56 protein-coding genes and 1 pseudogene (1 of these 57 only partly in view) are annotated in these 54,198 nt (G+C 62.9%); 24 read left to right on the top strand and 33 right to left on the bottom strand.

Annotated features, from left to right (window positions below; translation table 11 throughout):
• A protein-coding gene (gene coaD / locus IYX23_RS08135; RefSeq protein WP_196392420.1) for a pantetheine-phosphate adenylyltransferase crosses the window boundary here: on the bottom strand, positions 1 to 165 show its 5' end (the start). The gene continues 360 nt to the left of window position 1, outside the view; 165 of the gene's 525 nt are visible here — the first part of the coding sequence; its start codon is at positions 163 to 165; the stop codon falls past the left edge of the window.
• 340 nt (positions 166 to 505) lie between these two features.
• Here coaD and IYX23_RS20245 point away from each other — a divergent pair.
• Positions 506 to 727 (top strand): annotated as a pseudogene (locus tag IYX23_RS20245) (LysM peptidoglycan-binding domain-containing protein); the annotation flags it as partial.
• A gap of 65 nt (positions 728 to 792) precedes the next feature.
• Here IYX23_RS20245 and IYX23_RS08125 read toward each other — a convergent pair.
• Entirely contained in the window at positions 793 to 1,389 is a 597-nt protein-coding gene (locus IYX23_RS08125) for a glutathione S-transferase family protein (RefSeq protein ID WP_196392418.1), read from the bottom strand.
• A 170-nt stretch (positions 1,390 to 1,559) separates the two neighbouring features.
• Here IYX23_RS08125 and IYX23_RS08120 point away from each other — a divergent pair, with 170 nt between their 5' ends.
• Complete coding sequence (locus IYX23_RS08120) at positions 1,560 to 1,796, top strand: hypothetical protein (RefSeq protein ID WP_196392417.1); 237 nt, start codon at positions 1,560 to 1,562, stop codon at positions 1,794 to 1,796.
• Between the two features lie 73 nt (positions 1,797 to 1,869).
• On the opposite strand, the gene rlmJ is transcribed toward IYX23_RS08120, so the two are convergent.
• Genes rlmJ through IYX23_RS08105 form a run of 3 tightly spaced genes read right to left on the bottom strand, consistent with a single transcriptional unit; the run spans position 1,870 to position 3,928 of the window.
• On the bottom strand, positions 1,870 to 2,715 hold the full coding sequence (gene rlmJ, locus IYX23_RS08115; RefSeq protein WP_196392416.1) for a 23S rRNA (adenine(2030)-N(6))-methyltransferase RlmJ: 846 nt from the start codon (positions 2,713 to 2,715) through the stop codon (positions 1,870 to 1,872).
• Between the two features lie 4 nt (positions 2,716 to 2,719).
• Positions 2,720 to 3,427 carry a ribonuclease T gene (locus tag IYX23_RS08110; protein ID WP_196392415.1) on the bottom strand — a complete coding sequence of 236 codons (708 nt, stop codon included), beginning with the start codon at positions 3,425 to 3,427 and terminating at the stop codon, positions 2,720 to 2,722.
• 24 nt (positions 3,428 to 3,451) lie between these two features.
• Positions 3,452 to 3,928, bottom strand: a complete 477-nt coding sequence (locus IYX23_RS08105; protein ID WP_196392414.1) for a hypothetical protein — start codon at positions 3,926 to 3,928, stop codon at positions 3,452 to 3,454.
• A 135-nt stretch (positions 3,929 to 4,063) separates the two neighbouring features.
• Between IYX23_RS08105 and IYX23_RS08100 the strand changes: the two genes are divergently transcribed.
• Positions 4,064 to 5,380 (top strand): SGNH family hydrolase, encoded by a 1,317-nt coding sequence (locus tag IYX23_RS08100; RefSeq protein ID WP_196392413.1) that lies wholly within the window; start codon positions 4,064 to 4,066, stop codon positions 5,378 to 5,380.
• 84 nt (positions 5,381 to 5,464) lie between these two features.
• A complete protein-coding gene (locus IYX23_RS08095) occupies positions 5,465 to 6,193 on the top strand; it encodes a L,D-transpeptidase (protein WP_196392412.1) in 729 nt (242 codons plus the stop codon).
• 56 nt (positions 6,194 to 6,249) lie between these two features.
• Here the strand turns inward: IYX23_RS08095 and IYX23_RS08090 are convergent, their stop codons facing one another.
• The 4 genes from IYX23_RS08090 to gltB all read right to left on the bottom strand — a co-directional run bounded on the left by IYX23_RS08090 (position 6,250) and on the right by gltB (position 14,116).
• Complete coding sequence (locus IYX23_RS08090) at positions 6,250 to 6,459, bottom strand: hypothetical protein (protein ID WP_196392411.1); 210 nt, start codon at positions 6,457 to 6,459, stop codon at positions 6,250 to 6,252.
• A gap of 6 nt (positions 6,460 to 6,465) precedes the next feature.
• The gene (locus IYX23_RS08085; protein WP_196392505.1) at positions 6,466 to 7,884 is read right to left on the bottom strand and encodes a glutamate synthase subunit beta; all 1,419 of its coding nucleotides are present in this window, start codon (positions 7,882 to 7,884) and stop codon (positions 6,466 to 6,468) included.
• Between the two features lie 201 nt (positions 7,885 to 8,085).
• On the bottom strand, positions 8,086 to 9,291 hold the full coding sequence (locus tag IYX23_RS08080; RefSeq protein ID WP_196392410.1) for a GGDEF domain-containing protein: 1,206 nt from the start codon (positions 9,289 to 9,291) through the stop codon (positions 8,086 to 8,088).
• A gap of 130 nt (positions 9,292 to 9,421) precedes the next feature.
• Complete coding sequence (gene gltB, locus IYX23_RS08075; protein WP_196392409.1) at positions 9,422 to 14,116, bottom strand: glutamate synthase large subunit; 4,695 nt, start codon at positions 14,114 to 14,116, stop codon at positions 9,422 to 9,424.
• A 448-nt stretch (positions 14,117 to 14,564) separates the two neighbouring features.
• Here gltB and IYX23_RS08070 point away from each other — a divergent pair, with 448 nt between their 5' ends.
• Entirely contained in the window at positions 14,565 to 16,004 is a 1,440-nt protein-coding gene (locus tag IYX23_RS08070; protein ID WP_196392408.1) for a hypothetical protein, read from the top strand.
• 53 nt (positions 16,005 to 16,057) lie between these two features.
• On the opposite strand, the gene IYX23_RS08065 is transcribed toward IYX23_RS08070, so the two are convergent.
• Both IYX23_RS08065 and IYX23_RS08060 read right to left on the bottom strand, forming a co-directional pair.
• The gene (locus IYX23_RS08065) at positions 16,058 to 16,522 is read right to left on the bottom strand and encodes an Hsp20 family protein (protein WP_196392407.1); all 465 of its coding nucleotides are present in this window, start codon (positions 16,520 to 16,522) and stop codon (positions 16,058 to 16,060) included.
• 91 nt (positions 16,523 to 16,613) lie between these two features.
• The gene (locus IYX23_RS08060; protein ID WP_196392406.1) at positions 16,614 to 17,774 is read right to left on the bottom strand and encodes a LuxR C-terminal-related transcriptional regulator; all 1,161 of its coding nucleotides are present in this window, start codon (positions 17,772 to 17,774) and stop codon (positions 16,614 to 16,616) included.
• A gap of 268 nt (positions 17,775 to 18,042) precedes the next feature.
• Between IYX23_RS08060 and IYX23_RS08055 the strand changes: the two genes are divergently transcribed.
• The 4 genes from IYX23_RS08055 (at position 18,043) to IYX23_RS08040 (ending at position 22,577) form a co-directional block, all read left to right on the top strand.
• Entirely contained in the window at positions 18,043 to 18,435 is a 393-nt protein-coding gene (locus IYX23_RS08055; protein ID WP_196392405.1) for a DUF2946 family protein, read from the top strand.
• A 60-nt stretch (positions 18,436 to 18,495) separates the two neighbouring features.
• Positions 18,496 to 20,922 carry a TonB-dependent receptor plug domain-containing protein gene (locus IYX23_RS08050; protein ID WP_196392404.1) on the top strand — a complete coding sequence of 809 codons (2,427 nt, stop codon included), beginning with the start codon at positions 18,496 to 18,498 and terminating at the stop codon, positions 20,920 to 20,922.
• 62 nt (positions 20,923 to 20,984) lie between these two features.
• A complete protein-coding gene (locus IYX23_RS08045; RefSeq protein WP_246716582.1) occupies positions 20,985 to 21,551 on the top strand; it encodes a TlpA disulfide reductase family protein in 567 nt (188 codons plus the stop codon).
• 78 nt (positions 21,552 to 21,629) lie between these two features.
• Positions 21,630 to 22,577 carry an alpha/beta hydrolase gene (locus IYX23_RS08040; RefSeq protein WP_196392402.1) on the top strand — a complete coding sequence of 316 codons (948 nt, stop codon included), beginning with the start codon at positions 21,630 to 21,632 and terminating at the stop codon, positions 22,575 to 22,577.
• 47 nt (positions 22,578 to 22,624) lie between these two features.
• Here the strand turns inward: IYX23_RS08040 and hisN are convergent, their stop codons facing one another.
• Positions 22,625 to 23,437: a histidinol-phosphatase gene (hisN, locus tag IYX23_RS08035; RefSeq protein WP_196392401.1), complete on the bottom strand. Its 813-nt coding sequence runs from the start codon at positions 23,435 to 23,437 to the stop codon at positions 22,625 to 22,627.
• Positions 23,438 to 23,470: 33 nt separating this feature from the next.
• The gene (locus tag IYX23_RS08030; RefSeq protein ID WP_196392400.1) at positions 23,471 to 24,430 is read right to left on the bottom strand and encodes an N-formylglutamate amidohydrolase; all 960 of its coding nucleotides are present in this window, start codon (positions 24,428 to 24,430) and stop codon (positions 23,471 to 23,473) included.
• A 179-nt stretch (positions 24,431 to 24,609) separates the two neighbouring features.
• On the opposite strand from IYX23_RS08030, the gene IYX23_RS08025 reads away from it, so the two are divergent.
• Positions 24,610 to 24,984: a response regulator gene (locus IYX23_RS08025; protein WP_026223012.1), complete on the top strand. Its 375-nt coding sequence runs from the start codon at positions 24,610 to 24,612 to the stop codon at positions 24,982 to 24,984.
• A gap of 59 nt (positions 24,985 to 25,043) precedes the next feature.
• Here the strand turns inward: IYX23_RS08025 and IYX23_RS08020 are convergent, their stop codons facing one another.
• Complete coding sequence (locus IYX23_RS08020; protein WP_196392399.1) at positions 25,044 to 25,979, bottom strand: homocysteine S-methyltransferase family protein; 936 nt, start codon at positions 25,977 to 25,979, stop codon at positions 25,044 to 25,046.
• A gap of 164 nt (positions 25,980 to 26,143) precedes the next feature.
• Between IYX23_RS08020 and rpmE the strand changes: the two genes are divergently transcribed.
• The gene (rpmE, locus tag IYX23_RS08015) at positions 26,144 to 26,374 is read left to right on the top strand and encodes a 50S ribosomal protein L31 (RefSeq protein ID WP_018408626.1); all 231 of its coding nucleotides are present in this window, start codon (positions 26,144 to 26,146) and stop codon (positions 26,372 to 26,374) included.
• A gap of 51 nt (positions 26,375 to 26,425) precedes the next feature.
• Here the strand turns inward: rpmE and IYX23_RS08010 are convergent, their stop codons facing one another.
• Positions 26,426 to 26,956, bottom strand: coding sequence for a DUF1465 family protein (locus IYX23_RS08010; RefSeq protein WP_196392398.1), 531 nt, complete (start codon positions 26,954 to 26,956; stop codon positions 26,426 to 26,428).
• 445 nt (positions 26,957 to 27,401) lie between these two features.
• Between IYX23_RS08010 and IYX23_RS08005 the strand changes: the two genes are divergently transcribed.
• From IYX23_RS08005 to IYX23_RS07995, 3 genes are all read left to right on the top strand, one after another.
• A complete protein-coding gene (locus IYX23_RS08005) occupies positions 27,402 to 28,193 on the top strand; it encodes an inositol monophosphatase family protein (protein ID WP_196392397.1) in 792 nt (263 codons plus the stop codon).
• A complete protein-coding gene (locus IYX23_RS08000; RefSeq protein ID WP_196392396.1) occupies positions 28,190 to 28,669 on the top strand; it encodes a GNAT family N-acetyltransferase in 480 nt (159 codons plus the stop codon). The genes IYX23_RS08005 and IYX23_RS08000 overlap by 4 nt, the downstream gene beginning before the upstream one ends.
• A gap of 186 nt (positions 28,670 to 28,855) precedes the next feature.
• Positions 28,856 to 29,068 carry a cold-shock protein gene (locus tag IYX23_RS07995; RefSeq protein ID WP_014893040.1) on the top strand — a complete coding sequence of 71 codons (213 nt, stop codon included), beginning with the start codon at positions 28,856 to 28,858 and terminating at the stop codon, positions 29,066 to 29,068.
• Here the strand turns inward: IYX23_RS07995 and pyk are convergent.
• Both pyk and IYX23_RS07985 read right to left on the bottom strand, forming a co-directional pair.
• Positions 29,065 to 30,507 carry a pyruvate kinase gene (gene pyk / locus IYX23_RS07990; protein ID WP_196392395.1) on the bottom strand — a complete coding sequence of 481 codons (1,443 nt, stop codon included), beginning with the start codon at positions 30,505 to 30,507 and terminating at the stop codon, positions 29,065 to 29,067. The two genes, IYX23_RS07995 and pyk, sit on opposite strands and share 4 nt — an antisense overlap.
• A gap of 23 nt (positions 30,508 to 30,530) precedes the next feature.
• The gene (locus IYX23_RS07985; RefSeq protein WP_196392394.1) at positions 30,531 to 30,950 is read right to left on the bottom strand and encodes a DUF1036 domain-containing protein; all 420 of its coding nucleotides are present in this window, start codon (positions 30,948 to 30,950) and stop codon (positions 30,531 to 30,533) included.
• 231 nt (positions 30,951 to 31,181) lie between these two features.
• Here IYX23_RS07985 and IYX23_RS07980 point away from each other — a divergent pair, with 231 nt between their 5' ends.
• A complete protein-coding gene (locus tag IYX23_RS07980) occupies positions 31,182 to 31,622 on the top strand; it encodes a PA2169 family four-helix-bundle protein (protein ID WP_196392393.1) in 441 nt (146 codons plus the stop codon).
• 47 nt (positions 31,623 to 31,669) lie between these two features.
• Here the strand turns inward: IYX23_RS07980 and hemB are convergent, their stop codons facing one another.
• The 3 genes from hemB to gatB form a co-directional block, all read right to left on the bottom strand.
• A complete protein-coding gene (gene hemB, locus IYX23_RS07975; protein WP_196392392.1) occupies positions 31,670 to 32,695 on the bottom strand; it encodes a porphobilinogen synthase in 1,026 nt (341 codons plus the stop codon).
• Positions 32,696 to 33,467: 772 nt separating this feature from the next.
• Positions 33,468 to 33,755 carry a histone gene (locus IYX23_RS07970; protein WP_196392391.1) on the bottom strand — a complete coding sequence of 96 codons (288 nt, stop codon included), beginning with the start codon at positions 33,753 to 33,755 and terminating at the stop codon, positions 33,468 to 33,470.
• Positions 33,756 to 34,432: 677 nt separating this feature from the next.
• Complete coding sequence (gene gatB / locus IYX23_RS07965) at positions 34,433 to 35,902, bottom strand: Asp-tRNA(Asn)/Glu-tRNA(Gln) amidotransferase subunit GatB (RefSeq protein WP_196392390.1); 1,470 nt, start codon at positions 35,900 to 35,902, stop codon at positions 34,433 to 34,435.
• Positions 35,903 to 35,989: 87 nt separating this feature from the next.
• On the opposite strand from gatB, the gene IYX23_RS07960 reads away from it, so the two are divergent.
• The gene (locus IYX23_RS07960; protein ID WP_196392389.1) at positions 35,990 to 36,322 is read left to right on the top strand and encodes a hypothetical protein; all 333 of its coding nucleotides are present in this window, start codon (positions 35,990 to 35,992) and stop codon (positions 36,320 to 36,322) included.
• On the opposite strand, the gene IYX23_RS07955 is transcribed toward IYX23_RS07960, so the two are convergent.
• From IYX23_RS07955 to gatC, 3 genes are read right to left on the bottom strand one after another with little or no spacing between them, the layout of a single operon-like run.
• A complete protein-coding gene (locus tag IYX23_RS07955) occupies positions 36,289 to 36,672 on the bottom strand; it encodes a chorismate mutase (RefSeq protein WP_246716580.1) in 384 nt (127 codons plus the stop codon). The genes IYX23_RS07960 and IYX23_RS07955 overlap by 34 nt on opposite strands.
• Positions 36,672 to 38,162: an Asp-tRNA(Asn)/Glu-tRNA(Gln) amidotransferase subunit GatA gene (gene gatA, locus IYX23_RS07950; RefSeq protein WP_196392388.1), complete on the bottom strand. Its 1,491-nt coding sequence runs from the start codon at positions 38,160 to 38,162 to the stop codon at positions 36,672 to 36,674. The genes IYX23_RS07955 and gatA overlap by 1 nt, the downstream gene beginning before the upstream one ends.
• A 52-nt stretch (positions 38,163 to 38,214) precedes the next feature.
• Positions 38,215 to 38,502, bottom strand: coding sequence for an Asp-tRNA(Asn)/Glu-tRNA(Gln) amidotransferase subunit GatC (gene gatC, locus IYX23_RS07945; protein WP_018408643.1), 288 nt, complete (start codon positions 38,500 to 38,502; stop codon positions 38,215 to 38,217).
• 154 nt (positions 38,503 to 38,656) lie between these two features.
• On the opposite strand from gatC, the gene ruvX reads away from it, so the two are divergent.
• Both ruvX and IYX23_RS07935 read left to right on the top strand, forming a co-directional pair.
• Entirely contained in the window at positions 38,657 to 39,121 is a 465-nt protein-coding gene (gene ruvX / locus IYX23_RS07940) for a Holliday junction resolvase RuvX (protein ID WP_018408645.1), read from the top strand.
• A 186-nt stretch (positions 39,122 to 39,307) separates the two neighbouring features.
• Complete coding sequence (locus tag IYX23_RS07935; protein ID WP_246716578.1) at positions 39,308 to 39,505, top strand: hypothetical protein; 198 nt, start codon at positions 39,308 to 39,310, stop codon at positions 39,503 to 39,505.
• Positions 39,506 to 39,514: 9 nt separating this feature from the next.
• On the opposite strand, the gene dprA is transcribed toward IYX23_RS07935, so the two are convergent.
• Both dprA and plsY read right to left on the bottom strand, forming a co-directional pair.
• The gene (gene dprA, locus IYX23_RS07930) at positions 39,515 to 40,774 is read right to left on the bottom strand and encodes a DNA-processing protein DprA (protein WP_196392386.1); all 1,260 of its coding nucleotides are present in this window, start codon (positions 40,772 to 40,774) and stop codon (positions 39,515 to 39,517) included.
• Positions 40,771 to 41,364: a glycerol-3-phosphate 1-O-acyltransferase PlsY gene (plsY, locus tag IYX23_RS07925; RefSeq protein ID WP_196392385.1), complete on the bottom strand. Its 594-nt coding sequence runs from the start codon at positions 41,362 to 41,364 to the stop codon at positions 40,771 to 40,773. Before plsY ends, dprA begins: the two co-directional genes overlap by 4 nt.
• Before the next feature lie 219 nt (positions 41,365 to 41,583).
• On the opposite strand from plsY, the gene IYX23_RS07920 reads away from it, so the two are divergent.
• The 3 genes from IYX23_RS07920 to IYX23_RS07910 are packed head-to-tail and all read left to right on the top strand — an operon-like array spanning position 41,584 to position 44,456.
• Entirely contained in the window at positions 41,584 to 42,660 is a 1,077-nt protein-coding gene (locus IYX23_RS07920; protein WP_196392384.1) for a TIGR01620 family protein, read from the top strand.
• A 6-nt stretch (positions 42,661 to 42,666) separates the two neighbouring features.
• Positions 42,667 to 43,482, top strand: coding sequence for an exodeoxyribonuclease III (locus IYX23_RS07915; RefSeq protein ID WP_196392383.1), 816 nt, complete (start codon positions 42,667 to 42,669; stop codon positions 43,480 to 43,482).
• Positions 43,483 to 43,514: 32 nt separating this feature from the next.
• Entirely contained in the window at positions 43,515 to 44,456 is a 942-nt protein-coding gene (locus tag IYX23_RS07910) for a CBS domain-containing protein (protein WP_196392382.1), read from the top strand.
• Positions 44,457 to 44,463: 7 nt separating this feature from the next.
• Here the strand turns inward: IYX23_RS07910 and IYX23_RS07905 are convergent, their stop codons facing one another.
• On the bottom strand, positions 44,464 to 44,910 hold the full coding sequence (locus IYX23_RS07905; RefSeq protein WP_246716576.1) for a hypothetical protein: 447 nt from the start codon (positions 44,908 to 44,910) through the stop codon (positions 44,464 to 44,466).
• A 382-nt stretch (positions 44,911 to 45,292) separates the two neighbouring features.
• On the opposite strand from IYX23_RS07905, the gene IYX23_RS07900 reads away from it, so the two are divergent.
• Positions 45,293 to 45,904: a hypothetical protein gene (locus IYX23_RS07900; RefSeq protein WP_196392380.1), complete on the top strand. Its 612-nt coding sequence runs from the start codon at positions 45,293 to 45,295 to the stop codon at positions 45,902 to 45,904.
• Between the two features lie 188 nt (positions 45,905 to 46,092).
• Positions 46,093 to 46,686, top strand: a complete 594-nt coding sequence (locus IYX23_RS07895; RefSeq protein ID WP_196392379.1) for a superoxide dismutase — start codon at positions 46,093 to 46,095, stop codon at positions 46,684 to 46,686.
• Positions 46,687 to 46,817: 131 nt separating this feature from the next.
• Here the strand turns inward: IYX23_RS07895 and IYX23_RS07890 are convergent, their stop codons facing one another.
• Both IYX23_RS07890 and IYX23_RS07885 read right to left on the bottom strand, forming a co-directional pair.
• A complete protein-coding gene (locus IYX23_RS07890; protein WP_196392378.1) occupies positions 46,818 to 47,366 on the bottom strand; it encodes an SRPBCC family protein in 549 nt (182 codons plus the stop codon).
• A 182-nt stretch (positions 47,367 to 47,548) separates the two neighbouring features.
• Entirely contained in the window at positions 47,549 to 48,751 is a 1,203-nt protein-coding gene (locus IYX23_RS07885) for a pyridoxal phosphate-dependent aminotransferase (protein ID WP_196392377.1), read from the bottom strand.
• A gap of 463 nt (positions 48,752 to 49,214) precedes the next feature.
• Here IYX23_RS07885 and IYX23_RS07880 point away from each other — a divergent pair, with 463 nt between their 5' ends.
• Positions 49,215 to 49,448 (top strand): hypothetical protein, encoded by a 234-nt coding sequence (locus IYX23_RS07880; RefSeq protein WP_014893014.1) that lies wholly within the window; start codon positions 49,215 to 49,217, stop codon positions 49,446 to 49,448.
• 155 nt (positions 49,449 to 49,603) lie between these two features.
• Here IYX23_RS07880 and IYX23_RS07875 read toward each other — a convergent pair whose 3' ends face one another.
• From IYX23_RS07875 to IYX23_RS07855, 5 genes are all read right to left on the bottom strand, one after another.
• Entirely contained in the window at positions 49,604 to 50,182 is a 579-nt protein-coding gene (locus tag IYX23_RS07875; RefSeq protein WP_196392376.1) for a copper chaperone PCu(A)C, read from the bottom strand.
• Between the two features lie 116 nt (positions 50,183 to 50,298).
• The gene (locus tag IYX23_RS07870) at positions 50,299 to 52,224 is read right to left on the bottom strand and encodes a cytochrome c (RefSeq protein WP_196392375.1); all 1,926 of its coding nucleotides are present in this window, start codon (positions 52,222 to 52,224) and stop codon (positions 50,299 to 50,301) included.
• A 115-nt stretch (positions 52,225 to 52,339) separates the two neighbouring features.
• Positions 52,340 to 52,759 carry a copper resistance CopC family protein gene (locus tag IYX23_RS07865; protein ID WP_196392374.1) on the bottom strand — a complete coding sequence of 140 codons (420 nt, stop codon included), beginning with the start codon at positions 52,757 to 52,759 and terminating at the stop codon, positions 52,340 to 52,342.
• 64 nt (positions 52,760 to 52,823) lie between these two features.
• Positions 52,824 to 53,438 carry a hypothetical protein gene (locus tag IYX23_RS07860; protein WP_196392373.1) on the bottom strand — a complete coding sequence of 205 codons (615 nt, stop codon included), beginning with the start codon at positions 53,436 to 53,438 and terminating at the stop codon, positions 52,824 to 52,826.
• 369 nt (positions 53,439 to 53,807) lie between these two features.
• A partial coding sequence (locus IYX23_RS07855) for a methane monooxygenase/ammonia monooxygenase subunit B (RefSeq protein WP_246716574.1) occupies positions 53,808 to 54,198 on the bottom strand: 391 nt, incomplete at its 5' end.

Genomic DNA, 54,198 nt, shown 5'->3' with positions numbered 1-54,198 from the left:
GAAAGAGAGCCAGGGCTCCTTGCCGTGGTGCACGCCGATGGCGACCACGATCTTATCGAACAGCGCCCCACCCTGCCCCATCACGTCGAGATGGCCAAAGGTCAACGGGTCGAAACTCCCGGGGTAAAGGGCGGTCCGCACGGTCGCTACGGGGGCATCTGTCATGGCGAGGGGTATAGGAGATTTTGCGCGCTTTCGCGAGACGGCGCGCCTTTCGCCGCCATAACCCGCTGCTGGCCGGCTAGGATTGCTCGGAAGTCGCGCCCTAGCGCTGCCTTTCGGACACGCCTACACTCGCGAGTTGCGAGCGGAGCGCTACAATAGATCAGTCGCATCCGGCGTGAATGGCCGGACCTACGAAGGAGACTCCAGCATGGGACTTTTGGATTTTCTGACCGGAAAAGGCAAACCGGGGCCTGCCCCAGACGCGCTCAAGAAAACGGCCGCGGCTACCCCTAAGGTCGAAGAGAAGCCCGCAGCCGCAGGGTCGTCCGCTACAGAGACCTTCTACGTCGTGAAGCCAGGCGACACGCTGTGGAAGATCGCCGAAGAGCATTACGGCGCCGGCAAGGGCGCCAAATATATGGAGATCTTCGAGGCCAATCGGCCGATGCTGACGGATCCCGACAAAATCCAACCGGGTCAACGACTGCGCATCCCAGACGCACAGACTGGTCCCTCGGCTGGGGGCGAGTGGAAGCCGCCAAGCGAAATCGCCAGCAAATAGGCTGACAGCTTCGCTTCTTGGCAGAGCAGATCTCCCGGACAGGCGCCATATGCGCTGGGGCCGAATTAGACCTTCGTCGCGTCGAAGGCCGGGACGGCGCGTGCAAATTCCGTAAGCCACGAGACGAGACGCTGGTGGTTCTCTCGCCATGCGCCAGAGAAACGCAAATCAAGATAGCCAAGCGCACAGGCGACCGCGATATGGCCGATGTCGACCGAACCGGCTGGCGGAGCGGCGTCGAGCGCGCCGAGCGCCCGATCGATCTTGCCTTGCTGAAGCGCGATCGCTTCCTCGTAACGCAATGCTTCTGGGCGGTTAAAGGTCTCATAGCGGATCAATAGAGCGGCGTCATTGATCCCGTCGCCGAGCGCTTGCAGCCGCAAGGCCGCGAAGCGGGCCATCGGTTCGGTCGGAATAATCCGCCCGCCGCCGGCGAGATGATCCAGATATTCGGCGATGACGCGACTGTCATGCAGCGACGATCCGTCCTCCATAACCAACGTCGGGATTTTACCGAGGGGATTTTGACGCCGCAGACTGTCGGCGGGATCGGCCGCATCGGCGGCTACGATTTCGATCCTTTTCGACAAGCCGAGCAATTCGGCGGCGATTCGGATCTTCCTGGCGTAGGGCGAAGCGGGAGAATAACGCAAGATGAGCATGGCCGCTCCTACCATCGGATTACGAAACCAACAACGGCGTTATGGGGACCATCAACCTTGGGGACTCCGCGAGATGGACTTGATAAGCGCGCATATTGGGCCAGATGTCGAAAGACCGACCATGCATGACGGCGCAGCAGTTCAAGTCCTGCTGGCAGGGAGAGGTTAAGATGGAACGACGCACATTCATTACGGCGCTGCTCGCCGGCCTTGGCGCGACTGTCGTCGTGTCGCAAGCGCAGGCGCTTCCTGGTCTGGCGCCGCAAGAAGGAGTGACTCCCGCGCGCCCCGAACTCGGCGTCGCCACGCCTGAAGACATGGAGAACGCAACGATCGAAAAAAGCTGGTGGCGCCGCCGTCGATATTGGCGGCGAGCTCGGCGTCGTCGTTGGCGCCGCCGCTGGTGAGCGCGACAATGCGCTCCTGAGTTTGAGTTACTCTTCCGAGGCCGGCCAAAGCCGGCTCGGAAACTTGATCAGCTCATTCGCCCGCGAGCCACGCAATCTCGCAGCCCGCGCCTTCGCCTTGCGCCATCCGTGCAGCGAGGAAGGCAAGGAGCGTTCGCGCCTCTGCTTCGAACACGAATGGCGGATTGACGACCGCCATTCCGCAGCTGCGCAATCCCTCTCCATTTCCGCCAATGCGCAACGAAAGCTGCAGGATGCGGCGTATGCCGCTTTCCCTAAATCTGCTTTGGAATTTTCGAACGTCCCGATCGCTCTTTGCGGGATGCCACAAGGCGTAAATTCCAGAATTCCACTTTGCATATGATTTAATGAAGGCGTCAAAAGCGGCCTCGAACTCGTCCTCGCGCTCGAAAGGCGGATCAATCAACGCGATCCCGCGCCGCTCCTTCGGCGGGACATAAGCGCCTAGCCCCACATAGCCGTCGATATGAATCGCCTTAACGCGCTCGTCGCGTGCGAACCGGCGACGCAGCGCCAAGAAGGCGTCAGGCCGCAGCTCGCAGAAAATGGCGCGGTCCTGCGAGCGCATCAATTTCTGCGCGATCGCCGGCGAACCTGGATAGAGCGCGGGCTTTCCCTCGTGATCGCGCGACCCGAGACAATCGATGTAGGGCGCAAGCAGCGCGCGAACTTCCGCACTCGCGCCGGAAAGATCAGCGAGACGTCCAACGCCGCCGCGCCACTCGCGCGTGCGCTCCGCCTCCTCCGCTGAAAGATCATAGGCGCCCTCTCCTGCGTGCGTATCGATCACGCGAAACGGCGTCTCCTTGCGCCTCAGATAGACCAGGAGGCGCACAAGCAGCGCATGTTTGAAGACGTCGGCGAAATTGCCGGCGTGAAACCCGTGGCGATAGTTCATATGGCTACAGCGGCGCCGGCGCGCTGATTTCTCGAACGTGGCAACCGCGCTGCGCAACGGCAGGACAGGCGCGAAACTCGCGCAGGTCCTTGGACAGGCAGATGCGTACGCCGTCCATGACGCCCCGGCGGCAGGACACCGCCATCATGCCGGGCCGCAGCCGAGGATTGGCTTCATAGAAGGCGCGCTCGACGTCGATCGGCGTAAAGGTCTGGTCGCGGGTGGGCTTGACGAAAAGCGGCGGGATGGCCAGGGCGGCGTGGGCGCGCGCCACGTCGGCGAAATAGTCGCTCGGGCTTTTGCCGCTGCAGACTCCATGCTTGCGCCACTCGTAACGCGCCAGCCGCTCGTCGGGAAACAAGCCTGCCGCTTTTTCGATCGCGACGCGCGATGGAGAGCGCGCGCCCGGACATTCGCTCGGGACGCCGCTTTCATACTGCGGCCAAAGCCCGTGAACGACGAAGCCGAGTCCCTTTCCCGGCTCGCATTGGTCGCGCGCGCCTTCGACGCCTAGGCAGAAGCCGGGCGACCAGCTGAGCGCCAGCACGTAGAAGTCGAAGTCATGCGCCGCGCCGACCCGCGAGGCCGCGCGATTGGCGCAATCCTCCGCCGTGCAGTCGCCTTCCTTCGCGATAGCGCCGAAAAATCCGCCTGACGCCACCGCGCCGACAATGAGCGCCCATGCGGCGCAACGAACGAAAACTCTTCTCATTTCAAAAGACTCTGCAAAAGGACGCTAAGGCCCTGCGGCTCGACAATTAGGACTGAACGCATGATTGCGGTCCAGCCCGACGACGCACCATGTCACGCCAGGTCCCGCGCCGATAAAGCCCAAGGATTCTCCAATATTGTAGACGACCTCGCGTCTTACGCCGTCGTTAAAAAGCGCCAGTGCGCGACAATAGCGACGGGGAATATAGCTCAGGCCGTTGTTGCGGGCGCCGATGTCCTCGACGCCGTCAAAGGCCACAATGACCAGAGGCGAATTCCAAAACCAGGCTTCTCTTGCAGCAAAACCCTTGACGACTTCGTTGAGAATCGTCGGATCGATGCAGTAGGGCGTCAGGCCGGAGTAAGGTAGAATTCGAAATTCGGCCGGCGGGTTTTCCTCGCGTGCGGGCTGGGCGGCCGCCGTGGCCGCAGCAAGCGCGAAAAGCGCGGTCGCGGCGGCTCGCGTCCAAACTCGGCCAGATCCCCGGTTACGGCGCCGCATCTCGCTTCTCCTATATCCCAATTGCTGACGATTGACGCCAAAACCGCTCCATGCGTCAAGGCTATGCGGCACACTATTAAGCGAAGAATCGCAACAAGGATGCCAAGACGTTCGGGACGCGCTATAATGGCGGCTATGTCTAGGAGCGTACAAACCCTGCGCCGTATTATGGCGCTCTTTCTTGGCGCATTGTTGACGAGCGCGACGCCCGGCGCGTCCTTCGCGCAGGACCCCTTTACGGAATTCTTTGGCGGCATCTTTGGCGGCCATCCGCAGCATGGCTGGGGGCCTCGCGGCGAGCCAAGAGTGCGACGGATCATGCCGCACCGCGAGAATCGCGCCCCGACATACTGGCACGGCCAGACGGACAATCCGCGACGCGCGGCGAAGCGTACGGACGGCGCCGCCCCCGACCAGGCTCAGAACACGGCCGTTACCCAGCCGACGTTCTTTGTCGCGACGATCGGCGACACCCTGGGACTGCTTCTCGCCAACGGCCTGAAAGACGGGTTTTCGGATCGCCCCGATGTCGCCATTCTTCGAAAAGGCCGGGAGAGCAGCGGTCTCGTGCGCGAAGACTTCTACGATTGGCCCAAGGCGGCGAAAGAGATCGCCGCCGACCCGCAAAAGATCAATGTCGCCGTCGTCATGCTCGGCAGCAATGATCGTCAAGCGATCCAGCAGGGCGAAGAATCAATCGAGCCGCTGTCGCCGCGCTGGCGCGAGATCTACGCAGCGCGGGTCGACGCGGTGATTGCGGCTTTCAAGGAAAAGAATATTCCGGTCATTTGGGTCGGTCTGCCGGTCATGAAGAACGAGCGCCTGTCCGCCGACATGGCGCAGCTCAATGAAATCTTCAAGGCGCGCGCGGCCCACGCCAATATTCCCTATGTCGATCTCTGGGACGCGATGACCGACGAACATGGGCAGTACAGCGCTTTCGGGCCGGACATCAACGGCCAGATCGTCAAGCTGCGCTCTGCGGACGGCGTGCACTTCACCAATGCCGGCGCGCGCAGCGTCGCCCATTTCGTCGAAGGCGAGATCAAGAAATATTACGACGCCTCTCGCCAGCAGGCGCCAGTCGCTGGCGCGCCGGCGACGCCCCAGCCCGAGGCGGCGGGTGCGACTCCGCCCCAGCAACCAGTGGCGGTGGCCCCAGCGGACGGTCAGCCGATCGTATTCCGCTCGCCCGTCGGCGGGCCGTCGGCGGCGCCGAGCTTGCCCGAACGACCTGCCGTCGGCCCGACGCAGCAACTGACGGGCGCCGGAGCGGCGACAGAGCTCGCCAAGCGAACCCCGGCGGGCAAAGCCGCGGCGGACGCCGGCACGCCCGCGCAGGCGCTCGCGCGGCATGTTTTCGTCGAGGGCGGGGATCAGAATCCGCGCAGCAATCGCGCCGACGACTACAGCTGGCGCCCGGCGGCGAACGCCCCTTCTCAGCCGCGCTAACGATTTGTGCGTTCGCGCACGGAACGCTTTTCGGTGGTTTTGCATTCTCTCTGCACGACAGAGAAAAATTGTGGAGCCGCCGTCATGTCCCGCCGTGAATTCAACGCCAGCCGCTTTCTGAAGGTCGCCGCCGTCGCCGCTTTCGTGGGACTTTCGTCTTCCGCCGTATACGCGCAGGAAAGCTCCTTCATGGCGCTGTTTGATCCGCCAGCGAGCGCGCAGGAGATGACCGCGTCCTACTATGACGCGCGTGAGCAGCAGGCCTATTACGGCGGTCAGGATCAGCAGGCCAATTACGGCGCGCAGGACCCGCAGGCCTACTACGGGGATCAAGAAGACGCGCGGCTCGCGCGCGAATATCCGACCACGACGCGCGAGATCGTGCAGGACCCGACCAATGAGCGTCCTGGCACCATCACCGTCGACACAAACAACCGCTATCTCTATCTGTCGCTGTCGAACGGACAGGCCGTGCGCTACGGCGTCGGCGTCGGCCGCCAGGGCTTCACTTGGAAAGGCCGGACGCACATCGGCCGCAAGGAAGCATGGCCGGATTGGACGCCTCCGGCGGCGATGTTGAAGCGCCGTCCAGATCTGCCGCGCCACATGACGGGCGGCGAGGACAACCCGCTGGGCGCGCGCGCGATGTATCTTTTCTCGGGCAATCGCGACACGATGTTCCGCATCCACGGCTCGAACGAGCCCTGGACGATCGGACAGGCGGTTTCGTCGGGCTGCATCCGCATGCTGAACAATGACGTGACCGATCTGTTCAACCGCGTGAAGGTGGGCGCCACGGTCGTCGTGCTGTAAGCCGGCTCTCTGTCAAACGAAAGGCCCCGGTTTCCCGGGGCCTTTTCTTTTGCGCCCTATTCGAGCGAGCAAGAGAACACGAGATTGGTGAGCGCCGAAAAGATCAATTGGATGCCGAGCCAAACGCCGATCAGCGACCAGGCGAGCTTGTATTTCCCGCGGCCATAGAAGAAGGCCCCCAAGAGCGGCACGATGAGAAGGTAAAACTGCCAGGGCGTGCTGACGAAGGTATCACAATACCAGAGATTTAGCTTTTCACTGACCATTTACTCTCACCTTGGCAGATTGGTTTCGCCCATCAGGAATTCGTCCACTGCGTGGGCGCATTGGCGTCCCTCGCGAATGGCCCAGACGACGAGCGATTGTCCGCGCCGCATGTCTCCACAGGCGAAGATCTTGTCGCGAGACGCCTGGTAGGCGCGCGTGTCCGCTGCAACATTGCCGCGCGAATCGAGATCAACCCCGAGCGTTTCAAGCAGGCCTTCGCGCACCGGCGACACAAAGCCCATCGCGAGAAGCACGAGATCGGCCTTGAGCCTGAAGTCGCTCCCGGGCTCTTCCTGCATTTTCCCGTCGACGCGCACGCAGCGCAGCGCCTTCACCGCGCCTTCCGCGCCTTCGAATTCGCGCGTCAGCACCGAAAATTCGCGCGAGGAGCCCTCGTCGTGTGAGGAAGACGTGCGCAGCTTCAGCGGCCAGTCGGGCCACGTCAGCAGCTTGTTTTCCTTCTCGGGGGGAAGCGGCATAATTTCGAGCTGGGTGACCGAAAGCGCCCCTTGGCGCACCGAGGTGCCGATGCAGTCTGAGCCGGTGTCGCCGCCGCCGATGACCACGACATGTTTGCCGGTGGCGAGGATCGGCTCGTTGGTTGACAGCGGCTCACCCGAGACCCGGCGATTTTGCTGCGGCAGAAAATCCATGGCGAAGTGAACCCCGCGCAATTCACGGCCCGGGATCGACAGATCGCGCGGCTGTTCGGCGCCGCCGGCGAGGACAACGGCGTCATGGCCTGCGACCAGATCGGCGGCGGATAGATCGACGCCGACATGAACGCCGCAGTGAAACACCGCCCCTTCCGCCTCCATCTGCTGAACGCGGCGGTCGATGAGGTGCTTCTCCATCTTGAAGTCGGGAATGCCGTAGCGCAGCAGGCCGCCGGCCTTTGCTTGCCTTTCGTAGACATGCACGTCATGGCCGGCGCGCGCGAGCTGCTGCGCCGCCGCAAGTCCCGCCGGCCCGGAGCCGACGACGGCGATCTTCTTGCCTGTCTTGCGCTTGGGCGGCTCGGGAACGACCCAGCCCTGCTCGAAGCCACGATCGATGATCGCGCATTCGATGGTCTTGATGGTGACCGGCTGGTCTTGGAGGTTCAGCGTGCAAGACGCTTCGCAGGGCGCCGGACAGACGCGGCCCGTGAACTCCGGGAAGTTGTTGGTGGAATGGAGATTGACGAGCGCGCGCCGCCACTCGCCATGGTAGACGAGGTCATTCCAGTCGGGAATCTGATTATTGACCGGACAGCCGTTGTGGCAAAATGGAATCCCGCAATCCATGCAGCGCGAGGCTTGGCTGCGCGTGGTCTCGTCCGACAAGGGGATGACGAATTCGCGATAATGGCGAATGCGGTCGGCCGCCGGCTTATATTTGCGGTCATGCCGGTCGATCTCGAGAAACCCGGTCACCTTACCCATCTTATCGCGCACCTCTCGCACCGCGCGTTGCGGCGGCAACTGCATTTCTCATCGGCGCGGCAGTCTCACCGGAAAAGCGAATCCGCTTTCCGGCCCGAGCGCCCTGAGCCGCCGCAATCTTGGACGTTTTCTAAACGCTTTCGAGGGGTCGCCGTCAAGCCGCGAAGCTTCGGCGTCAGGAGCTGACCGTCGCCAGCAGCGCTATTGAGCGCTTGGGCTCAGGCCGCGCACCGCCGGCGCGATGCCGCGAGACTGATCCTCCTTAACGAGGGCGTGCAGCAATTTCACCTGCCGCTGGGCCTTCGCCTCGTAAAGCGCTTCGTCGGCCACCGCGAGCAGCGCCTCGGCGTCTGCGCCATGTTCGGGCACCAGGGCTACGCCGACGCTGACTCCAATCGTCGTGCAAGCGCCATCGCCGAGGTCGTAAGGCGCCGATATGGAATTCGTCAGCCGGTGGCTCAGCTCCGCCGCCTGCTCGCTCGTCAAACTCCTGGCGAGCACCACGAATTCGTCGCCGCCAATCCGCGCCGCCACGTCTGTCGCGCGCAAGGACTGGCGGAGGCGCTCCGCGACCGATTTGAGCAGCCTGTCGCCGGCGGCGTGTCCGTATGTATCGTTGACCGCCTTGAAGTTGTCGAGATCAAGAAAAAGGACAGCCAAATCGCCGCCGTGCGTCGGCGCGCTATTCAGGTTCGCGTCAACCGCGGCGGCGAGCCCGACGCGGTTCGACAGGCCGGTGAGCGCATCATGTTTGGCGCGATGGTCGTTCAGGCGCTCGGCCTGCATCGTCGCAATAAGCATTTTATTCAAGCTATAGGCGGCAGCGATCATGGCGGCGAGATAGAGGGGAATCTGAAGAAATACGAGATAAAGCAACGGTTCGCCAGAGAGGGCGGCGCCCGGCAGAAACGGGCCGAGGCTCGTCAGGATCATTGCGCCGGCGAGACGCGGCGCGCCAAAATTGCGAAATCCGATGCCACCGGCCATGGCGGTCCCAGACAGACAAGCGAGCGTCGCGGATACCCAGTCGCCGCCCGCGAGGCTTATAAAGGCGCCGTAACCGACGCCGCTGCTCCAAAAAAGCTGAAGCAGGAGATAGACATCGGTCGGCGTCTGGCGATGCGCGAGAGCCTCGCGACGCGAGATGCTCAGCACGATCAGACGCACGACTCCGAGCACGATTTCAAAGACGAACCAAGCGACAAAAGGGAGCGTCTGTTCGCGCGCCGCAATCGCTCCCGACACGACAATCGTATTGATGACGCCGCCAAAGAAGACTGGCAGGGTTCCGAACAACCCGCCAATCAACGCCACCTGGATGTCGCGATTCGCGCCATGCCCCGGGTTCACAAGCCAGCGCATCGCGGGCCAGCGCGGCAAGCTGTAAACTCTAGAGTCCTCTCGCATCAGGCTTCCTGCCGCCGTCAAGGAAAAACCGCCGAGTTTAAAGCAGGTTAGCCTGACTCCACCTCTTTAACAATGACTGCTGACAAAGGCAAAGGTTAAGCTCCAGCATTCCGCGCATCAGTAGTCCAGGTCACTCCCCCGCAGCTTTCAGCTGCTGCGGCTGGTTTTTGCGCGCGTTGATTTCATTGAGCGCGCGCCGATACTCGACCGGCATCACCTTCCGGAACTTGCCCACGTAATTTGGCCAATCCGCCAGAATGTCGCGCGCCCGCGTCGAGCCCGTGTAGCGCAGGTGGTTGGCGATCAGCTGACGCAGCCGCTCGGCGTCGAAGCGCGTCATGTCGCTCATCACATCGACGCGGCCATGGCCTTCCAGATCGCCGGACTGGTGATAGGTCTCGGTCATGACGGTCTCCTCGTCGCGCACCGGCTCGAGGTCGACCATGGCGAGATTGCAGCGCGTCGAGAACGCGTCGTCTTCGTCGAGGACATAGGCGATGCCGCCCGACATGCCGGCCGCGAAGTTGCGCCCCGTCTGTCCAAGAACCACCACGACGCCGCCTGTCATATATTCGCAGCCGTGATCGCCAACGCCCTCGACGACGGCGAGCGCGCCAGAATTTCTCACGGCGAAGCGTTCGCCGGCGACGCCGCGGAAATAGCATTCGCCCGCGATGGCGCCATAGAGAACGGTGTTGCCGACAATGATCGAATTTGAGGGATCAATCTGCCCGGCGTCGCGCGAGGGATAGATGATCAGCTTGCCGCCCGAGAGGCCCTTGCCCACATAATCGTTGGCTTCGCCTTCTAGACGCAGCGTCACGCCGCGCGCGACAAACGCCCCAAAGCTCTGACCCGCCGTGCCCGTCGCGCGGATGTCGATCGTGTCCTCGGGCAGTCCCGCATGGCCGTAGATGCGCGCGACCTCGCCCGAGAGCATCGCGCCCGTGGCGCGATCGACGTTGCGGATCGGCGTTTCAATGGAAACCTTCGCGCCGCGATCAAGCGCCGCGCGCGCTTCGGCGATGAGCTTGTTGTCGAGGACCTTATCCAGGCCGTGATCCTGCGTCTTGCTGTGACGGATCGCGCCGCCTTCTCCCTGCGGCTTGAAGAACAGCTTGGAGAAATCGAGACCGCGCGCCTTCCAATGCGCAATCGCCTTCTCCTTGTCGAGCATTTGCATCTGCCCGATCATTTCGTCGAAGCTGCGATAACCCATGGAGGCCATGAGTTCGCGCGCTTCTTCGGCGACGAAGAAGAAGAAGTTGATGACATGTTCAGGCAAGCCGACGAAACGCTTGCGCAGAACGGGATCCTGAGTCGCGACGCCGACCGGGCAGGTGTTGAGATGGCACTTGCGCATCATGATGCAGCCCGCCGCAATGAGCGGCGCCGTCGCGAAGCCGAACTCATCGGCGCCGAGCAGCGCCCCGATCACCACGTCGCGGCCGGTGCGCAAGCCGCCGTCGACCTGCACGGCGATGCGCGAACGCAGATTGTTCAGCACGAGCGTCTGATGCGTTTCGGCGAGCCCGATTTCCCAGGGCGAGCCCGCGTGCTTGATCGACGTCAGCGGCGAAGCGCCGGTGCCGCCCTCGAAACCGGAGATCGTCACATGATCGGCGCGGCCCTTGGAGACGCCGGCGGCGACCGTGCCGACGCCGACTTCCGAAACGAGCTTCACCGACACGGCGGCGCGCGGATTGGCGTTCTTCAAGTCGAAGATGAGCTGCGCCAAATCCTCGATTGAATAGATGTCATGATGCGGCGGCGGCGAGATCAGGCCGACGCCGGGCGTCGAATGGCGCACCTTGGCGATGACCGCGTCGACCTTGTCGCCGGGCAGCTGGCCGCCTTCGCCGGGCTTTGCGCCCTGCGCCATCTTGATCTGAATCATGTCGGCGTTGACGAGATATTCCGTCGTCACGCCGAAGCGGCCGGACGCCACCTGCTTGATGGCGCTGCGCATCGAGTCGCCGTTCGGCAGCGGCTTGAATCGATCCGCCTCTTCGCCGCCCTCGCCGGTATTGGATCTGCCGCCGATGCGATTCATGGCGATGGCGAGCGTCGTATGCGCTTCGCGCGAGATGGAGCCAAACGACATGGCGCCCGTCGAGAAGCGCTTGACGATCTCGTTCGCCGGCTCGACCTCGTCGAGCGGAATCGGCGTCCGACCGTCCTCCTCGGCGCCTTTGACGCGGAACAGACCGCGCAGATTGAGAAGCTTCTCGTCCTGCTCGTTCAGGAGTTTGGCGAAAGCGCGATATTTGTCTCGCGCATTTCCGCGCACCGCATGCTGCAGCAGCGACACGGTTTGCGGCGTCCAGCTGTGCGCTTCGCCTCTGATGCGGTAGGCGTAATCGCCGCCGACGTCGAGCGCCTCCTTGTAGACGGGCGCGTCGCTGAACGCGAGGCGATGGCGACGCACGGTTTCGCGCGCGATTTCTTCGAGCCCGACGCCTTCGATGCGCGTCGTCGTGCCGGTGAAGAATTCATCGATAAAGCTCTGCGCAAGACCCACAGCGTCAAAGATCTGCGCGCCGCAATAGGACTGGTACGTGGAGATGCCCATCTTGGACATCACCTTGAGAATACCCTTGTCGACCGCCTTGATGAAGCGCTTGACGGCGGTCGGACCGTCGACGTCGGAGGGAAACTCCTCAGCGGAGGCGATGAGCGTCTCAAAGGCGAGATAAGGGTTGATCGCCTCGGCGCCGTAGCCCGCGAGACAGCAGAAATGATGCACCTCCCGCGCCTCGCCGGTCTCGAGGACGAGGCCAACGGAGGTGCGCAATCCCCTGCGGATCAAATGATGATGCACCGCCGCGGTCGCGAGCAGCGCCGGAATCGGGATACGGTCTGGCCCGACCATGCGATCCGAGAGGATGATAATGTTGTAGCGGCCGCTGACCGCCTCCTCGGCGCGTTGACATAGCCGCTTGATCGCGGCGTGCATGCCTTCGGCGCCCTTTGCGGCGTCGTAAGTGACGTCGATCGTCTTGGTGTCGAAACTATCCTCGACCGTGCCGATCCAGCGGATCTTTTCGAGATCCTCGCTCGTCAGGATCGGCTGGCGCACTTCTAGGCGCTTCTTGTTCGCCGAGCCTTCGTGGTCGAGAATGTTGGGACGCGGACCGATGAAGGACACGAGGCTCATGACCAGCTCTTCGCGGATCGGATCGATCGGCGGATTGGTCACCTGCGCGAAGTTCTGCTTGAAATAGGTGTAGAGCAGCTTCTCCTTGTCGGAGAGCGGCGACACGGGCGTGTCCGTGCCCATCGAGCCAATCGCCTCCTGGCCTGTGACGGCCATTGGGAAAAGCAAAAGATCGAGATCTTCCTGCGTATAGCCGAAGGCCTGCTGACGGTCGAGCATCGACACGTCCCATCGGGCGGGACGGGTATCGACGGGCTTCAGATCCTCGAGCTGAATTTGCGTGCGCGCCAGCCACTCCTTGTATGGATGTGAGTTCGACAGCGTCTTCTTGATCTCGTCGTCGGAAATGATGCGTCCCTGCTCCAGATCGACAAGCAGCATCTTGCCGGGCTGGAGACGCCACTTGGTCACGATCTTCTCTTCGGGAATCGGCAACACGCCCATTTCCGAAGCCATGACGACGAGACCGTCGTCGGTGACGAGATAGCGCGCAGGCCGCAGTCCGTTTCGGTCGAGCGTCGCGCCGATCTGCAGACCGTCGGTGAAAGCCATGGCGGCGGGACCGTCCCACGGCTCCATGAGCGCCGCGTGATGCTCGTAGAAAGCCTTGCGGTCGGCGTCCATCAGCGGATTGCCGGCCCAGGCTTCCGGAATCAGCATCATCACCGCATGCGCGAGCGAATAGCCGCCGCGCACAAGGAATTCGAGCGCATTGTCGAAGCAGGCGGTGTCGGATTGACCCTCATAGGAGATCGGCCACAGCTTGCTGATCCCGTCACCAAACAGCGGCGAGGAGACCGACGCCTGGCGCGCCGCCATCCAGTTCAGATTGCCGCGCAGCGTGTTGATTTCGCCGTTATGCGCGACGAAGCGATAGGGATGCGCAAGCCGCCAGGAGGGGAAGGTGTTCGTCGCGAAGCGCTGATGCACGAGCGCCAGCGCCGAAATAAAACGCTCATCCTTGAGATCGAGGAAATATTCGCCGAGCTGCGAGACGAGCACCATGCCCTTGTAGACGATGGTGCGCGACGAGACCGAGACGGCGTAAAACTCCCGTCCGCCGTTGCCGAGCCGGTAAATTTCGTTCGAGGCCGCTTTGCGCGCAAGATAGATGCGCCGCTCAAAGATGTCGGCGTCAGCGACGTTCGGCCCCCGCCCGATGAAGATTTGCGCGTGATGCGGCTCGACGGCCTTCACCGCCTCGCCGAGATCGCTCGAATCGACGGGAAGATCGCGCCAGCCGAGAACGACGAGCCCCTCTTCTTCGATCGACTTATCGATGATGCCGCGCGCGCATGCGCGCGTTTCTGGATCGCGCGGCAGGAAAAACTGCCCGATGGCGTAATCGCCGGCGGCGGGAAGTTCTATGCCGAGCTTCGCGCACTCCGCTTTGAAGAACGCATGGGGGATCTGAAGCAAAATGCCGCAGCCGTCGCCGAGCTTCGGATCCGCGCCGACGGCGCCCCGGTGATCGAGATTGAGCAAGATCTGCAAGCCCATCTCGACGATGGCGTGCGACTTCTCGTTGCGCATGTTGGCGACGAAGCCCACCCCGCAGGAATCGTGCTCCTTGGCGGGGTCATAAAGCCCTTGCGCCTGCGGAAGAGCGGGGTCGCGGCCGAGCGACTGCGGTCCGGCTTCAGCGAAGTGCTCGGCGGCTTTCGTCATTTTGGCGTCTCCTCGACAGGACGGCGCGCCTTTTTCTGCGCCCCTCCCGCCCGCTCATCGAACCATAAAACTGTCGTAGGCGTGACCGAAATCGTCACAGCCCGACTCTCGCATCCCCCGCACGCAGGTCCGCAACGTCGATTGCGAATCCCTCACGTCCTCGTCTCGCGTTCGGGCGCAAGGCAAGGGACGCATCGCTTTGCGAGCCCTCTCATTTACGTTGGCCGCGACGCGTGTCGAGCGGCGACCATGAAAATGAAACAGAGCTTCCAAGAGCGAGCGCCGCCTTAAGGTCAGCAACGCTGACATATCTTCGGGCTGAATTACTGCCAGATTTACGCTGAAGTGACAAGCAATCGCTTGGGCTTTGGGCGCTTGCCGGTCCAACGCTCGCCGCAATGTTGTCAGAGCATCCGCGCCGACGAGAGGGCTGGACAGGGAACAAACAATGCGGTCATTCAAGGGGAAAGCGATTTTGCCGTTCGCGTTGGCGCTGGCGGCAAGCGCCGCCGTTCCGCAGCACGCCTTCGCGCAGTTTTTCTTTCGGCCGTTCGCCTATAGCTACCGCCAGCAAATTCCCCCAGAAGAGCCAGGTTTCGCCTCCCGTAGGGCCGTCGCCTCGATTCTGGGACGAGAGGGCTATCGACTCGTTGGGCCGCTCGGCCGTCGCGGCGAGCAGATCGTCGCGACCGGCGTCAGTCGCCGAGAAGGCGAAATGCGCTTCATCATCGACCCCTATGAGGGCCGCGTTTTGCGTGCGGTCAGACTTGGCCCTCCGCCGATGTATGATCGTGGACCGCGCTATGGCGGCGATTACGGTCCCTCCGGCGGCGACGCTTATGGGACGCCCCCCTCGACGGGCGGCGCTCCATACCCGCCGCAGGGCGCCGGCGCTTCCGGGGCGGTTGGCCCGGCCGATCGTGGACGCCAACAGCCCGGCGGCGCAGCTTTGGCCGATAAGGCGCCGAACAGCCAGCGCGCTCGGACGGCTCAGAAAAGCGCGGCGTCGAAGAGTTCGCGCGCAGTCGCTCCGACAACAAAGCCCGAGGCGTCCTCCCCACCTCCGACAGCGATCGCGCCTGCAGCCCTCCCCACCGCGGCGCCGTCCGCGGCTACGCCGATCGAGCCCAAGACTGCGCCGTCCGCCGCCCGGTCGCAGGAGCCCCAGCCCAACGCTCAGAGCGCCAGGACGCCATCCGCGTCGGACGCTGAGACGCCGCCCGCGTCGAGCCCGGAACAGAAGAGCTCCGATTTAACGGTTACGCCTTCGGCGGCGACTGCCAATACCGGCGGCGACAAGCCAGCCAACTTGGCTCCGTCAGAGCCGAAGTCCGACGAAGCCAGCGTCCCCGCGCCGGCGCAAGCGGCCCAGGAGCCGCAGCCGACTGCGGAAAGCACAGCTAAGCCAGCGCCGACCTCTGCAGAAAAGGCGCCGGACTCTGGCGCTGTTCCTTCGGCGCAGGCCGCCAAGGAAACGCCCGCCGACAAGCCGGCGGGGGATTCGGCGTCTGGAGAGCCGAAAGCTGATCCCGCCGCCAGCGCGCCGCCGCAAGCGCAAGCGACGCAGCAGTCGCCGCACAGCCCTGAAAGCGCCCCTACTCCCTCGGCGCCGGTCTCGGCTGATCATACGCCAAGCGCCGCGCCTCCAGCGGAGCGGACGGCTGAAAAGCCGGCCGCCCCGTCGGCTAGCGTGTCCACGCCTGCGAAGCGCGCAGCGGCCGCCCGGGCCGCCGGAGGCTCCTCGCGCCGAGCGATCGTCCCGCCGTCAGGCGCGAGCGGCGCGACTGTCGTGGCCCCGACGGCCTCGGCGCCGCCGGCTTCCGCCCCGATGGGTTCAGCGACGGCGAAGACGCCCGACAGCGCCGCAAAGCCAAAAGCCGGCGGATAATAAAAGAGGCGCCCGAAAGGGTGCCCCTGACATTTCCTTTGAATTTTCCGCCGTTACGCAGCCTTTGACTCGACGATGGTCGCCGACGGCGTCGTCACGCCGATGTCAATGCGGCGTGGCTTCTGCGCCTCCGGAATCTCGCGCACGAGGTCGACGTGCAGCAAGCCGTTGACGAGGCTGGCGCCTGTGACGACCACATGGTCGGCGAGCTGGAACCGACGCTCAAAGGCCCGCGCGGCGATGCCCTGATGCAGGACCTCGCGGCCCTCCGCAGGCTGCGCCGGCTCTTTCGAGCCTTTGATGGCCAAGGTGTTTTCCTTGGTCTCGACGGAAAGTTCCTCGCGCGAGAAGCCCGCGACCGCGAGGGTCACGCGATAGGCGTTCTCGCCCGTGCGCTCGATATTGTATGGCGGGTAGCTTTGGGTCGTCTCGAAGCCGCTGGCCTGATCGAGCAGGTTGAACAGACGGTCGAAGCCGACGGTCTGGCGGTACAGCGGAGAGAGATCGAACTGACGCATGACATATCCTCCAGTTGAGCGACATGCGGCGCGCTAGCGTTATCGCGCCGCGCCTCTTAGCGCGTCCGTTACGGCCCGCGCTGGCAACGATTTAAGAAGCGCTGCGGCGTCGTTCAAGAGGCGCCGGCGACGCGGATAACAGCGTCTCCGTCGGCAGCGGATGGCGCTCCGGCGCGCGGAAGGGGGATTCCAGAGCAAGCACGAGCTTGACCAGATCCGCCTGGCGGGTCGCGCCGGTCTTCTGGAAAATGCTTTTCAGATAACCTTTGACAGTTCCCTCGCTCAGACCAAGCGCGCGCGCGGTGGCCGGGACGCCGCCCACTTCAGCGATGGCGAGCAGCACCGAACTCTCGCGGGCGGTGAGGCCGAACACGCCCGCGGCGACTGCTCCACCCTCGCTGGAGTTGAGCGCGAGCCTGCGCAAAAACAGCGCCGACAGTCCCTTGGACAGCGGCAGCACATGCATCACGCAGCAGCGCGACTCCCCGCGTTTTACCATGATCGCGAAGGCTTCCGCATCGGCGTCGCCGATCCGGGCGAGCGCACGTTCCAAAGCCTCCTTCGCGCGCGGATCGCGCAGAGTCAGCGTATCGCCGGAGATCGCCAGCGCATCGCCTTCGCCAAGCATCTCGTCGGCGCTGCGATTCCGATGGACGATGCGCATCCTGCTGTCGACGACAAGCACGGGCGATGTCAGCTCCTCGAACAATTCGACGAGAGCGGATGTGTCCGACGCCGGCTTGTGCCGCGCGATGGCCTTCGCGAGATGCGGCAGAAGCGCGTCAAGCCGCGCCTTCGCGTCGGCGTCGGCGAGACCTGCAGCCTGATCGCGAAAGGCGACGAATAGGCAAACGCCGGTCTCGGATCGGTGAATGACTCCGCCGATCATATCGGAGAGGCCGAAGGGCGCCATCCAGCGCTGGTAGGCGCCGCTTTGATGAAGCTCGTCCAGGGAGACGAAGTCTTCCGACGAGAACGCCCGCCCGACGCCAATCTCGGCCAGGACTCGCGCCTTGACCGGATCGAGTTTGCGATGATTGCGCAGATATTCGACGATCCAGGCTTTCTCGGCGCGTGTCGAATGCTTGAGCTCCAACAGCGCCGAACAACGGTCTTCGAACAGCAGCGCTGCAAAGCGCACATTTAGCAAATGCGCGATCTCGTCGAGCGCATGGGGCCAGTGCTGCGCTTCGTCGCCTGCGGCTTTGATGGCCGCGATGACGCGCGCATCCGCATCTTTCGTCGAGGTCATGTCTTCACCCGGTGCGACCTCTCGCCACGCCTTCGCAAGGCCGGTCGTCGCGATGGCGCTTTCCGCCAGCGAAACGTCGCACTGCCCTGGAGCCCTAGAAGAATCTGTAGAAACACCCGGGCGCCAATCGCTCGCACCTTAGCTTCTGTGTTGCGCAACTGCAACAATGACAAGAATTTACGTGAATGCCGAGCGTCACCCTCCCGATCGGGGGGAAACGGAAGAAAACGTAGCGGCTAAGTTGCACGAAATGAATCGGCGTAGCGGCATGTCACCTCCGGCTTCAACGAAGACAGCAAAGACGAACGCAAGGCGGAAAGGCCTGCGCGCCTTTCTTGCTGCGACGCTTTTCGTCGTTTCGGCGTTGTTGCAGGCGACGATCGCGCCGCATGCGGCCCTGTCGGCGACGCAAGAGTTCTGCTTCACGAGTCACGCCGCTGCGGACGAGACGGCGCCGAGCGGCGCGCCGACGCACGGCTGGCACGCGCACTGCGGCGCCTGCCAGATTGCCGCGGGGCCGATCCTTTCCGAAAAGCCGCCGATCGCGCGGCTCAAACAGCCGCCAACGCCGCTTGTCTATTTCGACTCCTGGCCTTTCGAACCGCGAGAGCGACGCCGGCCCGGCGAAACGCGCTCGCGCGCGCCTCCTGCGCTCTCCTGACGAAACAAAACACGCACCGTTTCAACCGCCGTTCGCCGGCGGATCAGGAGAACTCATCCAATGTACCGTCCCGCCCTACTGCGCGGCGCAAGCGCTTGCGCGTTGATCCTGGCCTCGCTTGCGACCGCCAAGGCCCAAGTCTCTCTTCCTCAGATCGTCGTCGGCGCCGCGCAGGGGACGCCAACCACGACGCCGGTGGATAAGGCCAACGAGACCGTCGTCACGCAAAGAGAAATCGTGGAGGAAAAACCTCCCGAAACGGATACGGCGAAGCTTCTTGAGCATCAGCCGGGCGTGAGCGTTCAGACAGGGGGCGGCGTTTCCGGCCTCCCGGCGATCCGTGGTCTCGCCGACGATCGCCTGAAGATTGTCGTCGGCGGCGTGCAGGCCACGTCCTCCTGCGCCAATCACATGAATTCGCCGTTGAGCTACACCGATCCGAACACGATCGGCCGCGTTGAAGTCGTGACCGCGGTCTCGTCCGTCAGCAAAGGCGGCGATTCGATCGGCGGCTCTATTCTGGTCACGCCGAAATCGCCGGTCTTTGCGACGCCTGTCGTCGCGCCGGGGGTCGTCGGTCCGGGCGGCGCGCCGGTGTCGCCGATCGTCGCCGCAAGTCCCTACCCGCCTGTTCCCTATCTGCCGCTGCCGGTTCCCGGGACGCTGCGCTTTGGTCCCAACAATGAAGTGCTGGCGACGGGAACAGTCTCCGCGTTCTTCCGCGGCAACAACAATGGCGTCGGCGTTTCGGCAAACATCAACATGGCCAACGACCATTGGAGCCTTCTCTACAACGGGTCCTGGCAGCGGGCGACGAACTATCACGCCGGCGGCAACGGCGACAAAGTTCTCTCAACGAGTTTCATGTCCGAGAACCACGCCGTCACGCTCGGCTACCAGAACGAAGGGCATCTGTTCACCTTCCGCGGCGCCTATCAGAACATTCCCTATCAGGGCTACCCGAACCAACGCATGGATATGACGCGCAATCGCTCCTATTCGCTGGACGCCCTCTACAAGGGCGCCTTCGAATGGGGCACGCTGGAGGCGCGCGCCTACTGGCATCAGGTCTTCCACAAGATGGGATTCCTGGAGGACCGATTCTGGCTCAATCACCCGATGATCGCGCTCGGCCGCGACTTCGGCTATTCGGTAAAAGCGGAAATTCCTTACAGCGATCAGGATCTCTTCCGCATCGGCAATGAGTTCCATGGCTATCGACTGCAGGACTACTGGCCTTCCGATCCCACCGGTTTTACGCAGGGGTTCGCGACGCCGCCCGGCAGTTTGAGCCGGCCCTTCGCAAATGTGAACATCAACGGCGGCCAACGTAATCGCTTTGGCACGTATGTCGAATGGGAGCGCCGCTGGACGCCTCAGTGGTCCAGCCTGATCGGCGTTCGTAACGACATCGTCTGGATGGACACTGGTCCTGGCCAGAGCTACACGCCCTTTATCTTCCCCAACTCCCCCCTGCTCGCGCGCGCTAATAATTTGGCGGTCAATATCTTCAACGCGCAAAATCGCGCGCGCACCGACATCAATTTCGACATGACCGCTCTGGCGCGCTATGAGCCGGAACCTGGCAGTCTTTACGAGTTCGGCTATTCGCGCAAAACGCGCTCGCCCAATCTCTATGAACGCTACACTTGGCCGGTCGCCGGCCCGTTCACGGCGATGTTCAACTGGTTCGGCGACGGCAATGGGTATACCGGCAACCTCAATCTGAAGCCGGAAGTGGCGCACAATGTCGCATTCACCGGCGCTTGGCGCGACATGTCCGGCGCAAACAATTGGGAAGCGCGGATTTCGCCCTTCTATGCCTATGTCGAGAATTACATCGACGGCGCGAGGACCGGCGGGACCTTCAATCAGTTTCCCGTGGCGAATTCCTACATTTTCCAGATCATGCAGTTCCGCAATTTCAATGCGGAGCTATACGGCGTCGACGGCTCGGGCAGAGTGAAGCTGCATGAATCGCCCGAATACGGCAGGCTACAGGCGGTGGGCGTCGTCAGTTTCGTCTATGGACGAAATCTCGACATCGGCAATCCGCAGTATTGTCCGCCTGGCAACGGCTTGTGCTCCGTCGCGTCCTTCTTGATCAAGAAGGGCGACGGTCTGTGGAACCTGATGCCGGCCAATGCGCGCATTGCGCTCGAGCACCAGATCGGCGGGTTGAGCATGGCCGCTGAAACGCAACTCGTCGCGCCTAAGGATCACGTGTCAGCGAACAAGGGCGAGTTCACGACCCCGGCATATGCGCTGCTCAATCTCCGCGCCGCCTATGACTGGAGCAATATGCGCATCGACCTTGGCGTCGACAATGTCACCGATGCGCTTTACTCGTTGCCGCTTGGCGGATTCGATTTGACGAACTATTCGCGCAATGCGTTCCTCTTCGGACGCAATGCGGGTCTTGCGAGCGTGCGTCAGGTGCCCGGCATGGGTCGGAACTTTTATGCCGGGCTGACCGTGAGATTCTGACCGGGACGCTCCATTTTCAAAGGCGGCGCGCTATTGCGCCGCCTTTCCTCAGGACGCTTATGATGCGGCGAACTCTTCTGTTGACCGTTCTGTTCTGCGCTTCGCTTGCCTCGGCGCACGCCGAGATCATCGGCGCGAACGCGCCGCGCGCGGTCACCGAGGACGAGATGAAGGCCTCTCTGAGGGAGGTCGATCTCGTGGGCGCAAATGGCGCGCCGCTCGATCAGCGTGCGCTGATGGCGAACGGTCGGCCGACGCTTGTCAGCCTTTGGGCATATTGGTGTCCGAATTGTCTCGCCGAAATGAAAGGCTTCAAGGCGATCGCCGCCGCCTGCCCCGATCGTTGGAACATCGTCTTCGTCTCGGCGCGCGCAAGCGACTACCCCAAGGATCTGGCGAAGTTCAAAACCTACGGCCTGCCCTGGAAGATTTTTCGCGTCGGCGATTCGACGAAAACCGATGTCGCGAAAGCAAAGAGCGCGCGGGCCTTCTACGGCGCCACGGCCGACGGCGGCGTGGTCACCCCGCTGCACTATCTGATCGGCGCGTCCGGACGGGTCGACGCCATCGTCAACGGCAGAATGAACTTCGCGGAGCCGCAACGCCTTGCCGCTTTCTGCGCCGACTGAAACGGCGCCGTTCGGCCTTGTCGCCAAAATGCATTATCTTGGCGCGAAGATTCGGCTCTGAAGCGCCGAGGAGAGCCCATGCGAGAACTTGTCGCGTCGCCCGGCAACCCGATCCCCGAGGGCGCCGCCGTTTACATCCTGAAGACGCGCGACGGTCGCCGTTTGCGCGCAGCCGCATTTCCCTGCAGCGGGAGTGCGCGCGGCACGGTGGCGCTGTTCCAGGGCCACAATGAATTCATCGAAAAATATTTCGAGACGATCGAGGAGTTGCGAAGTCGCCGCCTCGACGTGGTGGCGCTCGATTGGCGCGGCCAGGCCGGCTCGGAGCGCGAACTCGCCGACCCGCGCAAGGGCCATATCGACGACTTTTCGCAGTATCAACGCGATCTGGAGGTTTTCATCTCCCAGGTGTTGAGCGAGCGACCGCAGCCTTGGTTCGCCCTCGCCCATTCGATGGGCGCGGCCATCCTGCTGGACGCGGCGCATGCAGGAAAAACGCCGTTTCAGCGCTTCGTGCTGACCGCTCCCATGATTGATCTCGCCAATCTGCGCTTTCCGCGCGCCTCACGCTGGCTCGCTGACACACTCGACATGTGCGGACTGGGCGGCAATTACATCCCGGGCGGAACCGGCGCCTCCTTCATCGAGAAGCCCTTCAAGGGCAATCTCCTGACCACCGATCCGGTTCGCTTCGAACGGAACGCGGCGATTCTCCGGGTGGCGCCGCAGCTCGCCATCGGCGATCCGACGATCGGCTGGGTCAACGCCGCCTTCCGTCTCATGAGGGGCTTCGAATCGCCCGACTATGCCCGAAGAATTCGCGCTACGGCTCTAATGTTCGGATGCGGGCGCGAGACGATCGTCTCTAACGCCGCCATCGAGCGTTTCGCGCAAAATCTCGACAGCGGCGTTCTCGCGATGATTCCCGGCGCCAAGCATGAACTCATGATGGAACGCGATGAGTTTCGCAGTCAGTTCTGGCGCGGCTTCGACGCTTTCATTCCGGGCGAAGCGCGCGTTTCATAGAGCGTGCTCTAAACATTGAGACCAATCACGCTGCAGTGCAGAATGGTCTAAGCGTTAAGCAGCTCCAACGCCTGTTCGTGCAGCGCCGGGTCGCCCGCCGCGACGATGGCGCCGCCCAGCGCCGCCGCGCCGCCGCTCCAGTTGGTGACGACGCCCCCGGCGCCCTCGATGATCGGAATCAGCGCAACGATGTCGTAGGGCTGCAAATTCGTCTCGATGACGAGGTCGACATGGCCGGCCGCAAGCGCGCAATAGGCGTAGCAGTCGCCGCCGTAGCGGGAAAGCCGCGCCCCGCGCTCAACGCGGTGAAAATGCTCGCGCAGCGCCGGGTCGATCAGCAGCGGCGATGTCGTCATCAGCGTCGCCTGCGCGAGCTCTGGACAGTGGCGCGAGGCGATCTTGCGCGTCTCAAGAACGCCGCGCGCGCCCTCCGCGCCGCGCGCGGGCCCGCGCCAATAGGCGGCCTCGCCGTCGCCGAAGAATCGCTCTCGGGTAAACGGCTGGCTCATCAGGCCGTAGCAGGGGCGCCCGTGATGGGTGAGGCCGATCAGAGTGCCCCACAGCGGCAGGCCGCAGATGAAGCTCTTGGTGCCGTCGATCGGATCGAGCACCCAGACATATTCGGCGTTCTCGCGCAAATGTCCGAATTCTTCGCCATAGACCCCGTGGTCGGGAAAGGTCGCCTCGATCAGCCGCCGCATGGCGAGTTCGGCGCCGCGGTCGGCCTCCGTGACGGGATCGAACGCGCCGCCATGCGCCTTGTCGTCGGCGGCGAGCGCGGTCCTGAAGAAGGGCATGATGGCTTCCGCCGAAACGTCGGCGAGGCGCTCAACGAATTTATCGAAATCAACGGCGGTCATGCCAGCTCCCGGCGGGGCGCTTCGAGCGCCCGGCTATTCGGCCGCCGCCCGCCGCTCGCCGCCCAAAATCTCGCTCAAGTCTTCGTGCCGCGCCACCACCGCCATGACGTCCGCAAGATCGCGGGCGACGGCGTCGAAGCGCTCGTTCTTCTGGAGCGTAGACTCGTCCATGTAAAGACCACGCGACACTTCGATCTGCAGGGCGTGCCAGCCCCCGGCGGGCTTGCCGTAATGCTCGGTGATAAAACCGCCCGCATAGGGCCGATTGCGCATGACGTGATAGCCGCGGCCGCGCAACCGATCCTCGACGACGTCGACAAGTCCGGTGGAGGCGCTGGCGCCGTAGCGGTCGCCGATGACGAAGTCGATGCGCCGCTTGTCGCCCCGCGTGGAAAGCAAGGGATCGCGCGCGCCGGTCGAAGGCATCGAATGGCAGTCGATCAGCACGGCGACGCCGAAATGCGCCGCGGCGCGCTCCATCAGTCCGCGCAAGGCCGCATGGTAGGGCTTGTAGAGGCTGTCGATGCGCCGCAAGCCTTCCTCGAGCGTGAGGCGGCTTGCATAGATCTCGCGCGCATCGGCGACGACGCGCGGAATCGTGCCCAGTCCGGCCGCGACGCGCAGAGAACGCGTATTGGCGAAGGACGGCAAAGCGCCGTCGAAGAGCTTGGGGTCGAGTTCGTAGGGTTCGCGATTGAGATCGAGATAGGCGCGGGGAAAGCGCGCCCGCAGCAGAGGCGCTCCCATGGATGAGGCCGAGGCGAAGAGATCGTCGACATAAGCGTCTTCGGAACGGCGCAGCGTCGCCGCGTCGAGCGGCGTCGCGGCGAGAAAGCGCGCAGGATAGATCCGCCCCGAATGCGGTGAGGAAAACACCAGCGGCGAGATGAGCGCATCCGGCTCGACGATATCGAAGGCGCGTTCAAATTCCGGTTCGCAGCAGGGCGTCGCCGTAAAACTGGTTTCGCGCCACTCGCGCATGCCGTCGTTCATTCGTTTTTCTCATTTTCGCGCCGCGACCGCCGCTTCAGACTAGCGCCGGCGTGGCGGATAAGCTCAAAAAGGACGGTGCGTGGCGCTATACTGGGCGCTAAGTTAACGCGGCGCCACCCCGGTTTCACCTGAAATTTACGAAGCTCGGGCGATATGGCTAAAAACCCGCGAGGATGGCGATGAACGATAGACCGACCGCAAGAATTCTGCTTGCGGAAGACGACAACGACATGCGGCGCTTCCTGGTCAAGGCTTTGCAGCAGGCCGGTTTTTCCGTCACGTCATTCGACAATGGGCTTTCTGCCTACGATCAGCTTCGGGTCGAACCCTTCGAACTCCTGCTGACCGACATCGTCATGCCCGAGATGGATGGAATCGAACTCGCCCGCCGCGCGACCGAACTCGATCCCGACATCAGGGTCATGTTCATCACCGGCTTCGCCGCCGTGGCGCTCAACCCCGACAGTCACGCGCCGCGACAGGCGAAAATCCTCTCCAAGCCGTTCCATCTGCGGGACTTGGTCACCGAAGTGCATAGAATGCTTGCGGCCTGAGCGCTTTAGATCCCGCTGCATCTGGGCTTTATCGCCCAGTGCAGATCACGCAGCGCGATCTAGGCGCAGGCTTCGCAGATCGCGGCGACATGGCGGTCGTCCGTCCCGCAACATCCGCCCAGGATGCGCAAGCCGGGGTATGTCTCGCGCAATTTCCGATATCTACGGCCAAGATCGCTGGGATCGCCCGAGTCGAGCGTTTCCGATTCGTCCAGCTCGGCGTGGCTTTTCGTCGAAGCGTTGGCCTTGACGCCGAGCAGCCGGTTCATCCACGGCGCGTCCGCGGAGAGCGCCTGCTCGAAGTGCGTCGGATGGGCGCAGTTGATCATGTAATAGGCAGGCGCTGCGTCGGTTTCCCGATCGACCGTCTCTACCGCGTCGCGCAAGCTCCGCCCGCCGACAAGTTTGCCGTCGGTCTCCACCGTGAAGGAAATTGAACAGGGCATGGCGAGCGCGCGGGCGGCGCGGGCGATCCCGATCGCCTCCTCGACATAGTTCAGCGTGTAGGCCGCGACCATGTCGGCGGCCGTTTGGGCGAAGGAGGCGATCTGCGGCGCGTGATAGTCTTCCGCTTCCGTGGCGCTCATGCGCCCTTCGGCGTAGCCGTCTCCGCGCGGCCCGATCACGCCGGCGACGACGATCGGCGTTTGAGCCGTCTCCCAAGCCTGCCGAAGTTCGTCGAGCAGCGCGATCGATGCTTCATTGATGCGCTTCAACCCTGCCGCGTCATAGCCAAGCTTCGCGCCCCAGTCGGGATTCGCGCGCCAGGTTGGACTGTCCAGCATCAAGCCGCGTCCGTGGCGCCGCGCGATCGCGAGGTAGCGCTCGTAATAGGCGCGGAGCCGCGCCCGTCCCTCTTCACTGTCGAGCAGAACAAACGACGCGAAATGCGGCAAGTCGACGCCCTCATGGAAGATCAGCGTCGTCTCCATGCCGCCGTCGCTGACGAAGAGATCCGGCTTCAGCTGCGGCAGATCGGCTCGGTATCCGCTCATTATCTGTATTCCTCGCTTGTGGCGCCCGGCCGTTAGGGGCCAACTTGCCCATTTGCCCGCAGTGCGCTATCAGCGCCAGCAAATTCGCTTGTTTCGAACGGCCGACCCCGCGCCGCCGCGGCGTGGGTTTTCAGTCGTTTCCATCGCAAAAAGGATGCATCGTTATGAAAAAGGACATCCACCCCGGATATCACATGATCAAGGTCGTGATGACCGACGGCACGGAATTTACGACCCGTTCCACCTGGGGTAAGGCGGGGGACACGATGCAGCTCGACATCGATCCGAAGACGCACCCGGCCTGGACGGGCGGATCAACGCAACTGCTCGACCGCGGCGGACGTTTGTCGCGCTTCAACTCCCGCTTCGGAAATCTCTCTTTCGGCAAGAAATAAAAAGAAGGCGGCGGTCAAACCGCCGCCTCCAGTTGGTTCGCCTGAAGGATATCACTGGGCGAAAGCGGCGCGCAGTCTCGCGATCTGGGCTTCGACCGGACTTGACAGCGGCGCCGGCGCGGCAAGGGCCGGCTCGAGCGCATGTATCAGCCGGTCAAGGTGGATGATCCGCGCCTGCAGGCGCAGAGACTGCAGCGACAACTCGCGCAGGCGGAGCGGCAGGCGCTGGAAGAGTTCGGGGGCGGAAGCGAGTTCCTGCTCGCGAAGCTTGACGCGATGCCGATTGCTCGCCGCCTGATGGCGCGTCAGCTCTCCCTGGTTCACCGCGCGCTGCAGCAACAGCCAGGACGCAATCTGCATCAATCTCGTGGTCAGCCGCATGCTTTCAGCCGCATAGGCGAGAGCTTCGGTCCGTGGCAGCGATTTCGCGTCGAGACGTCCGTCGCCGTCGAGATAGCAGGCCGCCTCCTCCACGAGGCTCATTCCCTCGCGAAACAGAGCGCAAAAGCCCTCCGATCCCGCCAGTCTCTCGATGAAAGAGACCGGCTGCTTCTCCCCCACGCTGCCTTTGACTCGAGCCATACGAACGTTCACGCAAATGCGACGCGGTTGCGTCTCTGATGGCATGAACTGTAACGCAGAGCACCGAGGGGCGCGCGCTTAGCCTTTCTTTAACCTTAACGGGCCGTCCCGCGCCGAACGCAAAAAGAGAGCCGCAACGGCGGCTCTCAAGGCTTCTTGACAGGGAGGCATCAAGGACGAGTGGAGAAGAAGCCACTCGAAGGTCCCACCTAGGGACACATTCAGGCTGCATGATAATCGTTAATTTAAGGTTAACGCGCGCCAAGCTGCCCTTGTGTCGAGCGTTTTTGGCCCATGGAGACGAAGCGGCGGCAAAGCCGAAAAAGGGACTGGCTCCAGGGCGAAAACTGGCGCATTTGAACAACCCTCCGCATGCGTCACCGGGCGCCCGCCGCGCTCGAAAAGCGTTGAACCTCCCACAACCCTCCCCCTAGGCTCTTCTTAAATGATTCGCTCCGCCTTGATGAATGTGATGACCGCCGCCGCTCTGAAAGCGGGACGTGGCCTTAAACGCGATTTCGGGGAGGTCGAGAACCTCCAAGTTTCGGTGAAAGGTCCGGGCGATTTCGTTAGCGCGGCCGACAAGCGCGCCGAGAAGACTCTGTTCGACGAACTGTCGAAGGCGCGCCCCGGCTATGGCTTCGTTCTCGAGGAAGGCGGCGTCGTCGAAGGTTCCGACAAGAGCCACCGCTGGATTATCGACCCGCTCGACGGCACGTCGAATTTCCTCCACGGCGTTCCAGTCTTCGCCATCTCTATCGGGCTGGAGCGCGAGGACCGTCTCGTCGCCGGCCTCGTCTATAATCCCGCCACCGACGACATGTTCGTCGCCGAGCTCGGCCAGGGCGCCTATTTCAACAATCGCCGCATGCGCGTCGCGGCGCGGCGTTCGCTCGGCGAGTCGATGGTGGCCTGCGGAATTCCGCCGCTGGCGCGGGTTCGCGACCATGAATCCTTCAAGCGCGAGCTTGCAGCCGGCATGGGAAAAATCGCCAACATTCGCCGCTTGGGCGCCGCCGCGCTCGATCTCGCGATGGTCGCCTGCGGGCGTTTCGACGGCTATTGGGAGCGCGGCATCAGCTCCTGGGATGTGGCGGCGGGAATCGTGCTCGTTCGTGAATCCGGCGGCTTCGTCAGCGATTTTTCAGGCGGCGCAGACATGCTTGGCAAGGGCGAAATCTGCGCAGGCAATGAGGCGATCCACCGCCAGCTGCTCGATCTGATGAGGAAGGCATGAACGCCCCGACCGCACAGGCGTCGCTGAATCTGCGTCTGCGCGTCGACGACGACTGGCCCTTCATTCTCGACGTTTGGGTCGCCTCCTGGCGGGTCACCTATCCCGAGATCGACTTCGAGGGGCGTCGCGACTGGCTCCGACGCCGCATTCGGGAGTTGGAAGCGACTGGATCGGTGACCCTCTGCCTGTTTGACGCTCAGTCGACGCTTGCAGGCTTCGTCGTGATCAACCCGGCGGACGGCTGGCTCGATCAGATTTGCGTCGCTCCTAATCGCTTCGGCGCAGGCTTCGGCGCGTCGCTGCTGTCGGCGGCGCGAAATGTCTCGCCAAGGCTTGTTCGGCTTGACGTCAATGCGGACAACGCTCGCGCCATCCGTTTTTATGAACGTGACGGATTTTCGCGCGTCGGGCGCGGCGCGAACACATTGTCCGGTCGCGAAACCGTCATGATGGAATGGCGGCCACAGGGAGAATAACAATTCTCGCCTGCCGGGTTTTCATCGCGCGTCGGCTCCTATAATATTCATCGCGCATTCGAGTTTCGGCCGAACGATCTTGCTCTCTCGTCTCAAGACGCGCGGCGCCTGACCTTTCCCAAGCTCCGATTGACTGAGAAGAACGCAGCGATCCGCAGCGTTCCTGCTATTTTGAAAGGAAAAGCCATGCCGACAGGCGCCGTAAAGTGGTTCAACGCACAAAAGGGCTTCGGCTTCATTCAGCCGGACGCCGGCGGCCAGGACGTCTTCGTACACATCAGCGCCGTCGAGCGCGCAGGCCTGGACAGCCTCGCTGAAGGCCAGAAGGTTTCCTACGAACTTGTCGTGGACAAGCGTAGCGGCAGGTCGTCCGCCGATAAGCTGCAGCTGCAGGACTAGACGTCGCCGTCTTGGCGCTGCTCACCCAAATGTGCGATGCGGATCATGTTTGTCGCGCCCGGCGTGCCGAAAGGCATGCCGGCGACGATGATGACCCGGTCGCCAGGGCCGCCGAACCCCTCGCTCTCCGAATATTCGCAGGCGCGCCCCACCATATCTTCAATGTCGACGGCGTCGCGCGTCTCCAGCGCGTGCACGCCCCAGACAAGCGCCAGGCGACGCGCGGTGTCGCGCTTCGGCGTCAGCGCGAGAATCGGCGACTGCGGCCGTTCGCGGGCGATCCGCAGCGCCGTCGTGCCGGATGACGTCCAGGCGATGATCGCCTTCGAATGAAGCGTTTGCGCCACGTCGCGGGCGGCGACGGCGATGGCGTCGGCTGAGGTTGGATTGGGCAATTCGCCGCGCTGGGCATTGATGATCGAGCGGTAGATCGCGTCCGTCTCGACCTCTTCCGCGATCCGGCTCATGGTGGCGACGGCTTCGTGCGGATATTGCCCCGCCGCGCTTTCGGCGGAGAGCATGACGGCGTCCGCGCCTTCAAAGACGGCGGTGGCGACGTCGGACACTTCGGCGCGCGTCGGCAAGGGCGACAGGATCATCGACTCGAGCATCTGCGTCGCGATGACGACCGGCTTGCCCAGCCGTCGCGCCGAACGGTTGATGCGCTTTTGAAGTCCAGGCACGCGCTCGAGCGGCACTTCGACGCCAAGGTCGCCACGCGCCACCATCAACGCGTCAGAAACCTCGATCACCTCCTCGAGCCTCGAAATCGCTTGAGGCTTCTCGATCTTCGCCATGACCATCACCCGGCCTTGCGTGATCTGCTTCACTTCAAGGACGTCTTCGGGACGCTGGACGAAGGAGATCGCAACCCAGTCGACGCGCTCTTTGAGCGCGGCGTCGAGATCGGCGCGATCCTTGTTGGTCATCGAGGTGATCGGAATTTCGGTGTCGGGCAGGCTGACGCCCTTGCGGTTCGAGAGGCGCCCAGCGACGTCGACGACGGCGTGCGCCCGCTCCGGCGACGTTTCGACCACATGCAGCCGCACGCGGCCATCATCGATGAGAATCGAATCATTGACCTTGAGCGCCGCTAAAATCTCGGGATGCGGCAAGCGCACGCGCGTGGCGTCGCCGGGTTTGGGGTCGCTGTCGAAGACGAAGACGTCGCCCTTGCGCAGATGAACGGAGCCTTCTTCGAAGGCGCCGATGCGCAGCTTCGGGCCCTGGAGATCGACGAGCACGGCGATCGCGCGCGAGATGTCGTTCTCAATTTCGCGGATAATCCGAACATAGCTGGCGAGCCCGGCATGATCCGTATGGCTCATGTTGATGCGGAAGACGTCGGCGCCGGCGCGCACGAGCCCCGCGATGACCGCTTTGTCGACCGTCGCCGGACCAAGCGTTGCGATAATTTTGACGCGCCGCGACCTTCTCATGATGAAGCAGTTCCTGAATTGAGTTATTGCGCGGGCGCGGCGTTGGGGTCAGTGAGCTGAACCGTCCAGCTCTTCGCGTCCCGTCCCGTGTCGATTTCGAAAAATCCGGTTCGATCAAAGCCGCGCGCGAAACAGTCCTCTCGGCCGTCGATGCGGAATTCCCGGTCACGCGTGCACATGAACGCCTTGCCCTTCCATTCGCCGCCGCGCTCGTCCATCGCGTAGACATAATAATATTGGGCGGCGAGCGGACCGCGCAGAAGCGTTTCGCAAACGCTCGGCCGAAGGTTCCACCACCCCTCCGACAACCAGTTGCGCCCGTCGGTGTAAGCGATGGCGACGCTGACGCGCGCGCTCGTGTTGTTGCACAGACGAAAATCCGCTCGGGCCGGCCCGGCGGCGCAAAACGATAGAGCGGCAACAAGAACGGCGCGTCGAATCATATCTTTAGCGAGGCCTGGAGGGGGGCTGAAAGATAACTCGCTGACGCGCGCGAAAGCGGCGCAGCGGGCGGTCCTGCAAACCATGCTTGCGAGTCTTTGTCCACCCCGCGAGTTCGGAGTCTCGCGGCGTCGCCCGTCCCGCCGACGCTCCGGCCTTGCAATCCGCCGGAACAAAGCAATCGGGCTATTGTTTAGGACCCGTACGCCCTTGCGTCCTCGGGAGGCAGGAAAATGGAAAAGTCTGAAGTCATCACCACGTTGAATGAGCTGGCCGAAATCAGTCGCGACGGCGAGCAAGGGTTTCTGGCCGCGGCTGAAGACGTCGAAAATCCGACGCTAAAGACTGTGTTTCGAACGGCGGCCGCGCGCTGCGCCGAAGGCGCTAAGGAGCTCGAATCCAAGATCGTCAGCCTGGGCGGGGAGCCTTCGAAGAGCGGCTCCATGACCGGCGCCATGCACCGGGCTTGGACAAATCTGAAGGCCGCTTTGACGAGCCGATCGGAACAGGCTGTGCTGGAGGAGGTCGAGCGCGGCGAGGACGCCGCCAAGGACGCCTATCAGCAGGCCATCGCGCAGCCTCTCCCTCCGGAGATTCGATCGATGGTCCAGCGCCAGTATCAGGGCGTGAAGGAAAACCACGACCGCGTACGCAGCCTGCGCGACGCGGCGTGACGATCCACTTTCTCTTTGAACAAAGCTTGAAGGAAGCGACGCACGCGTCACTTCCTTCCTTGCAGCGCCCGCGCCGCGCTGAGCGCGAAATAAGTCAGGACGCCTGAGGCCCCGGCGCGCTTGAAAGCCAGTAGACTTTCGAGCATGGCGCGTTCGCCATCGATCCAGCCGTTTTGCGCCGCCGCGGCAATCATCGCGTATTCGCCAGACACCTGATAAGCGAATGTTGGCGCGTGATAGACGTCGACGACGCGTCGCACGATATCGAGATAGGGCATTCCCGGCTTCACCATCACCATATCGGCCCCCTGCTCGAGGTCGAGGCCCACTTCGCGTAGCGCTTCGTCGGAGTTGGCGGGGTCCATCTGATAGGTGCGCTTGTCCCCTCTGAGCGTCTTGCTGGTGCCGATCGCGTCACGGAACGGCCCGTAAAACGCCGACGCATATTTCGCGGCGTAGCTCATGATCTGAACGTTCTCGAAGCCCTCGGCGTCGAGCGCGTTGCGGATCGCTTCAACGCGTCCATCCATCATATCCGAGGGCGCAATGATGTCCGCGCCTGCGCGCGCTTGAGTGACCGCCTGCCGCGCCAGAACGGCGACGGTCGCGTCGTTGACAATCTCGTCGCCGACGAGAAGTCCGTCATGCCCGTGGCTCGTATAAGGATCGAGCGCGACATCGGTAATGAGGCCGATGTCGGGAACGGCGCTCTTGATCGCCTGGCAGGCGCGACAAACGAGATTCTCGGGATCGAGCGCCGCGCTCGCGATTTCGTCGCGCAGGTCCGGATCGGTATAGGGGAAGAGCGCCACAGCCGGCACGCCAAGCGCGGCCGCCTCTGCGACGGCTTCGACCGCCGCGTCGACCGAGTAACGGAACACGCCCGGCATTGAAGATACCGGCTCGCGACGATCGGCTCCGTCGATCAAGAAGAGGGGCCAGATGAGGTCGGAGACCTCAAGCGCGTTTTCCCTGACGAGACGACGCGCCCATTCGCTCTTCCGATTGCGACGCGGGCGCTGCAGCAGGCTCAGCCGCCCGGCTGCTTTAACGGGCTTTCGTGCATCGTTCATGGCGCCTCCGCTCTCTGGCCTCGTTGACATGCACCCTTCCCCGGTCATCTCCGTCCTGCGCTTTCGAGGCGAATGGACTTCGGGCTATAGAGGTTGGACGGCCAATGTGCTTGCGCGAGGAAAAACCATTGAAAGTCAGCTCGCGCAACTCTTCTCTGAGCCGCCTGGCGCGCGCTTCGGCGATCGCCGCCAGCGCGCTTCTCGCGGCGAGCGTATCGTTCGCACAGGTCAAGCCGACGACGCCAACGCCGCCGACTCGAGCGCGCTCGGGCCCGGCGCAGCAAAAGCAACGACCCCTCGCGCCTCAACGGGACGTGGGGCGACCAGCGGCGCGGCAGCCCCGCGCAACGCGACCTCCAACGGTCGTATCGCCGACGCCGAGCGCGAAGCCCGCTCCGCAAACTCCGCAGCCGCCTGGCGTCGACGCGCTTTCGCCGCCCCAAGCGCCGCCTCCGGTCGATACAAGCCAGCCGCCGCCGACCCTTCCCCGCGCGGCGCGCGAGAAGATGCGGGCCTGCGCCGAGGAGTGGGACAGGATGAAACGCGAGTCGAAAGAGGGTTTGCCGATGTGGCGCGATTTCGCGACGGAATGCCTGACGCGCTAAGCGCAACGAAAGGCGGGAGCGCCGGACGCGCCGCGCTGAAAATGCAGTGAGCTGTGAATGCTATCGCCCGGGATGCGTCTCACTGGACGCGCGCCCCCGGGCGATGAGTGCATGAAGCGCTGCCGCAGTGACGCGAAAGACCGATCGCGCATGCGAGGCGCTTCGGCTTACGCGGTCGCGGGCGCAGCTGGCGGGGTTGGCGTTTTCGCCTTGCGCGGCGTGCGCTTCTTCGCGGTAGCCTTGCGCGTGCTCTTCTTGGCGCCGGCCTTCTTCACAGCGCCGCGCTTTTTCGTCGCCACCTTGCGGACGCCCTTGCGGGTCGTCTTTTTCGCAGCGGACTTTCGCGTAGCCTTGCGGGCGCCCTTCTTGGCCGTCGACTTCTTCGTCGCAGCCTTCCTTGCGGTTTTACGCGCACCTTTCTTCGCCGCAGCCTTCTTGGCCGGCTTACGCTTCATTGTAGCTCTCGCCATAATAAGTCCCCTTGATCCGAATTGCCGGAACTATGGTCCACCGACAATACGCGCAAATAGCGTAACGCGGTTAAGCAGTCGTTCAAGTGCTGCGCGCGCAGAAGTGATCAACGCAACGCATGACGAGGCATGTTGAGCGCTGTCGCGCGGCAAGCAAAATGATCGCGAAGCTGCTTTGCAAACGCTTCGGCGAGACTATCGCGACAGCTTTGCGCCGCGCGTTTTATTGACGACGATCCGCGCGCGGAATCGGTTGGCGACATCCGCTTCGAGAAGGCCTCCAGCCGTGCGGACGCACGCTTTGGCGCAAGTCGCGCCTGCTGTTCAATTACTTGATTTGCTTTCGTATCCGCGAACAGTTGCGACGCGCGCACTCTGCCCGAGTTCGGCCGCGGCGCGATATGTCGGAACGCGATGCAAAATTGCGGGACGCGCCTGTAGCGGTCCGGCGACTCGACACTGGCGGAGAGACGGACGACGTGGAGCGGCGCCGACCGCGCGCGCCTCTGAGGCGCGCGCGAGGTCGCGCATTCGGAGAGAAAAAAAAATTGTGGTCAGCGCGGTCGGATCAAAAAAAAATGACGCGCGACGGCTTCGCTGGGAGAAGAATCGCGCAGCGCGCGTCGTGAACTGATTCGTTTTTTTCGACGAACGGGCGCGCGTCAGACGCCCAACTTGCGCTTGAGCAGCTCGTTCACCGACTGCGGATTCGCCTTGCCGCCCGTCTGCTTCATCACCTGTCCGACGAACCAGCCGAGCATTGTTGGCTTCGCCTTCGCCTGCTCTACCTTGTCGGGATTGGCGGCGATGACGGCGTCGACGGCGGCTTCGATGGCGCCCGTGTCGGTCACCTGCTTCATGCCGCGCGCGTCGACGATCTCCTTGGGATCGCCGCCTTCCGTCCAGACGATCTCGAAAAGATCCTTGGCGATCTTGCCCGAAATAACATTCTGCGAGATGAGGTCGATGATCGCGCCCAAAGCCTGCGACGACACTGGCGAGCGCGTGACGTCGAGCGCCTCCTTGTTCAGACGGCCGAACAACTCGTTGATCACCCAGTTGGCCGCAAGCTTGGCGTCGCGTCCCTTCGCCGTCTCCTCGAAATAGTCGGCGGCCGCGCGCTCCATCACAAGCACGCCGGCGTCGTAAGGCGGCAGGCCGTATTGATCGATAAAGCGCGCGCGCTTCGCGTCGGGCAGCTCCGGCAACTGCGCCCTTAGCGCGTCGACATATGGCTGGTCGAACTCGAGCGGCAGCAAATCCGGATCGGGAAAGTACCGGTAATCATGCGCTTCCTCCTTGGAGCGCATCGAGCGCGTCTCTCCCCTCCCCGGATCGAAGAGCCGCGTCTCCTGGGCGATCGCGCCGCCGTCTTCAAGAATGCCGATCTGTCGGCGCGCCTCGACCTCGATCGCCTGGCCGATGAAGCGGATGGAGTTGACGTTCTTGATCTCGCAGCGCGTGCCGAGCGGCGCGCCGGGGCGGCGCACGGAGACGTTGACGTCGGCGCGCAGCGAACCCTGCTCCATGTTGCCGTCGCAGGAGCCGATGTAGCGCAAGATCGTCCGCAGCTTCGAAACATAGGCGCGCGCCTCTTCCGCCGAACGCAGGTCGGGCTTGGAGACGATCTCCATGAGCGCGACGCCGCTGCGGTTGAGATCGACGTGGCTTTCCGTCGCCGAAAGATCATGCAGCGACTTGCCAGCGTCCTGCTCGAGATGCAGACGCTCGATGCCCACCGTGATGCGCTCGCTCGGCGATACGTCGACGATCACGGCGCCTTCGCCGACGATCGGATGTTTGAACTGAGAGATCTGATAGCCCTGCGGCAGGTCGGGATAGAAATAGTTCTTGCGGTCGAAAACCGAACGCAGGTTGATCTTGGCCTCTAAGCCGAGACCTGTGCGGATCGCCTGCTTGACGCATTCCTCGTTGATGACCGGCAGCATGCCCGGCATGGCCGCGTCGACCAGAGAGACGTGATCGTTGGGCGCGCCGCCATACTCCGCGGAAGCGCCGGAGAAGAGCTTGGCGTTGCTCGTCACCTGCGCATGTATCTCCATGCCGATCACGACTTCCCAGTCGCCGGTTGCGCCGCTGATGAGCTTGTTGGGAGCCGCCTGTGTCGTCATATCCGCCTCGCTAAACTTATGCCTTCCATATAAACCACGCTTCGCAAGAGCGGAACGGCCGGCGCGCAGCAGAGGGAAACGGGCGAGATGGCCACGGAACGCAATTCTGAGGACAGCCGCCGAAAAGGCGTCATCGCCCGCATGCGCGGCGCGCCCCGCTATGTGAGCATTCCGGTGGGCGTCGGCCTGATCCTCGGTGGAACCATTCTTGCGCCGCTTCCTGTCTTCGGGGTCTGGATGTTGCCATTGGGGCTTGCGATCCTCGCCCCGCACTCGCCGGGCGCTCAGAGGCTGTCGCGCCGTTTCCATTGGTGGTCACTAAAGGTCCTGCGCTGGTCGATCCGCAACGGTTTCGTCCGCGTCAAGACAAAGGCCCCCAACGGCGATCAGAAAGAGCGGTCGCCGTCCGCCGATCCTTGAGAGTCGCCCTTTGGCGCGCGAGCGCCCATCAGCCGCTCTTCGTACTGGATCGACCAGTCGATCAGCGCGCGCCACAGGGTCATCGCGACCTCAACCGACAGTCCCTCGCGGCGCGCAGCGCCAAGCACATGCGCCAACACTTCCTCGACGCGCTCGGGCACGTTGGCGGGGATTCCCAACGCGGGTTTGATCCTCGCGGCCCGCTCGATCTGTCGCTGGCGCTTTGCGAGCAGCGTCACAAGCTCTTCGTCCAGCTCGTCGATCAAGCGACGCACGTCGGACATTTCGTCCTGCAGCGCTTGCCGCGGGCGTTCCGCAATGTCCTTTTCAGCGCCCGGCGTCGTCATCATCAGCCCTCGCGCCACCATGGCTGCGGAAGTTCTATCTTAGGCGCGGCCCGCTCAATCGCCGCAGCGAGCGAGAACAGCGTCTCTTCGTCGAATGCTTTGCCGATGAGTTGCAACCCGAGCGGCAAGCCGTTCGCCGCGAGGCCGCCCGGAACGGCGACGCCGGGAAGACCGGCCATATTCACCGTAACGGTGAACACGTCGTTGAGATACATTTCTACAGGATCGGCGGCGCCCTTTTCTCCCTGCGCGAAGGCGGTGGACGGGGTCGCCGGCGTCAGGACGGCGTCCACGCCGGACGCGAAGGCTTCGTCAAAATCGCGCTTGATCAGGCTGCGGACTTTCTGCGCACGGACGTAATAAGCGTCGTAATAGCCGGCGGAGAGCACATAAGTGCCGATCATAATGCGCCGCCGCACCTCCGGACCAAAGCCCGCTGCGCGCGTCTTCTCGTACATTTCGCTGATGTCGCGACCCTGCTCGCGACACCCGTACCGCACGCCGTCATAGCGCGCGAGATTGGAGGACGCTTCTGCCGGCGCGATAATGTAATATGTGGGCAAGGCGTAGCGTGTATGCGGCAGGGAGATCTCGACGATCTCCGCGCCCGCGTCCTTCAGCCAAGCAACTCCCTTATCCCATAAGGCGGCGATCTCCGCCGACATTCCATCGATGCGATATTCCTTCGGCACGCCGATGCGGCGTCCCTTCACAGAGGTGCCGACAGCGGCTTCGTAGTCCGGCACAGGCGCGTCAACGCTGGTGGTGTCTTTCGGATCGTGGCCGGCCATCGACCTGAGCATGATCGCTGCGTCGCGCACAGTGCGCGTGATCGGACCCGCCTGGTCCAGCGACGACGCGAAGGCGACGATGCCCCAGCGCGAGCAGCGGCCATAGGTCGGCTTGATGCCGACAGTGCCCGTGAAAGCGGCGGGCTGACGGATCGAGCCGCCTGTATCGGTCGCCGTGGCGCCAAGGCAAAGACGCGCGGCCACCGCCGACGACGAGCCTCCCGAAGAACCGCCCGGCACGATCTTGGAGTCGGGATCGGCGGCGCGGCGCCATGGCGACACGACCGGGCCGAAGGCGCTCGTTTCGTTCGACGACCCCATCGCGAATTCGTCGAGATTGAGCTTGCCGAGCGTGGCCGCGCCGTCGCGCAGCAAATTCGCTGAGACTGTCGACTCATATGTCGGCGTGAAGTCGTCGAGAATTCGACTCCCCGCCGTCGTGCGCACGCCTTTGGAGCAATAGAGATCCTTTATCCCGAGCGGCAGACCCTCGAGCGGTCGCGCGTCGCCGCGCGCAATGCGCGCGTCGCTCTCTTGCGCCTGCGCCAGCGCGACCTCCGGCGTCTCCGTGATGAAGCAGTTGAGCGCGCGCGATTTCCCGATGGCGTCGATATGCGCCTGCGCCAGTTCAACGGCGGAAAGCTGTTTGGATTTGAGCGCGTCGCGCGCCTCGGCCAATGAAAGATGCGTGGGGTCGGACATTTGTCCCTTTATATCTGAGGCCGCCGCATGCGCGGCGCCGGCGCGACAAGCGCTATTCGATCACCTTGGGCACGACGAAATAATGATCCTCCCGCAAAGGCGCGTTGGCGAGAATCTCATCGGCGATGCCGCCGTCGGTCACGACGTCGGCGCGCTTCTTCATTTGCATCGGCAAGGCAGAGGTCAACGGCTCAACGCCTTCGACATCGACCTCGCTCAACGTCTCCACGAAAGCCAGAATGGCGTTGAGTTCGCCGCGAAGGCGCTCGACCTCGCTGTCTTCGATGGCGATACGCGAGAGATGGGCGATCCGGCGGACGGTCGCGGAATCAACGGACATCTAGGGCTCCGCAAGAAAGGTCTCGACGGGCGCTATAGCGCTTGGCCTTTCGCGGCGCAATGTTGCGAAGCGGATCGTAGAGGCAAAAAGCCGAAGCGCGGAGCCCGCTGAGTTTGCGGAAATGCGGCGGCGTGTTAGCGAAATCGCGGTGACCATGCGCGCGACGACCCTTGAAGAACTGGCGGCGCTTCTGCCGCCTAAGGGCCGGCTGATGGGATTGGATCTCGGGACCAAAACCATTGGATTGGCGCTTTCGGACGTTGAGCGGCGGCTCGCGTCGCCACTTGATACGATCGCGCGAGCGAAGTTTTCTCCAGACGCCGCCGCCTTGCTCAAACGCGCGGCCGATTTCGATATTTGCGCGCTGGTGGTCGGGCTGCCGCTCAACATGGACGGCACGGAAGGGCCCCGCGCGCAGGCGACGCGCGCCTTCATGCGGAATCTTTCCAAGCTCGCATCCCTGCCCTTCGCCTTCTGGGACGAGCGCCTGTCGACCGCGGCTGTAACGCGCGAATTGATCGCGCAGAACGCCTCGCGCGCCAAACGCGCCGAAGTCGTCGACCGAATGGCGGCCGCCTATATCCTGCAAGGCGCGCTGGACCGTTTGAAACGTCTGTAGCGGCCTCCATCGCAGCATTACAACTTTTGATAGAATTTTGTTCTTGACACGGGATAGGCGTGATGGAAAAAAAATACAAGAAACTCCGATGCTTACCTTATTCATAACCTGCCTCGTGGTCCGTGGAGACTGACAGCGATGCCCCGGCCAGATGCTTCTCAAAAAGATTGTAGCAAGACCTCCGCAATGACCGCGGACAGCGCCAAAGCCAATCAGGAAGCGGCGTCCATCGCGTCATATATTGCTGATATGTCAGACGAAATGGCGAAACTCGCCAGTCGCTGCGACATGCCCATGCTCTGCTATTTTTTGAATCTCGCCCGCGCCGAGGCGGACATGCGGGCGCGCGAGCTTGGCGGCTATCCAATCGACAGATCGGCCTGATTACAACTTTTAGTTGATTACGAGGGAAACGCTGTTGGCGCCGTGACGCTGCAAGCGCCCCTCGATGTCCAGTTCGACGAGGACTCCCTGCACTTCGCGCGCCGTCAATCCGGCGACGCGGATGAGATCGTCGATCGCGATAGGCGCAGGCCCGAGCAGGGACAGGATAACCTCATGCGCGTCGCGCTGCGGCGCCTCGTCGCCTGGCGGACGCGCGTCGAGATCAGCGACGCAATCCGCTGACGGGCTTGGCGGCGAGAATCGCTTGGGAGCTGCCCTCTCCTCAAACGCCGCGCCATCGAGGCCGGCGAAAAGATCCAATTCGTCGATCAGCGTGTCCTGTCCTTCGAGAGAGTCGTCGTCAAAGAGATTCTTGCGCGGCGGGGTCCCCGCGTTCTCGGCAAGCACCGAAATCACGTCCTCGGGGCGCGCACACAACGTCGCGCCTTGGCGGATGAGATCATTGACGCCTTCGGCGCGCGGATCGAGCGGCGATCCCGGAACGGCGAAGACCTCTCGCCCCTGCTCATTGGCGAAACGCGCCGTGATCAGCGAGCCGGAACGCCGCGCCGCCTCGACGACGATGGTCGCGCGGCTGAGCCCGGAGATAATGCGATTTCGGCGCGGAAAATCGCGGCCGCGCGGCTCCCATTCGATGGGCATCTCCGAGACGATCAGTCCCCTCTCGGCGATCTCTTCGACAAGCCGCGCATGTTCGGCGGGATACGGTCGCGCATGGCCGCCGGCAAGCACGGCGATCGTGCCGGTTTCGAGCGTGGCGCGATGCGCGACGGCGTCGATGCCGCGCGCGAGGCCGGAAACGATGACGTAATTCTCGAGCGCGAGGCTGCGCGCGAGCCGTTCGGCGAAGGCGAGACCGGCGGCTGAAGCGTTGCGCGAGCCGACAATCGCGACGCCGTCGCGCTGCGCGGTCCAGGACACGCCGCGCATCGCGATGAGCGGCGGCGCATCGGCGATTTCCCGCAGCAGCGACGGATAGTCCGGATCGCCCGTCGTGGCGAAGCGAACGCCGAGCGCGCGCGCCGCCTCGATCTCGCGCAGCGCTTCCTCACGAGTGGCGATGCGGATAACCCGCCCGCGCAGGGACCGCGCCGCAACCGACGGCAGCGCGTCCAACGCCGCGCCGGCGCCGCCGAAGCGATTGATGAGCTGTCTGAAGGTGCGCGGCCCGACATTTTCGCTGCGGATGAGCCTGAGCCAGTCGACGAGCTGCTCTTCGCTCAATCGCCCTGGCGACGCCCCGGTCACGCCTTCTGTCCGATGCGTGTTTCGGTGCCGGCGCGCAGACGGGCGATATTCTCGCGATGTCTATAGAAGACGATTGCGGCCATCGCCGCCACGACAAAGGCTTCGGCTCGATGGCCGAGCATGAACAGGACCACTGGCGCCGTCGCGCTCGCGGTCAGCGCGCCCAGCGACGAATAACGCCACAGCGCCGCCGCCGAGAGCCAGACGGCGCAGAAAATCAGCGCCGCCGGCCAGCTGAGCCCGAAGAGCACGCCGAGAAACGTCGCAACGCCCTTTCCGCCCTTAAACTGCAGCCAGACCGGCGCAACATGGCCGATGAATGCCGCGAGACCGGCGATCATGCCCCCTTCGGGCGAAAGCGAGGCGCCGATGAGCGCCGCCGCCGTGCCTTTCAGGCCGTCCAGCAGCAGGGTCGCCGCCGCGAGATCCTTTCGCCCGGTGCGCAACACATTGGTCGCGCCGATATTGCCGGAGCCGATCGCCCGCAGGTCCGTCGTGCCCGCGACGCGCGTGAGCAGGAGACCGAAGGGGATGGAGCCCAGCAAATAGCCGATCGCAAGGGCGACGATGTCGTAAATGATGGAGTTCATCCGTGAAAACGCGATACTTCTCGACAGCGAAAGGCTTGAGGATGCTAAAGGAGGCGCTATCGCGCCGCAATAAGCGTTTTCAGTCGCGGTGACCGCCTATATGTCGAGGCCTTGTGGGCGCCTTTTTTAATTGAAATCGCTCCCTCGAAGCTCTGGCGACATGTGCGCGCGTCGCGTTTTCGAACGCGAGGCGGTAAGAAGGCCAAAATCAGGAATCGAATGACTGAGCAACGCAGGCCGCGCCCACGGGCTTTTCGGCTCGAAGGCGACCAGACGGTCACCGCCAAGGCGACGCCGTCGACAGACGACGCCGGGACGCCGTCTATCGAGGTTGTCGAAGCGGAATTTGACGCTTTCGCGCTTGAGGCCGCCCAGTTCGCGGACGGCATGACCGGGGATGAAGCCGCCGTCGAAGCGGCGCAGGCCGATGGCATGCTGCGCCGCTACGTTTTCTCATGGGGCGGAGTCTTCCTTTCCGCGGTCAGCGGGCTTCTGTCCCTGGCGCTGACGATGTGGATATGGGGGGTTGTCGAAGACTCCTTCCGCCACTCCGCCATTCTCGGGACGCTGGGCCTGGTCCTTGCCGGCCTCGCCGCGGTCGCGGCCATTATCTCCCTCACGCGCGAGTTTCGCGCCATCGGCCGGCAAAATCGTATCGCCAAGCTGCATGCCGCGCTGGCCGAGGCGCATGCGAGCGATGACGGTAAGGCTGCGCGCGAGCGCGTCGGCGAACTTTGCAAGCTCTATGAAGATCGTCCGGACACCGGCCGGGCGCGCGCGCTGCTCAACGACTATTTGAAGCGAATTATCGACGGACGCGATCTGATCACCCTTGCCGAGCGTAATCTCGTCGCGCCCCTGGACCAAGAAGCGCGGCGTGAAATCGCCGGCGCCGCCAAACGCGTCTCCGTCGTCACGGCGATCAGCCCGCGCGCGCTCCTCGACGTGCTTTTCGTCGTCGGCCAGGCGATCTTGCTGATGCGAAAAATCGCGGAGATTTACGGCGGCAAGCCGGGGCTGCTCGGTTTCTTCAAGCTGGCCCGCTCGGTCGGCGCGCATCTCGCCATCACCGGCGGCGTGGCGGTCGGCGACTCTATCCTTCAGCAGGCGCTCGGCCACGGCATCGCCGCACGCATTTCGGCAAAGCTCGGCGAAGGCGTATTGAATGGGCTTCTCACCGCGCGAGTCGGCCTTTCCGCCATGGCCGTCTGTCGACCGACGCCCTTCATCGCCGAGAAGCAGCCGGGCGTCAGGGACGTCGCGCCTTTCCTCTTCGGCGACAAGACCAAGAGCTGATCCGCATTGAAAGCAGCAAGCCTGAAGATCACCACCTGGAACATCAATTCCGTGCGGCTGCGCATGCCGCTCGTCGCCGACTTTCTCAAGAGCCGGGCGCCGGACGTGCTTTGCCTGCAGGAGACGAAATGCCGGGACGCCGAATTCCCGATGAAGGATCTCCATGCGCTCGGCTATGAGCATATCGCGATCAACGGCCAGAAGGGCTACCACGGCGTGGCCGTCGTTTCGAAGCGGCCTTTACGTTTCGTCGAGAAGCGCGATTTCTGCGAAAAGGGCGACGCGCGTCATATCTGCGTGGAAATCGACGCCCGGAGCGGCCCGATATCGCTGCATAATTTCTATGTGCCGGCCGGCGGCGACGAACCCGACGTCGACATCAATCCGAAGTTTCAGCACAAGCTCGATTTTCTCGATGAAATGCGCGACTGGATTGTCACCGAAGGGGTCTCGCGCGGCCGCGTGGTGCTGGTCGGAGATCTAAATGTCGCGCCGCTCGAACATGACGTCTGGAGCCATAAGGCGTTATTGAAAGTCGTGAGCCATACCCCAGTCGAGGTGGAGAAGCTGACCGCGGTGTTACAGGCGGGCGCTTGGGTCGACGCCATGCGGCATTTCGTGCCGGTGGACGAAAAGCTTTATACGTGGTGGAGCTATCGCGCCGCCGATTGGGAGGCGTCGAACCGGGGGCGCCGGCTTGACCATATTCTGGTGAGCGAGGCGCTTGGCGGCGGGCTGGAACGTCTAGACGTGCTGCGCGACGCGCGCAGCTGGACCCGCCCGTCCGACCACGTGCCGGTGACGATCGAACTATCGGACTGAGCGTAACGGGGATCGGGAGGCGAGACGGCGGCATGATCGCGCGCGATCTGATGAACAGCAACTTTCCTTATGTCACGGCGGACGCGGATCTCGATTACGTCGCGAAACTTCTCGCCGAATGCGGACTAGGCGCCGTGCCGGTCGTCGACGACGAGCTGGCGCCCATCGGAATCGTGACGCGCAGCAATCTTGAACAGGCGCGCCCGCAGCCGCTGCCCGACCTTGGCGCCATTCCGGAATTTCTACTGCGCAACAGGCCTAAGCCCCTCTTTCACTCGAATGGTCGCGAGCTGCGCGAAGTGATGACGTCGCCGGCAATATCGATTTCCGACTTCGCCAAAGTTCCAGACATCGCGCGAATTATGGAGAGCCATAGCCTCAAACGCATCCCCGTCGTCGAAGGGCACAAGATCATCGGCCTCGTGCTGCGCAAGGAAGTCATGGAGGCGATGGCGGGAGGCTTTACCGCGATGGCTTTGGAGGCGCATCGGCGTCGTCCGCTGATCTCCCTTCCGCAGCAAACCGGCGACCGCTGCGCCGTCGCGACGGCGCAGGAATTTCGTGAACTCGTCGAGGCGCATGAGCGTCAGCTCGACCTCGAGCGCGTCGAACGTCGACGGGTGGCGATCGAACTGCGCGAACAACGCATTCGTGATCTCGCGAGCCAGCGGCTGACAGAGCCGCAATGGCGCGAGATGCTGGAGCAGGCGCGACGCAGTGCGGCGGCCGGCCTCACCGAACATTTGCTCATCCGATTTCCGTCGCAGCTGTGCGCCGACGGCGGCCGCGCGATCAATGCGCCAGACCCCCATTGGCCGGCGACTCTGCGCGGCGAGCCAGCCGACGTCTTTCATCGGTGGCGGAATGAACTACACCCTCGCGGCTTTCGTATCGCCGCGCAAATCGTCGATTTTCCCGAAGGTCTGCCAGGCGACGCTGCGCTCTTCCTGATGTGGAGCGCGGCGCGCAATTGAGTGCGCGTCACCCGCCGCCGACGCCAGTGTCGGCGCGCAACGCCGCAAGCGAAGGATAGCGCCGCGCGGCGCCATCGGTCTGCACTTCCACCGATCCGTCGGAAAACATCACATAGACGGATCCGCTGGCGATATATCGGTCGACTTCAACCGGCGGCTTCGACGCTGTGGCGGCGACACGCTGCTGCTGTTGCGCCGCCTGCGCCTCTTGCACCAAATCCGGCGCCGCACTCGCCTGGGTCGCCGGAACTTTGTCGGCGATGCGGCCCAGCACGCCGATTGCGCGCCCCAGCGCGATCGTCACCACGCCGCCAGAGACCGCCGTGGCGCCGCCGATGAACAGGCTCCAACCGCGCTCGAGCTGAATGTAATCCCACCCGGACCACATGCCATAAGCGCCGCAAAGCGCGAGCGCGAGCCCGAGAAAAATGACGCCCAGGCCGTATCGTCTCATCGCCATCCTTCAGTGATTGTCCGGGCCGGAACCTATCACAAGCCGCGTCGACCGCCATAGGAACGCAAGTCCCGGGGGAAGACGCACGAATACTTGCACGCGCGCGCAGCGCCGCGCCGCCGCGAAATTTGAAAACAAGATATGCGTATGTTAATGTATACTACATCAACATGTAGTGGTTGAATTTATCTGCCATGCCCCCACCGTTGTATATATTTTCCTTTATGTTCAACGAGCTAATAGTATTTTAAAGATGCGGCATGGCGCCACACTCGTAATTCGATCACTCAATACAAACGTCATCGTCACAGCGTCGACGCGCGCGTGCGGCGGAAGATCGCCGGAAACCGGCCGCCGTCGGCAATCGTTGGGAGAATCGTAGATGACAAGTTTAACTGGCGTGCGCGGGCTGCTGGCTGGCGCAGTGATTGCGGCCGCAGCTTTTTTCGTCGCGCCATCCGCCGCTTTCGCGCATGGCGGCGTGATGCTCGAACAAGACGAGTGCGTGCTGCGGATCGGTCCGAACACCATGCACTTCATCGGCTATCAGCGCTCGGGAGAAGAAGCGGAGTTTTGCGAGGACATCGCTAAAACCGGGCCGACCGTCATTGCGCTGACTGCGGTTTCGCCTGATCTGCGCGACATGGCGATCGGCATCCGCGTCGTTAAGGATGTCGGCGAAGAGAAGGAAAAGACCAACCTCAATGCGGTCACCGTCGCCTATCTCGAGCCGAAGGTCTATCGCAACGGCATCATGACCTTCGAACACGACTTCAAGGATGCTGGTCGTTATGTCGGAATCGTCACTGTGCGCGACGATCTTGGCAATGAATGGGTCTCGCGCTTTCCCTTCTCGGTGGGGCTCTACACCTTCTGGGGACTGATCGAGTATATCCTCTACGCCGTCGGCTTCTTCTCGCTTGTCGGACTGATGTGGTGGATGCTGCGCGCAGGCGCAAAGAAGAAGACGCAAGCGGGCGACGCAATCGCCTAACGCAAGCGGCCCGAAGATTGCAGCATGGCTCGGTCGCCGACGAGCCATGCTTTTTTGTCGCTACAAAGCGACCATAGCTGCGCCGTTCGGGATCTCGCGATATTGCCGCACGCGGCGCGCGGGTTTAGTTAAGCCCGTGCAGCCGAGGCTGACAGGCTACGCTCGTCTAACGTATTCAGGAGAGAATTATGTCCTTCACCCTGGAAGATTTGCCTTATCCCTACGACGCTCTGCAGCCTTACCTTTCCCGCGAGTCCTTCGAATATCACCACGACAAGCACCACGCGACCTATGTCGCCAACGCGAATAATCTGGTGAAAGGCACCGAATACGAAGGCAAGCCGATCGAGGAAGTGATCGTCACCGCCTACAATCGCAACACGCCGATCTTCAATAACGTCGCCCAGCATTTCAACCATCACCACTATTGGAAATGGATGAAGCCGAACGGCGGCGGCGCCATTCCCGGCAAGGTCGAGAAGGCGATCATCGAGTCCTTCGGCTCGGTCGACAAATTCCGCGAAGAATTCCAGAAGGAAGGCCTCGGCCAATTCGGCTCCGGCTGGGTGTGGCTCGAAGCGAAGGATGGAAAGCTCGCCATTCGCAAGACGCCGAATGCGGAAAATCCACTCGTCCATGGCGCCGCGCCGATCCTCGTCGCCGACGTCTGGGAGCACTCCTATTACATCGACTATCGCAATCGCCGCGCCGACTACCTGAAGGCGTTTCTCGACCATCTCGTCAATTGGGAACATGTCGAGGAAATGTTCGACGCGGCGTAGCGTCACTTCATTCCGCGCGGCGCGCCTAATTCGCGCGCCGCGCATTTTTTGAGTTGTGAATGATCGCGGCGATCTGCAGGCCAAAAAGCATCAGCGGCTTCCTTCACGGCGCCAGAGGCCGCCCGGCGCGATCAATTCGCGGCGATTTTCGGCTGCGACTCGACGACTCGCTTTAGGTCCGCGAGGCCGCGATCGAATTGCGCTCCGACGGTCTTGTCGATGTTCAAGAACTTATGCATCGCCTTGCCCACAAATTCATGGTGGCCGGACATCGCCCAGGTGACTTCCGTGCTGTTCTCGCCCAAAGGCTTGAGATTGAACTGCACGTCGTTCTTGGCTTTGAACGGCTTTTGGAATTCGAGCTTGATGCCGACGCGCTCGCCCTGGCGGCTCTCGACGATCTCCATCTGACCGACGCCGACCTGCTTGTCGCCGGACCATGAATAGGTCGCGCCATAGCCCTGCGGCGTCCCTCCATATTCATGCTTCATATTCGGGTCGAGTTTAGCCCAGGGCGACCAGTCGGCCCAGTTGTGAAAATCGTTGATGTGGCGAAAGACAACTTCCGGCGGCGCGTCGATCACGATTGAGCGGGCGATGCGGAATTTATCGGGCAAGAAGGAGATGTAGGCGATCAGCGCGCTGACGAGAGCCAGGAAAACGAGAGCGAACATCGACATGGTGCAGGTCTCCGCAAGAGCGTGGGTCCGTCGAGCGAACGGCCCGCGGACTTGCAATTTAGTTCCGCGCTCTCCGGGCCGCGAGATGTCGCTCTCTCGCGAAGCGCTCACCCACGACCCGCCGCCTGACGCGCTGGACGTCAGTTTAGAGCGGCGGGCGCAATGCGCAATGCATTGTGGGGTTAGACGAGGCTTCCGCAGAAAGCCTGGATCTTTCGGCAGGCGTCTTCGAGCAACGCGTTCGATGCGGCGTAGGACACCCGGAAATTAGGACCGAAGCCGAACGCCGAGCCTTGCACAACGGCGACGCCTTGCGTTCCCAGGAGTTCGGTCACGAAGTCCTCGTCGGTTTCGATGACCTTCCCGTCGGGGGTCTTACGACCGATGGCGTCCGCGCAGGAGGGAAACACGTAGAACGCGCCTTCCGGCGTCGGGCATTTCAAATATTTGGCCTGGTTGAGCATCGAGACCACGAGGTCGCGCCGCTCCTCAAAAGCTTTACGGAAGACGGCGAGATGGTCCTGCGGCCCTTCAAGAGCTTCGACCGCCGCCCATTGCGCGATCGAACAGGCGCCCGACGTCTGCTGGCCCTGGAGCATGTCCATGGCCTTGATCAGGACGCTGGGCCCCGCGGCGTAGCCGATGCGCCAGCCGGTCATGGCGTAGGCCTTGGAGACGCCGTTCATGGTGAGCGTGCGCTCCATGAGCGCGGGCTCGACCTGGGCCGGCGTGACGAATTTGAAGTCGCCGTAGACGAGGTGCTCGTAGATGTCGTCGGTGAGGACATGCACCTGCGGATGCCGCAGCAGAACGTCCGTCACCTTCTTCATTTCATCGAATGCGTAGGCCGCGCCCGAAGGGTTCGACGGAGAGTTGAGCACGAGCCATTTGGTCTTGGGCGTGATGGCGCGTTCGAGCGCCTCAGGCTGGAGCTTGAAGCCATCCTCCATCCGCGTTTCGACGAAGACGGTCGTTCCGCCGCAGATCGCCACCATTTCGGGGTAGCTCACCCAGTAAGGCGCAGGAACAATCACTTCGTCGCCGGGATTGAGCGTCGCAAGAAAAGCGTTGAACAGGATGTGCTTGCCGCCGGTGGCGACGATCGTATCCGACGCCTTGTAGTCCAAGCCGTTTTCCCGCTTGAATTTTTTTGCGACAGCCTCGCGCAGCGGCGGAATGCCAAGCACCGGCGGATACCGGGTTTCACCGCGATCGATCGCCGCTTTCGCGGCGGCGCAGATGTGCGCGGGCGTGTCGAAATCGGGTTCGCCGACGGAGAGGCTGATCACCTCCCGGCCCTGCGCCCGCAAGTCGCGGGCTTTCTGCGTCACCGCGATTGTTGCCGAGGGCTTCACGCGCGACAGGGCGTTGGCGAGGAAGGTCATTGGAGTGTCCTGCGGAGGGGATAGTGCGCCGCACCATAATTTGCGCGGCGTAGCGTCGCAACGAGTTTCACGAGGCTCGCAGGACCACATGGGTCTATTGTTGACGAAGACTTTCAACCACTCGCGGAGTTCGGGCGCTAGCCGCTCGACCGCGCCATCGCGCCGCCGCCATTGTCAGGCCATGCTGGACTCGGTGTTTTTTGAGGAAAAACAATAGGCTTTTATCAAAAGGCCCGAATCGGCGACTGAGCTTTGACTCAATTTGATCGAATCAATATTGCCAAGTGTTAACCCCGTCTCATGCACTTCTTAAAAATTTATAAAATTTCCGAAGAATGATGCAACCTTTTTGAGCCCATTCTCGTTTCTGTCTTGAGAACGCAGCGACGCGAGTTAATCGCGCGCGGGCCCTGGGGAGAGGTCAAAGCGTTACACAAGGGCGAATGTGAGAGGATTAGGGAAAATGTCGCTCGTTGACAAATTTGAAGATCAGATGGAGCCAGCCTTCACGCGCAGCTTTGACAGGGATTCGGCGCGCCGCCAGTTTCGAGTTTCGCTCCTGCTGGTCGCCGCCATGGCGATGGCCGCCTTTGTGCTCGGCTTCGCGCTGCCGATCGGTTCGCCTGCCCAGAAGGCCACGCCCGTGGCCACAGACGGCGGCGTTTTCGCTGGTCGTCTGGTGACGATCGACCGCTAAACCGCATATCGCAGGCGGCGAGCAAGCGCGCGTCGGTTGACGCGCGCAATCTTCTTAGCGGTTCCACGCACTGAACAAACCGGCAGCCTTCCAGCGGCCGGTTTTTGCTTGCGCGACATCGACGAACTCCACGAGCCGCAATCCGCTCAATCCGATCACTTCTTATCCATGTGATGGTGCTCGTGATGCGCCGCCCCGCCTTCCTTGGGCCCGGCGGCGTCCTGGCCATGCGCCTTCTGCCAACGCTCCATGGCTTCGGCGTCATGCGCATGGGCCGCGTCCGGCGCATCGATCGCTGCGTCAATAACCACTTCGCCGGCCTTTTCGAAGACGAGCGTCATCTCCAAGCCCCAGCCCACCTCAAGATGCTTCTTGATGTCCAGAAGCGTCACATAGACGCCGCCAGGCGCGAGCGTGACTTTAGACTTGGGCGGCAGGACGATCGGCGTGATCAGATCGAGCTTCTTCGCGTCGCCGTGAATCTCGGCGTTCCCGAATTTTTCCGACTTGACGGCGATCAGCTTGTCGGGCGTCGCGCCACTATTGTGCAGCATTGCGTAGAACTGCGCCTTGTTGTCGCCGTCGACGGGGGCGCGAAGCCAGGGATGCTCCACTTTCAGACTGCCGACGTCGTATTCATGCGCAGTCGCGGAACCACGCCCGGCGAAGAGCCCGAGCGCCGTCCCGGTGAGCAGAGTCCCGCCGGTCAGCAAAAATTCACGCCGCTTCAGCATCTCGCTTCTCCCTTTATGCCCGGACTTATCTCTCGCCGGCCTGCTTGGCATCATGACGAAGGACGCGCCGCTCCGATACCCTCGCGCCCCGTTCACGCTTGCGACAATATGGCGCGCTAATGCGAATGCAGGCTGATCTCGATCAAGGGTTCGCGGGCGAGTTCGGCGGCGAGTCCAGACAGTCTCTGAGCATTCCCGTCGTCGGGCGCAAATGTGCGGAAACGCGCCCGAATGTAGCCGGAACGATCCACCAGGAAATGCGCCTCTTCGATCTCCTCGGACGGCGTTTCATTGGGGTAGCGATTGATCACCGAATAGGCGGTCTCAACCGCCTTGGCATGAACAACCTCTCGACCTTTCGCCTCTTGCGGGCAGGCCGCGTCATAGATCGTCACCTGGTTTACGCCAGCGGCTTTCGCGGCGGCATGAGCGTTCTTCACGCTTGCCGCGCGCGCCGTGGGATCCCCGTTTGTCGATCCGCAGCGCGCAAAGGAGATCAGCGTCGGAACGCCCCGCAGCTTGAAGAGAGACGTTGTATTCTCCTCTGGATCGATCAGCGCGAAATCAGGCGCGATCAGCCATTGGATCATGGGCTGAGGGCTCATGAAGCGCGCGCGGTTTGAATAGGACATCATCAGCAGGAAGTTGATCACATCCCAGCGGTCGTCGACGTCGAGCTGCTCGCCGAAGGCGGGCATGACGCCGCTTTGCCCGCCATGAGTCAGCCAGTGGAAAATGTCGCCGATCGTATGGGTGCCGACATGCGGAGCCGTCAGATCGGCGGGCTGGACGGGAAGTCCCTGCTGGTTCTTAAGGTCTTTGGCGAGGGGACCATTGCCTTCGCCCTGCCCGCCGTGGCAACCGACGCAGTTCTCCTGAAAATGCGTCAGCCCGCGCGAAACCGATTCCGCAGTGTAGTCCTGCGTCGGATCGTCATAGGTGTCGGTGTAGGCTTCTGTCGCAAAGGACACGGAAAGCGAGATCAACGCTGCGACGGAGATGGCCGGCGTCGCATAGAGACGATACTGGCGCGTCCTTGGCGTCCACCAGATCAGCGCAGCCAGGATCGCAAGCGCGACGCCGGCAATGCCCCACCACCAGATCGGGCTGAACATCGCTGGGTTCTGTCCCCACGTCGCGATGTAGGACAGGCGAAATGGCAATGGCCAATAGAGACTGGTTTCGTGCGAGGCTGGCGTGATGACCGCGATGTAGCCGGCGATTGAAAGCAGCGCGAGCGCAAAGACCGACTCGCCCGCGCCGACCTTGCTGTACCAGCCGACGTTGAATTCGCCATCAGGCCGGCGCGTGATGTATCGCGCGAGCGCTAGCGCCGCGAGCAAGACGGCGCACAGAAGAACGAGCTTCAACGTCAGCATCCGACCATAGGGCGTCGCCAGCAGATTGGGGATGCTTCCGACGTTCTCCCAGGCGATCGCAAATCCCGTAACGGCGACGATCGCCATGGCGACCTTTGCGATGAACGACCAGCGTTCGGCGAGCTGCGCCGCAACTTCCGGCGGTTTGCCGCGCGCCGTGAACATCCACCAGACAAGGCCGAGCAAGCCGCCAAGCCAAGTGAGGCCGGCGGCCGTGTGGAGAAGGAAACTCACCTGTGTCCACCGCGGCAGGCCGTCGTCGATGGCGTGGCCGGTCACTGAAACAACGGCGATAAGGACCACGCCGACCCACAGCGTCACCTGATCGAGCAAATCTGAGGCGACGAAGAGGCGCGCCGCCGCGAGAGCCGCGAAGAGGAAAGCGATCAGTTGCGTCCCTATCCAGGCGTTTCCGACGCTCGTGTTGACGGTAAACTCCCACAGCGTGTCGAATTCGATTGGACGATCGGCGGGAAAGATCGCACGCGCGGTGACATACAGCAGCGCGAAGCCGAAAAGTGCGCGCACCAGCGCCAGCGCCGCGACGGCAGGCTTGAAGCGCCCGCCGTCCTCGCCGATGAGACGCGGCAGGAGCAGGAGCCCGACCGCGAGGGCCGAAGGCAAACTCAGAAGGAAGCGGATCGCCGCAAGAGAGAGATACATTTTTCTTTCGCCCGATGTTCTCTGGCGCTCATCTCTTCAGCTCGCATGAGAAGTGAGAAACGAGCCGCGTGTCGCGCAAGCGTAGCCGCGAGCCTTGTCACTCGCCCGATGGCGCTTACTTGGCGTCCACGGTGAACTCATAGTTTCCCTCGACGATGTGACCGTCGGTGGAGAGCACGCGGTAGCGTACGATATATTTTCCGGGCGCGAGTTCCGGCGCATTGGCCGACAATTCGCGCGGCTTGTCGGGAACGGCGCTATTGCCTTCGGCGAGCACCTTACCGTCCGGCGCTTCTATGGTGATCTTCGAGTAAGGCGGTTCGACTCCGCCGCCGAACCGTAGCTTGACAGTCTTTGGCGGCGCCGCGACATGCTCCTTTGAAGAAGGGGTAGCGTCGACCAGGAAAGAATGCGCGAGCGCCGAACTCGTCCCAAAGGCGGCTGCCATGACGAAGGCGAAAGCCCCGGCGACGGAGAAGCCGAACCCGGCCTGCCGGCGCGCGCGCGCCGGCGAAGTCCTGTCAACATTGGTCATAGCGTTCCTCCCCAGAGGCGTGAGCCCGGTCTTCTTTTTGAGATGTTTACGCATGTCGCTGCGATCAAGACACAGCGGCGTCGGCGGCACCCTTCTTCTTGCCGGCGGGATGCGTGTGCTTCCAATACACGAAAACGATGCCGGCGATGAGCACGGTCCCGGCGATCTGCGGCACCCAGGCCCACAGGGTTTCGCCGACCGTGAATTTGAATTCGGACGTCTCCTGCGTGCCGTCGGGGCGGGTCAGAGTGACGAGCCCGATATAATGGCCGTTTTCCTTGAAATCGTGCTCCAGATTGAAGGTGCCCTTGACGTATTTGGTCGCGGGACGATGAACCTCTGTCAGCGCCTCAAGATCGGTGCCCTTGGTGATCGGCGTCAGCGGATCGCGAATGATTCGCAGTTCCAGCGGCATGTCGCGAAACGTCGGATTTTCGATGTCGAACACCAGAATGGTTGGTCCGGAGGTCGGGATCTCGGCGCAATATTCACTGCGCGATTTGCCGGGCTGATAGGCCGTGATGTGAATCATGTCGTAGCCGAACATGACCATGCACATATTGCCCATTGACATGGCTTCGGGCCCCGCGCCGCCCTCCGATGCGCGCAGCGGGGCGGTCAACGCCAGCGAGAAAAGCGCGCTGAGAACTGCGGCTGCAATGCTACGCCAATTCTTCATTTCCATCCCTCGATCCATTGTGATTCCCGGGCTGTCGCTCTTATCGGCGAAGCTTGCTGAGCCCTGCATCCTCTATAGCGGATTTTGGTTCGCGGCTCGATGATTGTCATTCGCCAGGGCATCGCCAGCGCCGCTGGACGCTCTGCTACTTTTGACAAATGCCAGAAATCGACGCGAGTAAAAACGGCTGCATGATTTGCGTCGAAAGGACGCACCGGCGCATCGAGCGACGCCCGCGCATCGCGTGGGATTGCAGGCGCGCAGGCCTTCCTCAGGCGCGCAGGCTCCCCAGGGGCGCAGGCCCTTCCCCAAAAGAAAACCCCCGGCTTTTTGGGCCGGGGGCTTTTTAGTTCAATTCGTCAGTATCGATCAGGGCATATCGCCCGCGACGAACTTCGGAATGACCGGACCGCCGATTTCGGCCGCAAAGCGGCGACCCGTCGGCGAGAAGAACATCAAGAGGCCGCCGATCTGGCTGTCGGTGTCGTAAGCCAGGTCAGACAGACGCTCGATGTCCCAACGCGCGTCCTGCACCTTCACGGCGATTTCCTTCGTCTCGCCCGGCGCGATCGGCGTCGGGTCCGTCGACAGACCGCGGTCCGCCAACAGATAATCCGGGAAGTCGGGCTTCGTCGTGAACACGTCAGGGTTCAGGAAGCGCAGGCCGGCCGCCGTATATTCGCCAAGGCGAAGCGGCTCGGAGGTCGTGTTCGTGACCTTGACGTTGATCGTCAGCTCACGGCCAGGAACCTTGTAGACG

The organism is Methylocystis sp. L43, assembly GCF_015709525.1.
Taxonomy (GTDB): domain Bacteria; phylum Pseudomonadota; class Alphaproteobacteria; order Rhizobiales; family Beijerinckiaceae; genus Methylocystis.
Note: the sequence above shows the minus strand (reverse complement) of the source record. Positions and strands in the feature narration are given on the sequence as shown.

Excerpts from the sequence above, each read along its gene's own strand:
- IYX23_RS08100 (WP_196392413.1), top strand. The coding sequence starts at position 4,064 with ATGTCTAGGAGCGTACAAACCCTGCGCCGTATTATGGCGCTCTTTCTT.
- IYX23_RS08065 (WP_196392407.1), bottom strand. The coding sequence starts at position 16,522 with ATGCGTCAGTTCGATCTCTCTCCGCTGTACCGCCAGACCGTCGGCTTC.
- IYX23_RS07865 (WP_196392374.1), bottom strand. The coding sequence starts at position 52,759 with ATGACCAATGTTGACAGGACTTCGCCGGCGCGCGCGCGCCGGCAGGCC.
- IYX23_RS07960 (WP_196392389.1), top strand. The coding sequence starts at position 35,990 with ATGGCCACGGAACGCAATTCTGAGGACAGCCGCCGAAAAGGCGTCATC.
- IYX23_RS08125 (WP_196392418.1), bottom strand. The coding sequence starts at position 1,389 with ATGCTCATCTTGCGTTATTCTCCCGCTTCGCCCTACGCCAGGAAGATC.
- IYX23_RS08010 (WP_196392398.1), bottom strand. The coding sequence starts at position 26,956 with ATGGCTCGAGTCAAAGGCAGCGTGGGGGAGAAGCAGCCGGTCTCTTTC.
- IYX23_RS07880 (WP_014893014.1), top strand. The coding sequence starts at position 49,215 with ATGTCGCTCGTTGACAAATTTGAAGATCAGATGGAGCCAGCCTTCACG.
- hemB (WP_196392392.1), bottom strand. The coding sequence starts at position 32,695 with ATGAACGATGCACGAAAGCCCGTTAAAGCAGCCGGGCGGCTGAGCCTG.
- gatB (WP_196392390.1), bottom strand. The coding sequence starts at position 35,902 with ATGACGACACAGGCGGCTCCCAACAAGCTCATCAGCGGCGCAACCGGC.
- IYX23_RS07910 (WP_196392382.1), top strand. The coding sequence starts at position 43,515 with ATGATCGCGCGCGATCTGATGAACAGCAACTTTCCTTATGTCACGGCG.
- IYX23_RS07995 (WP_014893040.1), top strand. The coding sequence starts at position 28,856 with ATGCCGACAGGCGCCGTAAAGTGGTTCAACGCACAAAAGGGCTTCGGC.
- IYX23_RS07885 (WP_196392377.1), bottom strand. The coding sequence starts at position 48,751 with ATGACCTTCCTCGCCAACGCCCTGTCGCGCGTGAAGCCCTCGGCAACA.
- IYX23_RS07985 (WP_196392394.1), bottom strand. The coding sequence starts at position 30,950 with ATGATTCGACGCGCCGTTCTTGTTGCCGCTCTATCGTTTTGCGCCGCC.
- IYX23_RS08110 (WP_196392415.1), bottom strand. The coding sequence starts at position 3,427 with ATGAGAAGAGTTTTCGTTCGTTGCGCCGCATGGGCGCTCATTGTCGGC.
- IYX23_RS08050 (WP_196392404.1), top strand. The coding sequence starts at position 18,496 with ATGTACCGTCCCGCCCTACTGCGCGGCGCAAGCGCTTGCGCGTTGATC.
- IYX23_RS08025 (WP_026223012.1), top strand. The coding sequence starts at position 24,610 with ATGAACGATAGACCGACCGCAAGAATTCTGCTTGCGGAAGACGACAAC.
- IYX23_RS08105 (WP_196392414.1), bottom strand. The coding sequence starts at position 3,928 with ATGCGGCGCCGTAACCGGGGATCTGGCCGAGTTTGGACGCGAGCCGCC.
- gltB (WP_196392409.1), bottom strand. The coding sequence starts at position 14,116 with ATGACGAAAGCCGCCGAGCACTTCGCTGAAGCCGGACCGCAGTCGCTC.
- IYX23_RS08060 (WP_196392406.1), bottom strand. The coding sequence starts at position 17,774 with ATGACCTCGACGAAAGATGCGGATGCGCGCGTCATCGCGGCCATCAAA.
- IYX23_RS08000 (WP_196392396.1), top strand. The coding sequence starts at position 28,190 with ATGAACGCCCCGACCGCACAGGCGTCGCTGAATCTGCGTCTGCGCGTC.
- IYX23_RS07900 (WP_196392380.1), top strand. The coding sequence starts at position 45,293 with ATGACAAGTTTAACTGGCGTGCGCGGGCTGCTGGCTGGCGCAGTGATT.
- IYX23_RS08120 (WP_196392417.1), top strand. The coding sequence starts at position 1,560 with ATGGAACGACGCACATTCATTACGGCGCTGCTCGCCGGCCTTGGCGCG.
- IYX23_RS08090 (WP_196392411.1), bottom strand. The coding sequence starts at position 6,459 with ATGGTCAGTGAAAAGCTAAATCTCTGGTATTGTGATACCTTCGTCAGC.
- IYX23_RS07860 (WP_196392373.1), bottom strand. The coding sequence starts at position 53,438 with ATGAAGAATTGGCGTAGCATTGCAGCCGCAGTTCTCAGCGCGCTTTTC.
- IYX23_RS07935 (WP_246716578.1), top strand. The coding sequence starts at position 39,308 with ATGACCGCGGACAGCGCCAAAGCCAATCAGGAAGCGGCGTCCATCGCG.
- IYX23_RS08020 (WP_196392399.1), bottom strand. The coding sequence starts at position 25,979 with ATGAGCGGATACCGAGCCGATCTGCCGCAGCTGAAGCCGGATCTCTTC.
- plsY (WP_196392385.1), bottom strand. The coding sequence starts at position 41,364 with ATGAACTCCATCATTTACGACATCGTCGCCCTTGCGATCGGCTATTTG.
- IYX23_RS08095 (WP_196392412.1), top strand. The coding sequence starts at position 5,465 with ATGTCCCGCCGTGAATTCAACGCCAGCCGCTTTCTGAAGGTCGCCGCC.
- ruvX (WP_018408645.1), top strand. The coding sequence starts at position 38,657 with ATGCGCGCGACGACCCTTGAAGAACTGGCGGCGCTTCTGCCGCCTAAG.
- IYX23_RS08040 (WP_196392402.1), top strand. The coding sequence starts at position 21,630 with ATGCGAGAACTTGTCGCGTCGCCCGGCAACCCGATCCCCGAGGGCGCC.
- IYX23_RS08005 (WP_196392397.1), top strand. The coding sequence starts at position 27,402 with ATGATTCGCTCCGCCTTGATGAATGTGATGACCGCCGCCGCTCTGAAA.
- IYX23_RS07905 (WP_246716576.1), bottom strand. The coding sequence starts at position 44,910 with ATGAGACGATACGGCCTGGGCGTCATTTTTCTCGGGCTCGCGCTCGCG.
- IYX23_RS08055 (WP_196392405.1), top strand. The coding sequence starts at position 18,043 with ATGTCACCTCCGGCTTCAACGAAGACAGCAAAGACGAACGCAAGGCGG.
- rlmJ (WP_196392416.1), bottom strand. The coding sequence starts at position 2,715 with ATGAACTATCGCCACGGGTTTCACGCCGGCAATTTCGCCGACGTCTTC.
- IYX23_RS07895 (WP_196392379.1), top strand. The coding sequence starts at position 46,093 with ATGTCCTTCACCCTGGAAGATTTGCCTTATCCCTACGACGCTCTGCAG.
- IYX23_RS07870 (WP_196392375.1), bottom strand. The coding sequence starts at position 52,224 with ATGTATCTCTCTCTTGCGGCGATCCGCTTCCTTCTGAGTTTGCCTTCG.
- IYX23_RS08045 (WP_246716582.1), top strand. The coding sequence starts at position 20,985 with ATGCGGCGAACTCTTCTGTTGACCGTTCTGTTCTGCGCTTCGCTTGCC.
- IYX23_RS08080 (WP_196392410.1), bottom strand. The coding sequence starts at position 9,291 with ATGCGAGAGGACTCTAGAGTTTACAGCTTGCCGCGCTGGCCCGCGATG.
- hisN (WP_196392401.1), bottom strand. The coding sequence starts at position 23,437 with ATGACCGCCGTTGATTTCGATAAATTCGTTGAGCGCCTCGCCGACGTT.
- gatA (WP_196392388.1), bottom strand. The coding sequence starts at position 38,162 with ATGTCCGACCCCACGCATCTTTCATTGGCCGAGGCGCGCGACGCGCTC.
- IYX23_RS07890 (WP_196392378.1), bottom strand. The coding sequence starts at position 47,366 with ATGTCGATGTTCGCTCTCGTTTTCCTGGCTCTCGTCAGCGCGCTGATC.
- IYX23_RS07875 (WP_196392376.1), bottom strand. The coding sequence starts at position 50,182 with ATGCTGAAGCGGCGTGAATTTTTGCTGACCGGCGGGACTCTGCTCACC.
- rpmE (WP_018408626.1), top strand. The coding sequence starts at position 26,144 with ATGAAAAAGGACATCCACCCCGGATATCACATGATCAAGGTCGTGATG.
- IYX23_RS08030 (WP_196392400.1), bottom strand. The coding sequence starts at position 24,430 with ATGAACGACGGCATGCGCGAGTGGCGCGAAACCAGTTTTACGGCGACG.
- IYX23_RS07955 (WP_246716580.1), bottom strand. The coding sequence starts at position 36,672 with ATGATGACGACGCCGGGCGCTGAAAAGGACATTGCGGAACGCCCGCGG.
- pyk (WP_196392395.1), bottom strand. The coding sequence starts at position 30,507 with ATGAGAAGGTCGCGGCGCGTCAAAATTATCGCAACGCTTGGTCCGGCG.
- IYX23_RS07980 (WP_196392393.1), top strand. The coding sequence starts at position 31,182 with ATGGAAAAGTCTGAAGTCATCACCACGTTGAATGAGCTGGCCGAAATC.
- IYX23_RS07920 (WP_196392384.1), top strand. The coding sequence starts at position 41,584 with ATGACTGAGCAACGCAGGCCGCGCCCACGGGCTTTTCGGCTCGAAGGC.
- IYX23_RS08070 (WP_196392408.1), top strand. The coding sequence starts at position 14,565 with ATGCGGTCATTCAAGGGGAAAGCGATTTTGCCGTTCGCGTTGGCGCTG.
- IYX23_RS08085 (WP_196392505.1), bottom strand. The coding sequence starts at position 7,884 with ATGGGTAAGGTGACCGGGTTTCTCGAGATCGACCGGCATGACCGCAAA.
- gatC (WP_018408643.1), bottom strand. The coding sequence starts at position 38,502 with ATGTCCGTTGATTCCGCGACCGTCCGCCGGATCGCCCATCTCTCGCGT.
- IYX23_RS07970 (WP_196392391.1), bottom strand. The coding sequence starts at position 33,755 with ATGAAGCGTAAGCCGGCCAAGAAGGCTGCGGCGAAGAAAGGTGCGCGT.